Consider the following 57,671-nt stretch of genomic DNA (forward strand, 5'->3'; position numbering starts at 1 on the left):
CGCGGCAGCAAAGCCTGAGTTCGCGGCTTCTTTGACACCATTTGATATCGGGTACAGGAGCGCTTCGCACTCCATCGCGGGACAAGTCGGATCGCCGCACCGCCGCTCCCACAAAACTTTTCGTACAGAGCCTAAAAGGTGCTGCTCAGCAGCCAACCGAATACGCCGCAGCCAAGGACAACCAACCATGCAGGCCACTTCCAGAACATCAGGGCCATCAAGGCGATCAGCGCCCATGCCAAGTCTGCTGGCTTGGCTATGGCGCTCGTCCACACCGGTTGGTACAAGGCTGCCAGCAGAAGCCCGACCACGCCGGCGTTTACACCGGCAAGCGCTGACTGGCTGCGGGCGCTGCGCCGCAGTGTTTCCCAGAAGGGAACTGCACCAACCACCAATAGGAAGGAGGGGGTAAAAATGGCGAGAATGCCAACGGTCGCGCCCACCCAGCCGGACGGCTGCAAGCTCATGGATGCACCCAGGAAGGCTGCAAACGTGAACAATGGGCCCGGTATGGCCTGCGCCAGGCCATAACCTGCGAGAAAGGTGTCATTCGCGACCCAGCCATTGGCCACTGTGGCCGACTCCAGCAACGGTAGAACGACATGCCCACCGCCGAATACCAGCGAGCCTGCGCTATAAAAGGCGTTGATCATTGCCAGTGCTTGCGAGGGCCAGATGCGGGTCAATAGCGGCAAGCCGACCAACAAGGCGAAGAACATTACCAGCGCAGCCAGCCCGGCCTTTCGGCTGAGTGAAAACGGCAGCTCTTCCCCTGCCGGGGAGCCCGGAGGCTTGAGCAGGATCAAGCCTGTGATGGCCGAGCCTGTGATCACGGCTATCTGCCCGACTGCGTTGGGCCACAGCAGCGCGGTGCAGGCAGCGAACAGGGCGATGGTTACCCGCGCGAAATCGGTGCAGAGGCTACGTGCCATGCCCCATACGGCCTGGGCCACCACGGCGACTGCGACGATTTTCAGGCCGTGCAACAGGCCACTTGGGGCGCCACCTCCCCATGCCCCCAGGCCCTGAGCACACAGCGTCAGCAGGAGGGCCGATGGCAATGTGAACCCAGCCCACGCAGCGACAGCGCCCGGGAACCCCGCCCGTGAAAGGCCCAGCGCGATGCCCACCTGGCTGCTGGCGGGGCCGGGAAGCAGTTGGCACAGGGCGACCAGCTCGGCATAACTGCGTTCACTGAGCCATTGGCGGCGCGCTACAAATGCTTCACGAAAGTAACCCAGGTGCGCAATGGGGCCACCGAAAGACGTCAGCCCCAGGCGCAAGAACACCAGAAACACCGACCAGGCAGAGTCGCTGGGCTTCACGCCGCAGTGAGTGCGTTCTGACAAGACAGGCTCCTTGGGTAAGTGACGCTGCAGCTTTTGGTGGGGAACAGCCAGCCTTGAGGGTTGCTTTGGCGCGTAGCCCCAGCGCCGCCCGCGCGGCGCTCGGTTTCACAGGCACTGAAAAACCTGCGACAAGCCCCCAGAACCCGTACTCATTTGTGCAAAGTTTGCTGTTCGCCGCCTACGCTGTCCAGAGTCTTGGTCAGCAGGAGGCACCATGAGCAATTTCCCTATCGTTGCTACCGTCCTGTCTATGGTATTGGGCCTTTCTGTCACGCGCCTGCTTCTGGGGGCGCTGACCGTCTTCCGTATCCGTCGCACCGCTGCTCCAGACTGGGTGGCTCTGGTCTGGGCGGTCATGCTCTTCACCACCCAGATGGATTTCTGGTGGGCGGTCAATTCGCTGCCGCAAGTCAGGGCGACCTTCTCGTTCCAGGAGTTTTTGCTGTTGGTGCTGCTGGCACTTGCGCTGTTCGTTTCCTCGGCGCTGATGTTGCCTAGCCGCAGCGAGGACGAGCGCGAAGGGCTTCGTGTGTACTTCGAGCAGGATGGCCGCTACGCGCTGCTGTTCCTGTCGGGCTATTACCTGCTTGGGTTCATCGTCAACATTCTGTTGTTCGGCGTTTCGCCCATGGCGCTTTGGGGCGCCTTTGACGTGGTCATGATCATGATCCCACTGTGTGTGTTTGCAGCCAGCTCGCGCAAGGCCTATGCGCTGCTGACCGTGGCATTCGTACCTCTTAATATTGCGGACCTGATCATATCGCTAGTGGCGTGACCGAGGTCTTGCGCTGTGCATTAAAATCTATGCATTTGGAGTACGATATCTGTACAAGATGCTATTGTTGTACAGTATTTACGCGTACTTGAGGTCAGTATGGCGCACCGTGCTTGTTGGGCTTGCCTTTGTCTGCTACTGGCTGCCTTTTCGGCGGTTGCGGGCTGGCGAGCGGAGCTGCCTGGGGCGCAACGGCTGGGGAGTGGTGAGTTCACCTGGTTTGGCCTGCGTCTTTACACAGCCCAATTATGGACAGCAGGGCCAGTTCATGACTGGAGCCAGCCATTCGCCCTTGAGCTCCTCTACCACCGTTCGTTGTCCAGGGACACCTTGGTACAGGCCAGCCTCGAGGAAATGCGCCGCCTCAACGGTGGCAGCTTAACGCCGCAACAACGCACGGCGTGGACCCATGGGATTGAAGAGGCATTCGTGGATGTGCGCCCCGGCATGCGCATTACTGGCTTGTACCTGCCGGGGCAGGGCTGCCGCTTTTACGTCGACGGTAAATTCAGCCGCGATATCGCCGACCCGGTCTTTGCCAGGGCGTTCTTTGCCATCTGGCTCGACCCCGGAGCCCGGGATACACAACTGCGCCAGCGCCTGCTTGGGCTGGCTGGCAACGACTGAGGAACATGCACAAAGTGCTGTTGCTGGTTTCCTAGGCGTTACTAGCTGGACCTGCCAGTTGATGGGCGGCACTGGCAGGTAGACCTGGACGAGCTGATCAACCGTTCGAGCATGAGCAAGCTGGGCGTTGAGATCGCCCAGATCACCCTGTTCTTCCGCCGCCTGCCAGAGGGCACACCATGAACCTGATCGCGCTTACCCAGCTGGTCTCGACCGGCGAAGCAAAGGAACTTGAACTGCTGTCGCTGGAGGGTGGCTTCTACCTCCTGCGCGCCTTGACCGACGCCGGCCCCGTGACATTGAGCGATGCCCATGGGCAGCCCGTTCGCGTGCGCTCCACTACCGAGCTGCGGCAGCTGTTGGCCGACCTGCCACCCGTGCCCTGCATGCTGGTACAGCAGGTGGTGCATGATGAGATGTGCGGGCAACGTGACGGCCCCATTGCGCCGCTGCGCGTACCGGTAACGCTCACCAGCCAGTGGTAGCCTGAACGATGCGCCTGGGCCCGCCCGCGATGTTGTTCTGATGGCGGAAGTGGAGGGTAAGGCCCGCTAGGTCCCGCCTTTGCGTGATTTGCTCTCGGAGAGCGAAGGGGTGGCTATAGCTGTGTTTGAGGGGCAGCGTCGGGATCATTTGCCGCAGCCAGATATAACTAAACTAAATGAATATTTAGCATAGTTATTCATTGCAGGCATATAAAAGGGGCAGGGTAGTCCATGCCGAGGTCGCGTCGCTGGGCCTACGCATTGCTCCAACCCACATCCTTTATCTATCGCATTTTTCCTTGGATGCACCGGGAAGATGCGCAAGCAGTTTTCCCCTTCAGCGCGTCGTCAGAAGGAGAAGTGCCATGTCCTACGCTATCCTCAGTCTTATCAAGCAGCAGGCCAAAGCTCTTTCCAAATCGGAAGGAATTTCGCTGTCCTCAGCTCAAGAGCTATTCAGTCAGAGAGCGAAATTCTACAATTTTCATGACCTTACCACTGTAGCCACGCGTAATCCTGACGATCCTCGGCTTGGTCGTGCCGCCTTTGGCGTCAACGACCTCAAGGACGCCATTCGGGAAGATGATCTGCCGTCTGAGCTTGACGATTTGTTGGAGGACGCTACCTCAGAAGCCCGGACCGACATGAATGCGTCCGACTTTCGAGTGACCTCCTTGAAAACCACCAGCGCTAATTACGATTCAGGCTCTAGGAAAGCTGGTCCTGGAGGGTTCTCTCGTATACGGAGGCAAACAGGATCTCGACAGGATGTCTCACGGCTCCGCGTTCCACATGAAGGCCAGGTTCAACATCATTCGTCGTTTCGACAGTTGGTCTTTCGATGAAGAGACTCCGTTTGAGGTCGTTGACAGCATCACCGACAGCGACCTTGATCGGGAGCAGTACGAGTAGCATCTGGCCGAGAAAGCCGCTTAGGCTAAACGGGGCATGACATAGCCGTTAACAGGTACGGCGGGTGTTGCTACTAGTGTGGCCCTCCTTTGAAAATGGCAAAACGCTCAAGCCCAGAAATTCCGCTGGCTCCAGCGATTTCAACTTCTAAAAGTGGCGGAACGTCAGGCCATGATTTCGCTTTCAACCATTTTTAAATGACTACCGATTCAGCCCGTGTGTACGTGGCTGCAGCCGTCTTCCCCTAACAAGTCATCCGGGAACCACTTGATTTTAAAGTGCTTTTTTTAAAAGTCGCAGTATGTGCGGCATGGTGGATACGGTCACTTATCAAGGCTCGGAACGATCGTTCTAAAAAGCATGAAATAGGCATTCGCGAAGGAAGCCGCCGACGCCGTATAGAGATCGGAAGTGATCACAAGCTATTCACTTGACTCTCTCCCGACGCGGCGTGGCGAATTGCCGCCCTATGGCTAGCACGTTGAATCATTGGGCACATCCCTAGTGAAACATGGCGCATAACTAAACCTAGCGCTTAAATAGTTTGGACAATGATCCTCAGAAGCCAAGGCGTAACGGGTTGCCCGGTTTTTTTGCCGCAACTCAATATTAATGTAACTACGCCATAGGATAGTAAATTCCGCTGACGGAAATTGGTGTGCGCCAATTTCTTGGCAGATTTCTTGTGAATCCCATAAAGCAGTTAATTTTTTTGAGTCGATAACTTCGGCAAAGTGAGATTTTTTCATCAGATGTATACGGCATCTTGAGATAAGTTTGATTAAATAGTATTTAGTAATTAATTGATTAAGGTGTAACGCATTATGGTAAATTAAATAAAAAAATAGCTAAGCCGCGCGGCTCGGCCTCTCAAGCCACCTGGCCAACCTTTTGCATAACTGCAATATAAGTATTATTCGAATCTACATAGCGTCAATTATATGGCCGTTGACGAAACCCGTATTGCTCCAGCTAAGCTACTGCGCTTCATAGGTCTACTATCAAGTGCAGAGGTATCATGCTTCAGCCGATTGTCCAAGGAAATTTGGTCAGCTATGAAGAAAAGGTTTATAGGGTCATCGCCTGCGCAGCGGATGGAAATCTCACCCTTAAAAGCCTAGAAAGCGAGTATACCTTTCAGGTGGTTTTCACGCAGGTGACTCTGGTTGAGACTGATGATCAGAAGCTCGACCTGTACAATGACCGTCGACTGATATGGTTGTCTCAGACTGATACCAATCCTCAGGAGTTGGCCATTGCCTCCAAGCGAGCTAAGGAGATCAGTGAATATCTAAGTAAGAAAATCAACCGAGCAACGCTGATTCAAAGGCTCGATACGTCAGAGACGACAGTTCGACGTCTTTTAAAAAGGTTTGATGCGGATCTGGGTGCCGTATCTCTCGTTAGAAGTGTCAGAGGGCGAAAAAAGAACTCCAGGCTATTATCAACCCTTCAAGAACAGGTCATAGAGAAGGCGATTACTAAGCGCCTCAAAGATAAAAACAAGAGGCTAGAGTCCTTCGCGTCTCTCTGGGAGTATATCGATTCCCTTTGCCATACGATGAGTATTAAAACACCTAGTATGAATGCCCTAAAACGAAGACTCGAGTCTTTCGGGCAAAAAGCTGTCTACTCCCTTATGCATGGCAGGGAGCCGATGCTACAGAGGTTCGATTTGAAGCCAGGCATGATCGACGTCGAGACCATTCTCACAATGGTTCAGATTGACCACACCCGAGTGGATGTGATCATCTGCGATGGACAGCGTCAGCCACTCATGCGCCCTTGGCTAACAGTTGTTATTGATCTGAAAAGTCGGGTGATACTCGGATACTACCTTGCGCTTCACCCCCCAAGCTCCCTTAGTGTTGCGATGGCGATGCTCTCTGCCTGTTTTCCAAAACAAGATCTCCCAATCACTCTCGGCGGTGGCCAGAACACACGGCATAGGTTTTGGGGCGTGCCTGGCGCCGCCGGTATGGATAACGCAGCCGAATTCACCCGCCCTGAATTTGAAGCCACGCTGCAGTACTATCAAATCGAGCTACTACTGAGGCCGGTTGGCAAGAAACACTATGGAGGACACGTCGAGCGACTGATCGGGACGTTAATGGGGACGGTGCACCTATTACCAGGTACTACCTATTCTAATGTACTGAAGAAAGGGGATTACGATTCCGCCAAGCATTCAGCCATGACATTTTCTGAATTCTGCGAGTGGTTTACCGGCGAGGTGGCCATTTATCACGGTCGTTCTCATGAAGGTATAGACAGGTTGGCGCCCTTTGAAGTGTGGGATGCCGAGATGGCTAAAAAGGGCCCTGACTATGTACAGCCAATGCCAGGTAATTTCAGAACATTCGCCCTTGATTTTTTCCCTAGCGTGAAGCGAACGGTACAACCCAAAGGAGTTGAGTTTAACAGGACTTTTTATTCCTCTTCCATTTTGCGCAGGCACGTGGGTCAGCAGCTTACATTCAAATACAACCCCTTGAACCTTTCTAAGATCTGGTTTCGCCAAGACGGTCGATATCATGAGATTACCCATTCTGATCTTACCCGAACTCCTATTTCTTACAGCGAGTACTGGGCATTTGTGCGCAAGCGTGATCGACGCCCCGGAACGCTGGTTGATCCAGATCTCCACCAGGTACGTCTAGATAATTACGAGCTCATCGATGAAGCTAAGCGTATTACGAAGCGCATGCGACAGAATATTGCCAAGAAGGTGACTACCGCTGAGACCATGGCACTTATCACTTACGGAAGTACGGGAGACTACATTGAAGGTGAAACCAAAGCACTTAACACTGACCAAGCCCGTAAAAAATTGAACTGGGAGGATTAATTATGGATGGTGAACACCTACATGATAGTCGACGCTATGCATTGGCTTTACCGAATGAGGAACGATTCAAGATTATTCGACAGGATATCAAGATTGATACCGAGCACCTGCTTAACGTCTCAAATATGGTTAGTAATATGCTTGATGTGGTTCGCGGGAGCATGGAGGCACCTTGCTTATTGGTGACCGCTGACTCTAATCACGGTAAAACTACAATTTGCAATGCCGTCAGAGGGCTGGGGGAGTCTTGGCGACATAAAATCAGGCATGTTAGCTTCGTCAAGGATACTCAGAAAACAAAGCCCCTAGCCAAGCTATTATCTGCTTTGGGTCTAGAGCTCGGCAAGTCAGGTGTTCCTATAAGTGTCATCGCTGAATACTGTATAGCTAATGATATTCGTGCCGTTTTTATGGATGAGTTCCATGATTCCATCAAGGGCCTCTCAAAAGGGGAGCAAGACACTTTCCTTTCAGTGCTTCGAGGGTTGTGCGGCCCTCCTGCCCACCTCAGTTTTTTCGTTTTCGGTATTGACGATGCTCTGAATGCTCTTGCACTTGATAGTCAGTATGTCCGCCGCTTCGAACATTATGAGCTCACGCCATGGGCGAGGGTAGATGCAGAGTATTTGAATTTCCTGGATACCTGGGAAGAGATCGCTCCGCTTGCTAAAAGATCGCACCTGTCTTCTAAGCCGATTGCTGAAGCTATTTATCAGAATACTTACGGTGTGATTGGGAATATATGCTCTTTGCTTAAAGCGGCGGCTTGCCTTGGGATAACTTGGGGTGACGAAAAAATTACGCTTGAGAGCTTGCAGGCTGCCAAAAGGTCAAGATGGAATACGCGTGTGCCCAAGTCCAGCATTACACCATGAGATATTTTATGTGTCCAAGACAAAGGGCTGCCGAGCAGTGCATCACACAGAAATTTCACACTACCCGAGTGGCTATCCTTGGCGGACAGCCACTTACAGGAAAGTCTACGCTTGCTAAGCGGATTACAACGAACTCCAGTCGAAAGCTGGTCTGCTCAACCTACGTGCCAGGAAACTTCACCAGGGTATATAGTGACGTTCGTTTCGCATTCGCGGCAGCTATAGGTATGCCGCTAGATACCCACTGCACATCTCTAAAAAATATCGAGCTCTCCCTTCGCGGCATAATAGGGTGCCGAGAATTCCGGGTTATATTTGACGACGCTCGCATCCATTTTGGGGGTGAGTTAAAGCAGCGCAGGGAATCGTTAAGATTGATGGAGTGGTTAATTCTACATTTTCCTGAAATTCAGGTGCTGCTAATTGGTGAGTCCGACTGTTTAAGTGAGGATTTAAAGGCGCTTTTTGACTCGGAGGTGCCCTACACTGCGATCGAGAGCTGGAGTCTTTGTCCTGAGTATTGCGCATTTGTTGCTCGGATAGGCTCTGTTCTGGGCCTGAAGAATTTACAGTTGTCGGGAGAAAGTTTTGTCAATGCGCTATTTCGGAAAACTCAAGGTGCGACGGGAGCTGTCATTAGTATTTTACAGACTCTCGCTCGGCATCCGCGCTATAAAGATTGCTCAGAATTGCCAGCTGAAAGCTTGAATAATTTATGGAGATTTTAACGTGTTCGACGAACTGTCAACTGGGTTGGCGCCTCGCTTCGTTTTAGATGAGACATTGCTTTCTTGGGTGATGCGGGGGCTTGTTCGGGGCAAACTCAAAAAGCCTCATCTTTTTCGAGAGGCAATTGAGCGCGGCCTTACTAGATTCGACTGTGTGGTGCCAGGTTTTTTTGAGGCATGGCCTCCTCCAACCTTTGAAGATATCGAGTTTGATCGTGGCTCTGAACTTTTTCAGATTTTACACTCGGTTTATGGTACTGATTTATCGTTGCTGCAGCAACGGTTTGCATCTCGCGAATCGAGTTTACTTCACATCCATTTCAGACATTCATATTGCTCAGCGTGCTTGACCGAGAGCATGGCTACCGCCAGATTTCCCATATGGCGTCAAGCTTGGTGTTCCACTACAACAGCCTATTGTGTAGAACACAGGCAGCCATTAGCGTCCTCTCCTGGAGCGTTTACTCCCGATCAGCGAATGTGGACTGCTTACCGCCATTCAACAGATCATCCTAGGCCCGATGATACTCTGTTTGATCGACGGCTTGCGGGGATCACCATACGTATGCAGCGATGGATTAAATCGATAGGTTCAGCGCTATCGTTCCGCAAAGGAATAGAAGATCTTTATGGATTGCTGCTTTCGAAAAGGACGTCGTTTGCACCAGCAGGAATAGCTGCCGCGGGGTTCAATCGGAGGAAGAAGCCGAGGTTTAACGGTAATCTGGATCTCGATGAACGTATTGTATTCGGTCTGAGTGACAGTGATCCATATCAACGGATGGGAGCTCTGCTGGTGATTGGTTGGTTGTGCGGTTTGATATCTTCGGGAGAGATCGACTATTTAGCGAGGTACGACTATTGCGTGCGGAGGACGTTTCCACGCACGCCGCAGCAACTGGCACATCTCGTAATGCAGGGGAAAAGTGCAGAGGAGAAGCTGTTGCTGCGAGAAAGGTTTGCAATGTTGCATGCTGTGCCTTCTCCCATGATGTCGTCTTTCTTGGACGGCATTGACGAATCACTATCCACAGCACGCTCTCGACCTCCGTCTCGCCTAAGGCTTTGAGAAAATTCAGTGCGGCTTCAGTTTGTGGTGTTGGGAGGTTTATCAGGTGTGGACTAGTCGCTTAGTTTCTTGGCGCCAAGCAGCTAAAAAATCGCCGCCACAATGGCTTCCGGCATCAAGTGGCCTGGGCTCTCGACTCGAAAGCAGGGCTGTCGGGAGACAAGGCCGGAAGAGGGCTGCCTCATCTTGACGGACATGCTGAACGGATGGAAAGCGCTAAGAAGAAGAAGGAGGAGGCGCAGGAATTACAATCATTCCTCATTGAAAATTAGCGCGTCACTCATGCTACGCTCCACACGTTATTCTCCATGATCATCTTGGAGTCTTACGTACTAGTGAAAAACGCCGTGCCAATCGGTCGATGGGGCGCGTTTTACAATGCGTCGTACGTAGGGTACAGCTCCGAAATCAGAGAAATGATTTCGAAATACGGCCCTGCGGTCGAAGCTCGATACATCGCTCACCACTGGAATGTAGCACGAGGCACACTGGACTTGACGACGCTGCCGATCGTGCTGGTGGTTAGGCTGAGCCGTTCGGGGGCCCTGTCCCTGGCAGACGCGAGGATGATGTGGCAGGCGCTGAGCACCAGGCAAGGGGCGGTCGACGATCTGGCGTACACGTGCGCGCGAGCCAACAATGTCCAGGCTGTCTTCCCATCCAGCTACCGGCCAGTGCTCGTCCATTGCAGTGTTGACCCATCCTTGAACGCTCGGTCACCCTTGCTCGCAACCCAAAGGCCAATCATGGAGTAACGCAGTGAACCGAGATCTTGTGAAAGTCTATGTGGACAGCCAAGCGTTAGCCCAGCAGACCGTGGATGCCTTCGGACGTTACAAAGCAATGGCGGCTGACCTCCCGGATAAGGAGGTTGGGCGCTTGCGCAGGAAGGCTGAAAGCCTATCTCAGGCTAGCTCTGACTATTAGCTGAGGGCAATGGGCATTTCGTCCCCGAAACTGCACTAACGGGGGTAGTACTACTTTTACAGGCTGGATCTTGCCGCCCAGCGCACAATCACAAGACCTTAAGGAGCGTAACGCGTGCTCGTGGAACTCGACCTCAATATGAACGATTTTGAAGCACTCCTCAGGCATGCGCGGGACTTTAAGCCCGAATTGGAGGACGTTAGGGAAAATCGTCGTTTACGCGATGCTCTGGATGAACTGGTCATGGCCCTGGAAAAAGCTGTCCGGTCATCATGATGATCTATCTGGTCGCGCAGCCAGGGTATGCGAGTTCCAAGTATCTACAGAATAACCGGGTGCGAGGAGGGCGTTGCAGGCGCCTTTCAACACCTGGTGGTTGCGCCAGTCTGTACTAGGGCCTACCGGGCGTACAGAGTAACTGGCTTTCACCGCTCCCTTTTCACATCCCTGGCACATGAATGCTCCATGAGGTGGCCAATGGTCAAATGGCATTCTTACGGATCTTTCGAGGCCGGCCAAGTCTATTAGACGAAAGAGTATCCGGGGCCTCAGTGACTGCTTCACGAGTCTCGGGCGGCGGTTGTAGGGGGCAAAAAGTTCTCGGGCGGGCGAATAGTGCATCTCTCTTAACGCCGCTTTTAATGGTATGGGGCGCAGGATGTGGCGCTTTTATACGTTACATTTGGCATGCCTTGGTTTGATATTTTGTTCTAAGCACGGATTTCATCGCCTTAATTTTGGAGAAAATCTTCACCGCTAGAGCTGGATTTTTTATTCAGCATTGAGCAATATCGAGCTAGTTCATTAACGGTCGCCAGACCGTTTGTCGGATGAGCGTATAAAAATCAATTAATATAAATTGACGATAACAATTTAAATAAATTGACACTATTGATGCACGCCGATCAACCATAAGCTTATGATTTAAATAGATAATTATTCGCTTTGAGCTTGGATGAGGCTGGGTTTTCGCACGGTGTCGTATCACTGTACCTTGCAAACTTTCCTTTGCGACACTTTAGAAGCCGCGCCCAACTTGCGCCAATGACAGCTGAAGGGCTTGCGCTCTTGAGTTTTGCGGTTAAGCTCTGCACAAGAATGACTGCTTTCACTTGGCTATCGGTGTCCTGTGACACCTGCGGGGGAGGGCTTATGCGTGCTTTTAAATTTGCTCTTATATGCGTGATTGTTCTTATCCTTATTTTCTGGCCTCCGACTGCTTTATGAATTAGCACTACAGCCCAACAGGTATGATGAATCCTTGTGTGATGGTTAGCCCGGCGCAGCAGCGTCACAGCCGAGCGGTCGTTCCGTCGAGGTCAAGACGGGCACACGTAAGGGGTAGGAACACCAGCCAGATTCGGATTGTCACCTGGTAATTATCGAAGGGTCTGCAACTGAAAGTCGTGTTCCTTCTCGGCGCTTGCGAACGGAAGACCTCATCATCCTCCTAGAGTGACTTGTACGCCCGGGCTGACATCAACCGACCGGCTAATCCGTGTAACTCCGATCTTCGTTTATTTCCAGCTACTAGTTTTTAGCCTCTAATTCCTGCAAGAAGTGGTATTCAATGACACAGCGAATGCCATAAAGCGATCACGTGCCTCTGGAGCCTTGTCCGTTGTATGCCATAGCGTGTAGTGGGTGGCCAAGTAAGGCGATGTATCCTCTTGTGACAGGATCGCAGCCGCTGCAGTGGAGACGATAAATCCATCACAGCGCCCCAAGACGACTGCCTGCTCCAGCAATCGTAAATATTTCCCGATGAAAGTCATGGTGAATCTGTTTAAGAACTCTATGGCCAGACTTTTGGTCGGTTGAGCGACGACTTGGCCTGGCGGTGTCAAGTCGTCAAGATTCAGGGCGATAACACCCGCGTGATGGAAGGGCGCAAGCTGTGCACATCCTTTCTGGATCTGTTTTTCCAAATTTGCGGGAGACCAGATTTTTTTGCAAGCGATGGGGTAATCGGTCGTGCCTAGCTCCACCAACAAATCGGGCTCCTGCGCCCTGACTTTCGCACCGTTCGACATCAGTTGGGCCTGCAGCACCAGTTCCCATAAGGCGTCTTTTCCCTGTGAACGCCCACGGTCATTAGGCTGCATAGCGCTACTCGCGATCCGCTTAAGGGACTGCTCGATGCCCGGCTGGTCAGAAAGTTGGCTGATCGCATCTACCAGGCGATTAACATGCAGAGTATCAATGATAACCTGAATATGCGGCTCGCGTTGCGCTATCCACGCTTGATTCAGCTTGTCGGCCTGTTTCAGCAGTTGATGGAGAGCACTGCCCGATCTGATTTTGATGCCCCTGGCAGCAAATATTTCCCGGGTGAGCGCCGCTTTCTCTGCGACTTTCGCATAACTGTCTGTCCAGTGATCGTCGACGAGGGTCGTTTGCGTGCGGTGAACGCTCATTTTCTTTTCCTATTGTCCTAACTTGCCGTGTCTGACTGACGTAAGTGATGCCTATCTCCCAGGCTGGCTCTCCCGCATGTTACCAACTCAGCAATCGGGCCTTCGTGCAACGCCTCAATGAATTCGCCCTTGTCGAGCCAATATTCAGTTTTCTGGAACACGTCCTCCAGTTCGGGTGCAAGCACCATTCTCTGTCTGCCGGAAAAATCGCAGAGGTTGTCGTAGAAATTTTTGCAGAACCTTAGCGCTGCTAAAGTCGCTAATGTGCTAGTACCGAAAGTCGGAGCACCTCCTCCTCCCGCGTAGCGAACATACACACCGAGCTCCCTCATTTCACGGTAAATGGTGCTGATGTGCAGGGTTTCGGCAGCGAAATAGATGTCCTTCCCTGCACTTAGGTAAAAACTCAGGGGGTCTGCACAAGTTCCTGCCAGCACGTTGCGCAACGATTTAGTCGCGCCAGTGATGAAACGCTCTACAGATTTGAATGTTTCCTCGTTTAAGACGGGCGTGCCTCCTTCTGGGGAACCATCGAAGAAACGTTTGTGAAGGACGGGGTGAGCTTTGTACGGGAATGGGTATTGCTCGAAGTAGACGAGATCGTCGAACTCCTTGAAATATTCAAACAAGGCTTTGCGATGCGCGTAATAGGCGTCGAGGTTGTTTTTGGTTCTACTGAGGATTATCTGATTGGCCGCCTGCTGCGTCGAATGAATGCGTGAAACCAGCCCAGCCAGCGGTAACGAGATAGACATGATGGCAAGTGGAAGAAGGCTTATCTCAACGAACGTTTTGTAGCCTGCAGCAGTGAGACTTACCTCATAGCTTGACCAAGCCCACCCGCCAAATGCAAGCCCAAGACTCAGCGGGATACCGATGGCCAACCACAGTAATCCCTGTTCGATCAGGCCACGTTCGGTGTGAAGCTCGAAAACCGAGAGCGCCTTTTGACGAAAATCGTGACCGTCCCCACAGTAGCGTATGACCAGCCAGTACACGGCCAGCGCAGGGCACAGGATGGTGGAAACCAGCAGCCACAAATCAAGCATTTTCCTTTTCCTGTAGTAATCTTTTGTAACCGACGTCCAGTACGCCTCGGCCCAGAGCCATGCATCATCCCGTATGAGCAACGCATCCCGTAGAGATCACATCTGCCAGGGAAATTGGGGTACCCATGCCTGATGCCAAATTCCTGGAGCAAGAATCTGACCTTGCTCGTCCTCTGCTTGGGCCACCTTGAGTGTATTCGTTTTCGGCATAATCCTATAAGGGACATCTGCGCCCAACGTAGCCAGAGGTACATGCCACCTTGGGCAGTCTCAGAATTTGCAGAGACAGCTCAGAATTACCCTATTCTCGTCCGCGATACGCCCCACCTCAGCAAACTCCGGTAGGCGACAGGTGCGAACGGCAGTGGGGGCGTGACAGCATTCGTGGTGGCTTTATGACGTACATTCTTGGAGGAGAGTCTTATCATCGATTCACACCCACTCTTGCTATTGGAGTCTTATGGACAAGCGAATCGATCCCACCCTAGGTAAATCTATCTACCAGACGGCGAATGCGTACATGGCGACGTTGGCCGTGATCGGGTCATTCACGATGACGCTCGCCGGCATCGCCAAACCCTTTATCTCACCGACTGTGGCGCTCGCTGTTGTCGCTGTTGTCGCAGTCCTTGCGTTTCTGCGTGGTGGTGAGTACCGGGGCCGCGTGGACGAGTTCCTGGAGCGTGCCAATTTCATGATGCTTATGAAAATCTGCGCGAAAGCTTGGCCATTCTGGCTGTCGACAATGTTTTTGACTGGTGTCGGAGTGGGAGCCATCTCAATGCTGCAGTACGACACTTGGAAGGATTTCATGTCGGTTGGTGGCGTCGTGGGGCTCGGGGCTCAATACCTTGTAGGGCAGCTAATCAAGTTCTGAGCTTCAGCCGCGTTCAGATTCGGTTCGTGACGGTAGAACACATCTTCCGTCACGAGCCGTTCCGTCAGTGCGTATCCACCCGCACCTTGTGTCATGTGATAGAGGGATCGCGCAGGTCACCAATGACGCCAAACCGTCTGCCGGGCGATGCCGAGTTCTTCGGCGGCTTCGGCCATGGTCATTCCTTTGGCTTTGAGGCGTTGCACGTCATCACGTCTGCGCTGAGCAGCAGCTACACGACCGTGTACACGCTCCGACTGATCGATCGGAAGCGCAGCAAATGAGCCGCCGAGTGATGTCACTTCATTAGATATGCGCTCAAGCAGATCCGTAGGCACCACGGATTCCTGTGCGCCGTAGGCAAGCGCTAACACCGTAAGCGGGTGGACACCGAGCTCCCGGGCGATTGAGTCTAACTTTTCAATAGTCACGCCGCTCTTGGCGCGTTCCACTCGACTCGTGTGAACGCTACTGACGCCTTCGTCGAAATCTGTGAGCAGCACCTGCTGCTTCTGGCGTACGTGCTGCAATGCGGCGGCTATGGCTTGCCTGAGCATCCGTGGGCATCTCGGTAAATACGACTGTATGCCCCGTTTGCTGTGTTGCACTCAATAAAGTATAGTTTTGTGAGTGCAACGCATTGGCCGGCCAAGAGCCGTATGGACTGCTGTCGATTATCTCGCGGTAGGGGCAGCCAGATTCAATATAGGCCTAAATCGAAGCTGTACCCCTAATGAGATAGCCAGCCTTGGTGCCCGATGAAAATCCGTGTTTACTCCGATCTACACACTGAATTCGAGACGTTTACACCTCCGGCCTCGGACGCTGATGTGGTTATTTTGGCGGGGGACATCGGGGTGAAAACTCGAGGCGTACAGTGGGCCAATGAGACGTTCAGTTGTCCCGTCATTTACATCTGTGGGAATCACGAATTTTACGATGGCCACCTGGATGGAACGCTCGAGGAGATGAGGGCGGTAGCAGCACCGCACGTTCATGTTCTGGAGAACGAATGTTGGATTTGGAAGCAAACTCGGTTTCTGTGTGCCACTGCCTGGACTGATTTTTCTTTGACCGGCTCCGCAGACATTGCCATGCGTAGGGCTGCTGAACGGATGAATGATTTTCGGATGATTCGGACTGGCCCGGACAATCGCCGGTTATGTCCAGAAGATGTAGCTGCACATAATGTGGCTTCACGTGCCTGGCTTTCCCAGGAGCTCAGCCAACCCTTTGCTGGACGTACCGTGGTGGTGACTCACCATGCTCCATTGGTTGGGGTTTTGAATGGGCCACGTGACCACCTTGATGCGGCGTATGCCAATCACTGGCCGGATCTCCTTCAGCAGGCAGATCTTTGGGTTTTCGGCCATACGCACTGTCCGGTCGACCTCATGGAGGGTGACTGCCGTGTGGTGTCGAACCCAAGAGGCTATCCGGGGGAGCGGCTGCAGTTTCGCCCAGATTTTGAGGTTGAGATCTGATGAGTGCAGGCACCGGTCTGGGTTACTTGATCAAGACGTTTGGCGCCACCAAGGCGTACGTTACGTTCAATCGGCTTCCTAAAGTCATTCAGGCGGCCAGGGAGGCGATACCCGATGAAAAAATCGTTGGATATCTCATGTGCGCGCTGGACAAGCCACCGCAGATGACCGGCCTGATCTTCTGCGACCATCGCCATGACTTCCCAGAGGGGCTGCCGATGCGGACGCCGCCAGTGGTGGAGCGTTTCTATCGGGGAGGTTACCTGGTTGTGCGAGCACTGGGCGGCGGGCTGTACGTTGTTGCCCATTGGTACTACGCAAACGGTGCTTTGCGCTCGTTCTTCGAGGTGCATTGAGATGGATGACCATTTGGAAGCGTCAGATCGGCGGCCCGCAAGCGGTACCTGTGGCGAGCCAGAGTGCATTGCTCGGGCGCGCGCTGCCGAGTTTGGGTCATTGGTCACGGGGTACCTGTACCACGCCGCGATCGACCTGCATTTAGGCTGCTTGGTTGGCATCGTTTACGGCGAGAGTCGAGGCCGTTTTGAGGATGGCGCCGTCATCCGAAGTTCTCGGTTAGAAGGGGGTTGGGAGCAGGAGGGATTTCGCCTGTATCGCACAGTAAATGGGAGCATCTATGTCGTCTGTGACTGGGCTTCTGTGGAGCCTGACTCACGATTCGCATCATTCCGTTTATGAGCGTGGAGGTGCATATGCGTTTTTTCAAACCCAAGGCGCTGACCGAGTTAGAAAAAGAAATCACGGCTTCTCTCAAGGCGTTGAAGACGTTGTCGTGCGTGGACGGTAGGGTATCGGTAGAACCAACAGAAGTTGTCGACCGGCCTGGGTACGAAGCGGCCAGGACAGCTGCCGCTTCCCTCACGCACCAGGGGAGCGACTCAGTGGTTGGTAGCTGGAGTCAGCTGGGTGATGAGGATCTGACAGAGCTGATTGCAAGTCAGATCCTGAAGGCACGGGCAGCAGGTCTGAGCGTCGATGATGCGTTGAGAAGCTTGCGGACAAATTTGGTCGGCGGTGAGGGTCAACCTTGTGCGCCGCAGACGATAGCGACGACTGAACATTCGGTCGTCGGGCCTAATGACGAGAAAGGTGGGACGGTGGAAGCAGCACAGTTGGCGTACTTTTTACTCGACGGCGCGGAGCACGTACAAGGGCTGGAATTTTCGGACGATCAGTTGATTGAAATAGCGAGGAGCCGGTCGGAGGAGAAACCCTTCTGCGTGATCAGGAATTGGATACTGCTTGACGTTATGGTGTCGGACAAAGACGAGAGGACACTGGAGGCGCAGGGTCTTCTACCTACCGTGATGCTGGGGCGTCAGATCGTTTTTGACAGTCGCACTCAAAGTTCGCGGCCTGGAGGACTGAGATCGAGCTTCATGTTTGCTCTGCTTGAGTCGGTCTTTGAGAGCAAGGACACACTTTATTACCTCGCCGGGCCAGGCTTGCGCAAGCATACGAGCCTCACGGCAGTGCTTACCCTCGATAACGTTGGGTGGCGGGTCAGCAAGGATGCGACTTGAAGTGACGGCCCGACACTTACAACACGGAGGATAGGTACTTGAAGATAGCGATCTACTCAGATTTGCATCTGGAATTTTCAGGGTTCGAGCCTCCTCCAGTAGAGGCCGATCTGGTTGTACTCGCAGGCGACATCTCGGTGCTGAGTCGCGGTGTGACGTGGGCAAATGAGACGTTTAAGTGCAAGGTGATTTACGTCTGCGGCAACCACGAGTTTTACAAATCGCACATTAATCGAGAGCTGATCAAGATGCGCGATACAGCTGCAGCGCATGTTCACGTCCTGGACAACCAAACCCTGATTATCGGTGCCACTCGCTTCCTAGTGGCGACTGGGTGGACAGACTTCACCTCGACCGGGGACTACAGGGCAGCGATGAGGGAATGTGCTGAATGGATGAACGACTTCAAGCGCATCCGAATTGGAGAAGGTTACAGGAAGCTTCGCCCGGTCGACCTCATAGCCCGGAACATCGCGACCCGCGAGTTTCTCGTCACTGAACTCGCTAAGCCGTTTGACGGCAAGACGGTGGTGGTTACACACCACTGCCCGATCGCAGAGGTCGCCGGGAATGGCCATGAAGGCCACCTTGCGGCGGCTTACTACAACCAATGGCATGACTTGGTCGAGCAGGCGAATGCGTGGATCTTTGGTCACACGCACCATGCTGTTGACACAGAAATCTCAGGCTGCCGGCTCGTCTCGAATCCCAAGGGGTATCCTGGCGAGCGAACAGGATTCGCCCCTGATTTTGTGATAGAGATCTGAACCTAAGTGGGCTCGTCAAAGTGTCCTGCGTAATAGCATAAGCACGTGGCCAAGGTGAAACGAAGAGTATGGAAGCGCCCATCGGTGTTTCGGCCTAGCATTGCATGCCCGGATGGTTTCCTGCGCGATATCGTGCACAGCTTCGGCCACTGGTATGACCCTGGGTCACGACTTGAAACGTTGGACAGCGTTGTCGAAATGCCGCACTTTCAACTCAGGAGAGTAAGTGCATCGGGTTGAGATGCATGGAATACCCGTTCAATCCAGGATGACCGCTCTCAGTACGCCCTAGGAGGCAAGTATGAAGTCGCTCCTGCAGAAGCTCTTTGATTGTACTCAGACCGAGTTGGCTAAGGCGATAGGTGCATGGGTTGTCATCCCGTTCGCGCTGGCCATGGCGAACAGGGGAATGGAGGATCTGGCGCTGGTTACCTATGAAATCGTTCAAGCCAAGTCATGCTGGCAGTCCTTTCCATACGTAGTTGCTTTCGCCGCGATGCTATGCGCGCTGGGCTGCTTTCGGATTCAAACTGCGAAGATGAAAAGGAAGCATAAGCTGTTCTGAGTCCATTCACAGGTCATCCGGGAATAATCTTGGGTGACCTCAGGCTTCAGACCCTAAGCAGCCACGGCCTCATTGACAGAAGGGCCCTTGATCTCTTGTCGGCGAGCGCACCTGTCAGTCCCACATTAAACGTAACCGATCATGGCACTGAGCCATTCATTCCTCTGAGGCGGTACAATCAGCTCTAACGCCTTTCACCCGAGTCGCAGTAATCCCGAAGGTCAATGGCGACCGCCGCAGGATTGACCCCGCCACCCCTCAAAATAACACAGGCCCCGACCTTTGAGGCTCCTACCCATGACATTGCAAGGAACGTAATTATGGATTTCATCACCAGCGCAATTATCTCGAATGCAGCCTACGAGATCGTGAGAGATGGTTTTCTACTCACCGCCGACAAGCTCAAGGAGCGGTTGGGCCGATGGATCTCGCAGGATGCCGTGGCGGCCCAGGTTGCTGAGCAGCTTGCGAAGCTTGAGATCACTGACGAGCACACCCCAATCGCCATCGAGCGCCGTATCGACAAATCTCAAGAGTTTGGTCAGTTGATGCAGCAGATCAACGCGCAGGTTGCCACGGTTGCTCCATCGACGATCACTACCGTCAACCAGCACCACAGTGGCAGTGGTGACAACGTGGCCGGTCACAAAATTTCGTATCAGTAAGCAGGAGAAGCGGGAGATGATTCAGGGCGGTATCGCGGATACGATCAATCAAAGTCACAGCGGTGGAGGGGATAACGTCGGGCTGAAGCTTGATATGGTTGTCCAGGCTTTGGCGCCCGCCGATCTCCGGGATGCTATCGCTGCGGTTCAGGCGAGCGTGCGTCGCAAAGATGTAGCGATAGCCAGGACGCAGCTTGAGATGCTGAAGCTGACGAAGAGCGGGAATTCGGAGGTCAGTGACCTGCTGGACGTGATCGCGCTTGCTGGTGAATTGGTGGAGCCTGAGGGAACGCAAGCGGCGCTCAATGCAGTGACCCGCGTCTGCGCGGTGACTCGGGACGATACTGTCAGAGACCACTGTATCGCCGCGCTTCTCAAGTTCTCGAGGAGCACCGACTTTGAGGCGTCAGCTCAAGCGCTTTACCATGACACGCCTCAGACTGGCCCCTACTCGCGTGAAGCGTTCTATCGCTATTATGCCACTCAGGATGTGTTGCTGACCGCCAGTAAGCAGCTGATCCTGAGTGAGGCGGAGCTCGCTGGAATCGTAGATGGCGCCCATCGCCTTGACGCCCTTGAGATCTCAGAGCCTGCTGCTGCACGACTTAGCCAGCTTTATCCTTCGCAAAACTCGCGAGTACTCCTGCTCATCTCCACAGCGTTGCGGCTGACCCCAGTATTCAGAACGCGCCAGTACTGGTTGACTGATCCACAATCGAAGCAGTCCATTGACGACCTGGTGAGCGAGCTTGCTGATCTGATCGACGTATCGGGGGGCAATGATGCGAGGCTTTTTAACATGGCCGGCGCGATTCTCGAGTACTTCCAGACCTCCTTACCTACCCGGTTAGTGGAAGCCTGTGCTCATCACCTCGATCAGCTGAGCGCGCTGTACCCTGAAATAGCAGCGCGCATCAGAGCCGCTCGAGGAGACAGTTCCGAATTGTCTCCAGCCATGCGGTCGGTTACTGAGGCGCAACTCAGCAATGAAGCCCGCTCTTCCTGGTGTCGGTCGCTGCTGGACAGTGAGGCTGTCGACGCGCTTGATGCTGTGTTCTTCACTCGGCTAGCTAATACCGCTGAGCTAGAGCGCTGGATCGTGCTGGAGAAACCTCTCCGTGACTCAGGTGACATCGAGTCTGAGCTGGTAAAGCTGCTCGCTCACTCTCAGCTTGCTGTACTCACCAATCTCAAAGCTGACCGCTACGACTTGGGTAAGCGAGTGGATGAATTTATAAGCTTATTCGAGGCACGCATCGGTAGCGAGCTGACGCCCTGGATTGTAATGGAACTGGCGGAGAGCCTGTTCGATGCAGAGATACCTGACAAAGCGTTGGCGTTAACGACAACGATGTTGCCTTCAGGCGAGCTTTGGCCGTCGCCGTTCGTATTGCTCCACTTGAAATGCTTGCTCCAAACCCAGCAGTACCAGTCGTTTGATAACGTGGTTGGACGCATCCCAGATAGCCAGCGCTCGCTCTCCCTGATGAGCTTTCTTTCCCTGAAAGAAGAAGCGCTGGGTAATACGGATCGTGCTTTGGCTATCAGTGATCAACTGCTCGAGACAGCTCCGCTGAACCTGCATTGTTGGCTTCGCGGTTGTGAGCTTCGCGATCGTTTCAGGAGCATCGAGGAGCAGCGCCGATTCCACGATCTTCTGCCTGACGAGATTCTGGAGGCTTACTCACATGAATCGATGGTCGCAATGCGATACCTGGCGGCTGCTGGCAGCTTTAATCGTGCCGAGCTTCGACTGGTGCGATGGTTCATGGAAGACCCTTCAGCAAGGGCCATCATGCTTGTCAATTTTCATTTTGGTGGTAAGTGGCGGCGTCGAGCGGACGCTGAGCTCTCGAGTGTTCTTCCGGGCTATCTGGAGGGGGTTGAGTTCGAGCAAGATGGCAAGCGTCAGATTCGCTTGATCGTCGAAGAGGGTGAAGCCAAGGGGCAGCACGTTTTGGTGAGGGGCAGCCAGCTCGCGACCCTTCTGGTTTCACTGGAGCCTGGCCAGAGCGCTCCCATGGGGATAGTGAATTACAAGCTCCTGTCTCGGATGCCGCCTTACCTTGCCTGCATAAGGCTTGCGTCCGAACTGAGGCACACTCAGAACGATGGGAGCGATGTGTTTGCCATTCTCCAGGTGCCCAAAGATCCGCAACAATTTGTCTCTTTCCTCGAGGAAAAATTGCGGTTCGACCAAGCGCACAGAGAGATTGAGTACGACAGGGAGATACCCCTGTTCATTCGCGTGCATGCGCTCAGCTCTGACAGCCCGATCAAGGCTGCGCTGAATGCTTGGGGAGACAAAAGCATTCCGAAATCCCTATTGGTCAGCGATGGCGTGGCCGAGCCTGGTGAAGTGGTGTTGGACGCGTTTTCAATCGCCTACTTGGCGATGACCAATGCGGTCGAGAAGCTGATTGGCGAGGGGTTCACCTTCGTACTACCGGCTGAGACGAAGGTTATCCTTGAGCAGTGGATCGCGGACGTCACGCATGAAGACTTTCTCATGATGGGGGTCAACGGCGCTGGGAGGTTAGTCAGGACTACGGCGTCTGATGTTCAGGCGCGAGATGGCCATACACTGCTGGCAATGAGAAGGATCCTGGAGACATGCGTAGTTAGGCATCCAGTGGTACATGACACTTCACTGGAACTGTATTCGATCAAGGATGGCATCGACATCACGGTCTACCTGGCGATGCAGCTTTCTTCGGCTAATGATTTGCCATGGTTCTGTATGGATGTCAGCTTCGCGGGTCTTCATCACTCGAAAGGCTGGAAGGTGGCAGACGTCAACAGCATCCTGCTCCGGGTCGTTGATACCGCCGATTTTGATTTTGAGGAGAAGCGCCACGGACTGTTGCTATTTGCGCTCGGGACGTTGCCGCGAGCCCTGACGCTTACGGAGATGCGAGGCCTGGCCCAAAACCCTAATCCTCTGTCCAGCTACATTTTGAGCATGATTCTTCAAAATCATGGCAAAGAAATCATCAACAACGCAGTGCGTCACTTGCAGTTGCTTGACCTACTGATCACTCACCTCATCGCTACCTTCTACCGGGCCGATACTCCTTCGACCATTGCACCCGGTTATACGCCTTGGTATAGGTATGACGAGCATGTTTTCAATCACGGTATGCGTTTGTTTGCTTCCAATCGTGACGGCAAGCCATCAGAGTACTGGCTTGCAGTGGCGCTTAAGGTTTGCCTGAAAATCATTCGACTAGACAAAGCGTTGACCCTTCATGTCGCTGACCTCTTCGAGGCATTCGTCATTGGGCATTTCATGGACGTAGGCGCGATTGCCGAGCATTACGTTGAGCTTCCGTAGCCTTACGTGGATGACCGGAAGGGTTTCCAGTTGTCACCGAAAGGAGCTGACAGCGTCCCAGATTACGGTGCGTGGCACATTAGGGTGGTCGTGTGGCCGAGTTTTAGACGAAGGGCAGGGCGAATCTCACGAACGGTAGCGGTGGTTACTAATTATCGCTGGAATCCTCGCGGGTCTTAGTCTAGTCTCCGCGCCGGATCCCCTTGGCTACACGAACGGCGGATGATCCTGCTTGTCACAACCCGATTGCACTTTTTGAAGGGCGGCTGGGTCTGACGACACGTTACGTAAACGTGTTTTGCAACGTCTCGTATCACGCGACAGGGTTTGACCCGGGCTAAGCTCGACTGATAGCCTCAAAAAGCAACACATTCTCTCTTCTATCTCGGTGCCTCCATGACCAATCCTTTCATTGACGATGACGTAGAAACCCAAGCGGCGGCCTACATCTCGGACGAGGAGGCGGAAGCTGTGGTGCGTTGGCTTGAAACCGATGAGGCACGCGAGGTGCTTCGCCGTGCGGTCACCGAGGCCAATCGTGCGATCGATCGGCTCGACGAGGTTCGCTCAGTCACCAGGAGAGATCTTAATCGTCCAATATCCATGCGCGGAATCGGTTACACTTAATCGATAAAAACTACCCGTCCGCGGCAGGTGCAGATTGGCGTTTCGCGTTCTTCCTTATAGCATTGACAACCTCATCGGCTGCTTTGTAGATGGTTCGCCGTTCACCACTCGTGATCGCGTTGCTGCCAAGCTTCATCGTGTCTACTTCGAAGAGTATTTCGCGGCTCTTGGTGCGCGGTCGATTGTGGTGGAAGAGGACTACATCGATAAGGACTACCTGGAAGACTACGCCGCCTACTATGATCGGTGCTTTCAGAATTACCCACGTCGAACCCATCGCCTGCATTTCTTCAACGTCGAAATCGGAACGGACGGCTTAAGAGCTGCGATTGAAGGAGGAGAGGGCTGCGAGCCTGAAGCTAGGCTGCAGCAAGCCTACCTGGGTTTCGTGGTGGTTAAGCCTCTTCCACAATCGGTGGTAGGAAGGACGTGCCTCAGAACCTATCCTGATGACAATGGACGCCGCCATTTTCCGTGCTTGCGTACCTACGATGTGAATCTGTTCGGTATGCAGTTGAAGGTTCATAGCCTTGCCTATCAAGAACAGGACACTGTGGTCGCAGCCTGCGCAACCAGCGCCTTGTGGTCATGCTTTCAGGGAACTGGGAAGCTGTTTCAACATACGACACCTCCTCCAGTGCAAATCACCAATTGGGCGGGTGAGCACATGCCCGAAGAATTCGGTGATGTGAGTGCTCGAGCGTTCCCCAATAACGGACTGACCGCAAGCCAGATGGCTTATGCGGTACGTCGTGTAGGTCTCGAGCCGGTGGTGATCGGGGCCGCGCGTCGTGACGTCTTGAATGGCGTCGCTTACGCTTTTTTGCGAGGAAAAATTCCCTCCGTCCTGGTGTATCGCCTGGTTCAGAAGGAAGGCGACAGCTTCGTCAATAAAGGCCAGCACGCAGTAGCTATCACCGGGTTTTCTCTCTCGGATGGCCCTGCGATTGCGGATCCCGAAACCGGATTCCAGCTCCGCTCGACCCGAATAGACAAACTCTACGGACATGATGATCAGGTGGGCCCATTTGCGAGGATGCAATGGTGCGACCCAGCTGAGGATGGCTCCTTGCACCCCTGTCAGTTCAGCATGCTCGAGACCTCGCGCGAGACTGACATCTACGCCGACATCGATTTTCTACTGCTCCCCCTGTATCACAAAATCCGTATCCCTTACTCGCTGATTCATGATGCGATCATGGGGCTCGATATCTTCATGGAGGGTGTCCGGTCTACCCTGTATTCGGATGTGCCCCGTGGCGAATGGGACATTTTTCTGACTACCGCGAACGACTACAAGATGTCTGTTCGCACTGACTATGTGAAATGGAAACTCGATCGAGAAGAAGCCCTTTACAAGTCAATGCCGCGTTTTATGTGGCGGGTGCTTTTGCGGGTCAATAATCAGGTTCAACTCGACATTTTGTTCGATGCCACAGGCATTGCTCAGCACAATCTGATTGTCCATCTCGTATCGCGAGGTGCGTATGAGCGGGTGCTGAAAATGCTGGTTATTGCTAGCTCCGGGAGTGGAGCACAGTTGAAGCCCCAGATCACAGCAGTGCTTGATAGCTTCTCATCTGCGCAGGCGCAAACGGTCAAGAAACCAGCGATTCCTGATGCAGTACCTGTCGAGGATGTTTCTGTCGAGGTAGCGTGACCATTTTGAATGGTGCCGATTGGTCGCTGCCGTGCTGGGGTGCTCGATGTGGGGCACTCCCTATCGATGGCCTCTGTACTGGCACTATGAGGGCTGTGCTATAGTGGTAATGCATCCTTGTCCGTCCCTGTCCGAATGGAATCCGTTATGTTTCGTAGCAGCATTGGTCATCGTAGCGATACGCAGAAGCAAGAAGACGAGCGCTTCATGCAAGCCCTGCGTGAAATAAGCACGCTAGAGGCCAAAGATGGGCGTCTGTCCATGGGCGCAGCCGATCTGCAGGAGCAGGTCGAAACACTGCACAAAGCGGGCAAGCGTCTGGTCGACCAGCAGGACTAACTCTCACACATGGCTTTACTTCTCCTGCTCCCGCTGCTGGTCAGCGGGTATTTGGTGTGCCTGAAAGATCCGATCGTGTACTACAAACTGCACCGCTATGAAGGTCAGCTGTTGTACCTGCAGGTTGGACGCTTCGGCATCTATTGCTTCCTTTACGCTTTCGCGATCATGACAGTAGCGACCTTGGTCTTCTCGCACGATCTGGGCAATTTCTGCGTGGATCCCGCGCTGCAGCTCGCATTCTTGCCGCGCTGCTACGACTACAGCCTCGATTTCCTGTCTGCTTTAGGTGGAGTAGCGAAACGGTTCGGCCTGGCAACTGACCCCGCTAGTCAGTCGCTGGTCTTCGGTGTTTTGACGGGCCTTCTGACACTTTTGATGCCTAGTCTCTGGGCTTGGAGTACTCGGCAAGAGCTGAAGCACTACCTCAAAACGGAAGATGAAGAGCAAATCACCACGTTCCTGACCCGGGAAACCTTGAAACACAGTCCAATGGGTAAGACTCTGATCGATGCTTTTGTCTTCAAGAGACCGGTTATGATTTCGATGACAGACCGAAAGGTTTATGTCGGTCTCATTCAGTCGATTGGTGCTCCAACAGAGGTCACTGGTGTAGATCTCGAAGTGAAACTGCGGCCATCATTCAGTGGGCATCGCGATAAGGACACGCTCAAAGTCTCCTTTACACATACCTATCCGACCGACATCTCGATCCTTCAGCCGATCTATTTCAAGCAGGAAAATATCGTATCCATCACGCTGTTCAGTGAGGCTATCCGCGATTCTTTCCAAGCTGAAAAGCCAGGCAACTCGGCGACGAAGTGGTATCAAGATATGTTGGGCAAGCTAAGTCCGACAAAGTAGCTTTTGGAAGCAGGCCTCACCATTATAGTGAGGCCTCTTCAGTGGCTTAACGAGACTTCGGATACCAGTCTGTTTTACCTGGGCTGATCTCGCCCGGACGGTACCCATACCTGTCCTTTAACACCGGCTTGAGCTCATCGTACAGAGGGCTCAACGTGTCCAGGATCATGGATACGTACAGCTCGAAGCTTGGGTGCTTGCGCCAGTATTCACCATAGATGGCGTTGGAAAGAGAGCGATCGAACCATCCGCGCAGCGCCATCAAGACGCCTTCGATACGGGTTTCAAGGCTCTCGTCAGAGAGCGCCTGCGCTCTCCCTTCAGATTTCATCTTTTCACGTTGCAGTAAGCTACCCGGGAGGAAACCCAGCGCTTCGCCTGCCTCATGCAGCTTCTCATGTACTTCGCGATGAGCATCGCGATCTTCTTTGAGATCAGCTGCGAAAGTGAAGTCACAGACCGTGCACTTGCTCGCGCCGTAGGGGTCAGGTGAGACGTTCACATGGAGCATGAGCCAGTGGTCGTACCGGCGAGCGGCCTCATGGTAATTCCTGACGCCCAGAACCTGGACTGCTGCGATGTCTTGGCGCTGACTTAACTTGAGCGTGGGGTGAGCTTGCTTGAGCTCTTTGGCGAGCCGTTTGACTTGCTTGATGTGGCTGTAGGTAATTTGCATTTTTCAGCTCTGCAAAGGGCTGGCCTGGCGTCCACTACGAGGCAACCTGATTAGGGTCAGGTTGGGTGTTTCAACTGTCACGATAGTGCTAAAGCTTCACTGGTGTGGACTGCCGGCACCTACCGAGTACCTTGGCGCGGAGACTACCACTCTTGTCTTTGGCTAGCAATCTGTGGGAGGCCGGGAGGTGGCCTGTTTGATGTTCGGGCGTCAACCAATAGCCCCAAACGGCTCAAGCGAAGACGAATGGCTGTTTTTGAGACGTGGAAGTGATGGCTCAGGTTGTCTGAAACAAGTCGGAAGCTTCGGTAATTCACAGGCAGATGGTCGAGGTAGAGGAGGCCGTGTCCGCGGTTTCGGATGTTGTAGATCACTGTCAGTAACGCGAGCCGTTCGAGTAGCTTCATGGTTGGCATCAGGAGAAACGAAGCAAATGCGTTGGCCTGCCACTCCAGCCTTCCGACATCGCTTCTGGGGATTCGGTCGCTATCGTACTGCTCCATATCGCTCGCATGCAGTCGCTCCCGCGTCAAATATGCACCGTGGCCTAGGTAGTAATGGCCCAGCTCGTGAGCCAAGGTGAACCGGGCAAGAGGAGCATCCTTGTCGTCCGTGAAGATCTGGATCTCCGGAGGGCTGAACGAGATGCCGCCCAAAGCAGATCTCGATGGCCCGCGGAAGATCACCTCCAACCCACTGCTCATGCGTTCATGGTCAATTATCTTCTCCAGATCGACACGACCATTGGTGTAGCCAGTGCGGTACCAGTACCTCTGTTGCCCTTGCCTCAATCTGCTGCAAGGAGAGGAACGCAACCCGGTGCTTGCACGTAGGTTGAGGCTGGATTAGCTGCTGATAGCCCGCGATGACCTTGCGGAGGTCAGAAAACAGGCTTTGGAAAACACCTGCCAATGTATTCGTGTATCCCTGAGGAGTGGCAGCGTAAGTGGTGTATATCGCAGGCTGGAACGAGGGGGCGATGAGAGCGTTCAGGATTTCTTTGCTCCTGCGCTCAGATGCGCTTATAGCGCCCATGAGCAGGGAGCGCGAGAGTTCCCAGGTGAAATTTCCCTCGTCGAGGTATCGAATCACCGCCATGCCTTTGTTCCTGGCGAAATTCAAGGCGCTAGCTTGGAATGCGCTCGCGGTGACAAGCATGCCTTTAGCGTTATGGCCGGTGACCTGACTAATCTTGGAGCTGAACTCCTCGACGTCATTGATCGGTATGGTGCTGCTGTAGTTCTTGCACTCGACCAGCATGATCATCGAAGGGGCATCAAACCCTGGAAGCCGCACCTCGATCGAGATATCGAACACGATGTAGTCCTCTCGCTCTCGAGAGAAGTATTTCGGTTTGCGTTGGATGGTGGTGAACTGAGGAGCGAAGTAGAGGTTACCGGCCTCAAGCTCACGACTCAGGAAGTCGAATACCTTCTGCTCAAAGAGATCACCTTTGTGATACGTGCTGAGTTTCGGGGTTTTCAAGGACGTCATTTCGCTCTGCAGACCCAATCCAGCGCATTAGCTCAGGCACGATAGCGAAAAGGCATGATTCATCCAAGCGCTGCTTGTAGATGGATTGGGGAGGGGTTCTGACGGAGCTCAGTTGACTGGATCCCCTGGGCGGCGCGATGCCTCGCATGCGGATCAGTAGGTGACGTGATGTTTGGCTATCGAAATGGTTGCGTCGATGTTGCCCTCAGACCCTTGTCATACCTCGCGCGCATAGTACGAGAGGGAAAAGGTATTTCCAGCCACACGTTGGCCCAGCCTAGGATTTTCGAGACCGCTCGACATTTGCCCGTGCAGCATGTCGAGCCTTGGCCATTCGTCGCGTGCGGAGATAAATATAAGATGAGCACGACCTGTTCGATCCCGGACACACTCGATCATGCACCCCTGTCCAGCTATCAAGTGCTGGTTTTCAGCCTGTGTTTTTTGGTGGCCATGCTGGATGGTTTCGACACCCAGGCAATTGCCTATACCGCGCCGGCTCTAATGACTGAATTCAACTTGGCCCCAGGCGAACTTGCTCCAGTGATGACTTCGGGTGTCATTGGTATGGCAATCGGTGCGATGACCCTGGGGTTGTTGGGTGACAGAGTAGGGCGGCGGCCCGCGATCCTGGGTGCCGTTTTCCTGTTAGCATGCGCTACGCTAGCCACGGCATTCGCCCAGCATGTGACCCACATCGTGATGCTGCGCTTCCTCGCAGGCCTTGGCATGGGTGGAGCTACACCCTTGTTGCTGGCCTTGGCGGCGGAGTATGGGCCCGCCCGTCATCGTGGTGCGATTACCACGGGCGTTCTGCTTGGGCTACCCGGCGGCGCGATCCTCGGCGGGCTGCTTGCAGCTAAACTGATGCCGCATATAGGTTGGCAAGGCATCTACGTCATTGGAGGCATTGCACCCCTCGCGCTGCTGATTGTGCTAGCAGTTCTACTGCCCGAATCCATGCAGCTGCAAGTGACCAAAGGCATTCACGCTGACAGGGTGCGTCGGACACTGCAACGGATCACCAGGCAGCCGGTGCCTGAGCACGCGCGCCTGACCATTCATGAGCAAACCGTCAGCAAGGCGAGTGTGGGCGCGCTGTTCACTGGCGGGCTTGCTCGGAGTACCGTCGCGGTGTGGTTGCCCTATCTGTTTAACTGGGTCGCTTGGTTCATGCTGTTGTCGTGGTTGCCTACCGTTTTGAAGTCGGCAGGCCTTGCTGCCGATTTAGCGCCCTACGGCACTGTGACCGTCAATGCCGTGTTCATCGCCTGTGCAATCCCATTGTCTATTTTGCTGCCCAGATTGAATACGCGCAGCATTCTGCTGGCCATGTTGGCAACAGGGATCGTGGTTGCATTTAGTCTGGGGCTGGCCGGACAGCAATGGCCGCTCGTGTTTGTGCTGATCGGGCTGGCAGGCTTCGGCATAGGCGGGTAGCAATTGGTGCTGAACTACCTGATCGTCACAGCTTACCCGACGGCACTGCGTGCTACCGCCACGGGCTGGGCGATCGGTGTGGGTCGAGTCGGCGCCATTATTGGGTCTGCCATCGGTGGTGTAGTGCTGGAGAGCATCGGGCCTTCAGGTTACTTCGCCAGCCTGGCGTTACCGCTTATCCTCGCCGTAGCAGCTGTGATGGTCATTCGAGTTTCGCGGGATGATTCACAATTATCCAAAGCCTATGTTTCTGCGCATTGAGTGAGACCGCATTGGAGTTGTTTCGTCCGGCCAACCTGCCTTGCACGACTAAGCCGGATGGCGCCTGTGCGGCAGCCAATTGCAATCTCACTGGCCCACAAGGTCGGCGGGCGTATCTACTCATCCTTGAGAGAGGCATGAGGGATGTGCCCGTCTTCCGCACCGAGGGATCAACTTATCGCTGCAGTCGCGCGTTTGCTACTGCGAATCGATCCAGGGACGAGCCCGGTGTTGAGTCAGAGCGCCTGTAGCGCTAGTCGGCTCTGAAGCTATCGGTGACCTACCAGCGTCCCTATTGCAACGTTCAACTGCGGACGCGCGATGACTGAACTCTTTGCAAGCATGCCGAGGTGATGAGTTGCAGGTATATTGATGGCCAATTGCCCCCGCCCTTAGGGCTGCCATTCAATGTACGTGTGATGAGGGAAGGCATCCGGATGCAAACGGTTGATCAGGAGGTCTGGCGTATTGCTAGCGAGATGCAGTATCTGGCGCCGACACTGAGTACCTGGCTAGACAGCTATGTCCGCAAGTCGGGGATGGATGACCTGGTGAGAGTGACACCCGGCTGTATAGGCGAGCGTGCGTATGCGGCGCTGCGTGAGGCGCTGCTGGAGCAGCCGAGAAGGCACGTCTGGTATCACGACCATGGATGGCATCTGGAGCTGCGTAAGAGGCTGCTGGGCTTCCTCCAGCGACGGCTACAGCGGCAGATCCTGGCGAACGGACACGGCTTAGAAGCGCTAGCTGAGGATTTGTTAGCGCATGATGTGGGTGTCTGAGGCCAATCAGACTATCCCTTTTTTTCGCTTCGCTCCCGTTGTTTGAAACCAAAGTCAAAAGCAGCAGCCTTGGGGCTGAACAAGGCGACTTCCCCCATACCCATACGAGGCGAGTTCACCGCAAAGCTGAAACCGGGTTCCGACTTAGATCTGGAAAGAAAAAAAGCATGAGGCATAGATCGTAGAAAAAACCGAGAAAATGGATTGGAAGAAGACCCCGCTTTTTCTTTGTCCCTCAAATATAACAACTCCGTTTTATTTTTTGTTTTTATAGGATTGACATTCAAGAAATATATAGAAACGTGATTTGCGTCACAAAATATGGCCCGTTTGTTGACTGTCGCCAGGTTTGTTTTTCGAGTGGCGACCTTCGAGCTCGTCTTCACGACAAGCAGAGGGAGACGGAGTAGGCTGTGATTTTTGAGGCACTTTCGAGTCGGTAATCAGGGGGCGTAGAAGGGCGTTTTGGGTACAGCGGGGTTAAGAGCTTGCGAAAATTACCCTATGTAAGGAGCTGGTGAGTAACGGCATGCGGTAGCCGCAGCGGGTGGTGCTCCCGCTGCGCTTCGATCAGGCAGGGGGAATTACGATGGGGCTTTCAGAAATGTACCGTAGCGCAGCTTGGTTCCTGCTCAGGCCGTGTATGAAACAAGACCGCCACCCATTCATAGAAGAATCTGATTCTTCCTCGATTCCTTGCCAGCGCTGCAAATCCCTGATCATGGCATTGATGTCGGTTGTATCATTGAAGTACACGTGGGGCTTACGGATGATGGCAGCCCATAGATTACGGATCTCTCCGTCGAAACCCGCGGGGACAATGATGTTTTCGATATGCCACTTGGCCGTTACAAGCTCAGCTCCCGTGACATCGAAAGGGACTGCATTGACCTCAGGCGCTTCCCAGGGAGGCGAGATTTCGATGAGCATGATTCTGCGCTCAGCGAAGGCATCGAAGTAAGGGTGCACGGGCCTTTCGCCGTCGAGATCACCCTTTGTGCGGTTGCCTCTCTTTGTATTGCAGTTGTAGCACGCAGGCACCAAGTTTTTCGAGTAAAACGAAAACTCAGCGTAGAAGCTCTTGGGGAGGTAGTGATCGAGCGTGGCAATACCTCGTCCTCCGCATACCGGGCATGCGCCGGCCAGGGAGGTTCTCAGTTGTGCAATAAAACCCAAGGCCACGGGTGGGCTGGTGTAGAGATGTTGCAAATGGGCTTTCGTACCCTCGAATTGCTGATCGATGTCTACGACCCACGGATTTCCACAGCCTCGATCATATTCCTCAAACCGGTTTCTCATTGCTGGCATCTGCGCAACGATGGCTTGTGCGTTATCGGACTTGGACGCTTCGAGTAACTGCAGATTCTCGATGTCATTGACAACGGGTAATGGGATCTTACGCATTGTCGCCTTCCATTTTCTTACGGAGCAGCATCAGGGCCTCCGTGCTCAGCTCGCCTGAGTACTTTTTCAAAGCTTCAGTGAATGTGCTGCTCTGATTTTTTGCGTGGGTGACAAGTTCTTCGTAGAGGTGCTGGGGCAGGTCGTCGCCAAACACCTCATCAGAAATGGAGGCTACGTTCGCGCCCAGTGTCTGGAGGCGAGGGTGGCTGACATTAATGACACCCTCGGAATCCCACATTACATGGACTTGAGCACTCTGGACTTCGCGCACAACGAAGGGAGAGTGAGTCGCTATGATCGCGATCGATTTCGTCGCTTCCAGGATTTTATTAAGTGTGCGCATAAACCTCGAGATGAGGTTCGGATGCAAGAAGTTTTCAGGCTCATCGATAATGAATGCCGAGGATGGGCCGGCGTTTGACAGGGCTATCAAGCAGAAGTTGACGAAAGATTGTTGCCCCAAGCTCAGCGTGCGTTCGTTATTGTCCGCGTCGACAAATTTTAAGGGGCGGGAATGATCAACCTGTGCAACCTGTTCGAGTTGCCTGAACTCGCCGCCTTTCATCCAGTCCTCAAGATTGACATGGCTGTCACGTTTTTGTGCGTTTGTTTGATCGTTGTTTGAGCTCTTAACCGGAATGTAGAGCTGGAGATTCGGGAACTCGTAGGTGATGACCTCTCTGAAAATTTCCAGTGATCTGGACATAGGGCCAACGCTTCTCGCAACATCCACCAGCAGCTGGGTCATAGGTACGGAATCGTACTTTTTGGGCGTAGCGGGATTAAACGTGAAAATCCGGGCGCGCCCCATGCCTTCTTCGGACGCCGGGGTAAACTGGCGGCGGGATGAGGTGTGGATGAAGGCTAGTACCTGATTGAGATCTGGGCGATTGGTGATCGCTACGTGCTGGCTTTTCGTATCTGCTAGGCCACGCGCAAGCTTCGCAAGCGAAGCCGTTTTCCCTGATCCGTTTTGCCCAATGATGACCGAGATTCGGCCCCGGAAAAAATTTGATTGGTCAAAAAGAAAGTCAAAGGTCACTTTCGGCCCTTTTCCTTTCAGCTCGGCACTGAACGTCTGTCGAGCGTCTGCTGCCCTGATGCTCAGTCCTTGGATAATCCTATTCGCTCGGCGATAGGCGAAATATGCTTCGCTCGACCGGATGAATCCCAGGGAAAACACGGAGGAAGATGTGAAGCCTTGCCACGGAACGAAAAATGTAGAACTGACAGCGATGTCTTGAGTGGCGGTCAATAGCTCCTTCGCTCGTTTGGCGCCGAAACGGTTATATAGGATGTTGTACGACTTGCTGTCGCTGAGCAGTGTTCTGAATGGGGCTTTTAGCGAGCGTGCATCAATTGTTTCTTCAGCCCCAATTGAGCTGTCTAAGAAATGTGGTAAGTTTTGCACATCTTGAATTGCGCAATGGCCGTCAAGAATTTCGTATTCACCTTCACCTATTTTGAAGGCGATGATACAGCCCATTTTGAAAATGCTGTCTTTTCGGTATTTGTTTTTAGGTAAGATGTAGATGTCTGCAGATTCTGTGTCGTCTTCTTCGAACGTCTGATGTGCGAAGCGAACTGTGATCAGGTCTTTCGGGGCTGGCTGTTTTGACTTCATGTTCGATTTTCGTTGCGCGGTAGGAATTTTTGGGCACGACTCTGGGAGCTACGCAAGGCCCAGTTGTGCTTGCGGCGAAATGATATCATGGGCGCCGAGGGCTCTACCGCGATGGTTTTAGCGCTGCCTAATCCGCACTAATCGGTTCATGATCGAGGGTGGAGCGCAGAGAGTGAGGCTGCGATCGGTGGCTTCCTGGCTAACCTTGGTCTCATAGTTCCACAGCGAGACAAAGCGGCCTATGGCCGGTCTTAGGATCGTTGTGCTGAATGACTAGCTAACGCCAGGCTCGTGAATCCACGCTCTGTATGCCGATATCAACCCTTCTGGTAAGCTGGGTAGATTCTCTTCAGCCTGGACGACGGCAGAGGCGCCTTTGAACCGATCAGCTAGCCAGGTGATCAGCCGAAGGCGTGAGGTCGGGCAGGGCATTACTTGGCTTTCCAACGCGTCGGCCAGGCGACCGAGTTTTTCAATGCTGTCGTCCAGTCGCTGTATTTGATCGTCGTGGCTTGGCCTTCTATTCGCTATTCGTTAGCCCTGTCCTTCGTGACAGCGAAGCACGTCGGGCAAGTTCACGTCCTCGACCGGCGCCCCATACCATGGCCCGAGTGAGCGTTTGATTCGGTCTTGTGTGATATGCCTCCTCAAAGCGGACAAGCCCTGACGGCTCGTAGATTCCAATGAACAGCTGAGTGTCCCCGCATCGGGATAGCCTTACCTGTACATCCAGATAGGCTCCGTCACTGAGTAATTCCTCATGTGAGTGGTGCTTCAGTCCTAGATCTGCCCAAGCCCAAAACACTTCTCCTCGGTATCGCATCCTTTGCTTCCGCTCAATCTCCGTCAAAAGAGCCTAGCCCGTTTCGTCTAGTACGTGCGTTTCAGAGGGCAGGGTGCTCCCACGTGTTGATGCCCAGGCGCTGCCAGATGGGTTGATCATCCAACCCGACACAGTCTCGTAGTGCTTCTGAGCTTGCTCGAACAGCCGGCGTTATGCTCGATTTCCTGTTAGATGGTCTTTTGGAGCTGGGCGGTTGCCACTAGAATCAGCCGCGCCTTCTGTGAGAAGGATATCTTCGTAATCAAGCAAGGAAGTCGACATGCAGTTTGGAAAAGCCCTAGGTCTGGTTTTGGCGTTGAGCCTGGGTGGATGTGCAAGCTTCACCAAGGATGAAGTGGCGCCAGTGGAGCTGCCATCAATGGCCAGCTATACGAACAAGCCGAATGTCTACGTGGACTTCGACTTCTTGCAGGGCGACCCGGGCAACTCGAAGGCAAACGAAATGCCGCAAGCGCGTGACATGCTCAAGCCTGAGCTCAAGCGCGCCTTCAATGAGTCCGGACTTTTTGGACGTGTGACCTTTGACGAGTTCGAGAAGCAGCCGGGCGATTACAGCCTCCGGCTGAAGGTTTACAACCATGCACCCGGTAGCGGGCAGGTGGTGTGGGCCTTCCTCAGCGGTCTGACGTTCACGATCATCCCAGCCTTGGCCACTGATCAATACACCATGAGCCTGGAGACCTTGGACGATCGAGGCCAGTCTTTGGGCAAGACCAGCAATCACGACGCCATCAACACCTGGATGGGGATCTGGTTCCTGCCACTGGTGGGCAACACGCCTAAAGCCGCTGTGACCAATACCTTCAGCCGGCAGGTCAATGCGCTACTGAAGAACTGGGTGGACGCCAATCGCACGAAATATTCCGCTGTCGATTTGCGTGTTCCGCGCATCTGACATCGACAAGAAAAGAGCCGCAGTGGCGGCTCTTTTTTCGATCACTTCAAGGCTTGAACGAACTGAGGATCGCTGTACAGGCTTTTGAGTAGCTGCTGCACCATGGGGTTGTAGTTGTTCGCAGCGGCAGGAATGGCAATTGGGCCGAAGAAGCTACTGTCCCAGTCTCGCTCAACGTCCTTCGTTGTCTCGTACAGTACTTGGTCACCTTTGCGTACGGTGAAGCGTGCGGCCAGTTCGCCATGACCGTTGGCCACGCCGGTATTGAGCTGGCTTTTGATCAATTGGATCTGCAGTTGACGGTCAGCCTGAGGATCGAGCAGCCCTGCATGGCGAAGTTCATCGTTGATGGCCGCCTGGATGTGCAGTGGAACGCTACCTTCCGGCGAGGAGATTGGGTTTAAGCGAACCATTAGCGAGTCTTGTCCAGAATCAGCCTTCACCTGCGCCTCCCGCATTGGCTGCATGGGGGCGCTCTGCTTCAACTGTTGCACGTTCTGGTAATTGGGTTCGTATCGAGCCATGGTCACACCGCAACCTTGCAACAAAAGTGCGCAGAGGGGGAGGGCCAGGTAGTGCTTCTTCACGGCAGATCCTTGCGTGAGTCGGAGGGGCCGCGATTATCGAATTAGCGATCGAAGTCTTCAAGCGGTAGGACGGTCTAGCCGTCGTTTCACTCGCTCCCGTGCAACGTCGCATTTAGCTGTTTTGAGGTCAATTAATAATGCGGTACGTCGGGCGCTGAGCAGCGAATGCACTTAGGATGGACGAGGGCTCCTGTCACACGAGGAAGTCCACGACAGCCGCGCCTCTGCTTTCTCCAATGATGGATATCAATTGCTGACCTGCACTTGATCACTGATACCCCATCATCTGCTCATAGCTCTCGCAGCAGCATCTCCAGCTGTTGCGGTTTCTGCCTATGACTAGGCTTATCAGGTCGTCATGGGGTTCGCTACGGTTCTGCTGCTGATCGGATCCTTGGTGACTGGCAGCGTACTCCACCGATACGGGCCTGGTACCGCAGCCTCAGTAATTTCACTCTGAAGTAGGCGCTCGAGTGAGCTGGGAGCCGTTTTAAAAGGCTTTCAGCTCAAGTCGATTTTTTTCTGGCTTGCTCGTCTTGCCAGTAACCCATGCGATGAGCGACAACCCGCTGGGCTGCTTCGAGGATCCGCTCGATCTCGCTTATAGATGGCTCAGTATCAATGAGAGGGCAGTTACGTTCCTCATCCACGGGGTAACCGATATCGCATGATCTGGATGTCTCTATGAGCCACAGCATCGGTTCATCCGACGGTACGGGCGCGCCATCGGGTGTGAAACGGTACCAATATGACGCCATGTTCTTCCCGTCTGGGGTCAGCTCTGCGCGACGTGCTCTGTGTAGCCGGCGACACGTCGGCGTGCAGATTTCCTGCAGCTCCACCAGGAGATTCTGTAGGAAGGGCTCTACGACCATCTTCGTCACCCCCTCTGGCATTGGCCGGTCATTCCATTCTGAGAGGAAAACGTCAAAGATTTTGGCGATATCGGAAGGTTGGTGATCACGTCCTGCTTGCAGCACCACATAGATCAGCGCCCTAAATAGTGGGGTCTGATTGGCGCCGCTTTCCATGGCTCTAAAGAAGAGGTAGTAGACGTTTGCCAACCCGATGAACAAAGTTTCCACCGCATCAGCATCAGACCCCGCTGCCGCCCAAGGTCGCTGCTCTAACGTCTCAGTGGCACACTCGTTTGCGATCAGTGCAAAGCGCTCAAGAGGGCCGATGGTGATTTCGTGCTGTCGCTCCCACAGAACTTCGAGTGTGCTGGAGGGGGAGTACTCAAACCTGTTCCAGAAGCGAGAGCTCAGGGCCTGAAGGCGCCCCGCTAGGCTCAGCGACTGTCCAAAGAGTCGCAACACTGCTCGTGGCTGTTTGGACAAGAGCCGCTCAAGCTTTGTCTTGTCCCACAGTTGAACCTGCATTGCGTATTTGCAGTTCCAGCTTTTGACCCAGTCGGCGGTGGGATTGGTAAATGTACTATTCGTGACGACGACCACTACATCGACATCGAAAGCCAACGCGTTAAAGGCCGCCTGTTTGACGACTTCAGACTCCACGGTTTTCGACCGGCCTTTGCACTCAAACCAATAGGTTTTCGGGGAGAGATCACCATCCGCGGACGGTACCAAAATCTTCGCCTCTAGATCTCTGCCGCCATCAGCAGCGCCTCCCCCCGAGCCCCCGATGCGCCACTCGATATCCTGAGCGCCCATGGCATCGAGCAACCAGTAAACACACTCCTCAAGATCTTTGCCCTTGAGTTCATCGAATGGAATGGAGGAGGGGATGATCCATTCAGGGTCGTCGCTAGCCATGACTAAAATCTCAAGCAAGGTATGAAGGCCGATTGGTCAAGCATGTAGCAAGTGCTGATGACTGGCTAGGCCCTGCATGCGCGAACCGCACCGCGTTGCGCCGTGGGTTAGGCAATTCGCTTTTACGGACTGCCCGCGCTTACTGCTGAGGAATGCGGTTGCTACTGCTTAAGCCCTGTCGGGACATCACTCGGATGCCCCGCTCGAAACTGCTTGAAGCAGCCAGGATCACCCTTATTGGCACTCCTGCTCGAATTCCTCAAGCATGTCTGCTCTGATCAAGGCGTCGGGATTATCGGCATGAACGGCGTCGACCCGGCGCTGCACACAATTATCCAAGTCGTTCCCCGGAACGCTCGCGAGTACCGGAGCAGGGGGCGGAGCAGTCGCTGTAGCCACAGCCGCAACGGTCTGCCCGGACGCAGGGATGTCGACGATGGTTACATCATCGATCGCATATCCACCACCGTCGTACCGGCTAGGTCGCTCGAAGTCGGCTATTTCCTCCACTGGGTTTCCCCAGCCTCCCATTCGATCAAGCATGGCCATCTTTCCAGGGTACTGACTGCGACGGTCTGATGGCAGGTTGACCAAAGTGTTGACGACCTCCCCCGAATTCCAGATCACCACAGCCTGTAATTCGCCGTTGCGATCGTAGATCCGTTCTTGGCCATGCTTCACGACGTCGTCTTGATGATCCTGCCCCCCGCGAGCCACACCTTGATACTGACTCAGCTGTTGGCCGTTTACCCAGATGTACGCGATCGCACTGACTAACCTACCTTTGTTCCATTGCAGCTCGCTAAGCAGGTTCCCCTCGTTGTCCCAATACTGCTCCAGGCCATCGTTGCTGAGGTCGCTGGAGATGTATTGGTTCACGTCCGCTTTGATGGCAAGTCGACTGACGTGATGAATGTGCTGGCCATCGTAGCTGTACTCATCAACGGTGCGCGAGCGCAGCGCGCCATGCTCAAACTCGCTTAGCTCCGTCACATTGCCCCGGGCATTGATTCGCTTCTGCGTGCCATGCAGTTCGCCATTCTCGTAGTTTTCTTCATGCGCAACATAGAAGCGGTTGCCATCGAGACCGAGTGTTTTCTGAAGGCCATGGTACTTACCGGCCAGGTATGTGTGGTGATCAGTGCCACGGTTATCGAATCCTGTCTGCTTGCCGCCTTCCCACTCAAGGTCGGCGATCAGGGTTTTTCCTTGGCTGTCCCAGGCGCGCTCACGTCCGACCTTGTTGCCGGCAATGTAATTGGCTTCGACAAGGCGCTCGCCGTTTTCGGGATTGAACTGCTCCTGCAGGCCGTCCATACGCCCTTGCTTCCAGTTGCCTTCTGCAATTTTATTGCCGGTCTTGGCGTCGAACTTCTCTTCCTTACCATCCCGCTTGCCCGCTTCGAAATGGATTACGCCAAGCAGTTGGCCTGCATTGTCGGAGCAGCGCATCTCGCCATCTGGCAGCCCCTTTTTGATGTCGACTGCGCAGGAGCCAACGCTGAACAATCCCAGTACCGACACGGGATAGTTAACAATCCTGCCTGTAAAGGGTTCGTCAGCGTGGATCTTGTAGATCAACCCCTGGATTTCGTGCGTTTGGCGATTGTCGACCTCCTCGGTAAAGCACCCCGAAAGACTTAGGGAGGCAGCGGCAATGGCGCTCAATGCAAAACAGCGGCGGGTTTTCGAATGCACCAGAATCTCCTTATCCACGTACCGGCACATGCCGATTCCAAAGCGTGAAAGCAGGGAATTGTAAAGCAAACCATGTCGGTGATTCCAATATGCCACTGCACACCTAGCGCCCGTCAGCGCCTGGATATCGCCCTCACAGGTTCGCTATCAAGCATTGGCTAAGGCAACTATAGCGCCATCCGTTAAGCCGAAACTTGCCAGGCTGCATAATCCGTCTACGCTATATCGGGCGATTAGTGTAGCGGTGGCCTAGATCGCAAGCGGCTCGACGATCTCGCCGCGCTCCAGCTATGGGGTATACGTCCCATGGAAGAAAACCTCCTGCAACGTGCGAAGCGCCTGACTGCACTCCGTAACCATCACCCCGCATGGCTGCTGTTAGCCTCTCGACATGCCGCCCAGGTTCTCAGCAGCCTCAGAGCCTTATTTGAACCCGGCCAGGATGGGATCGGTCTCGACGACGCGCTCCACTTGTTGGCAGAGGCCATGGCCAATGACGACGATCAAGGGAAGCGAATGCCCGAGGTGGGAAGCGACGTTCAGCAGGCCAACCGCGAGCTGGGGGAGTGGATCAAGAGAAAGCTGGTCATCGAGCGCAACGGTCGGCTGTACGCGACTGATGCACTGGAGTCTACTTTCCGTTTTACCGGAACACTCGACAATCGCGTCATGACATCGACGGCATCTCGACTATCGGTTGTGCAGCGTGAGATCGAAAACCTTGAGACGCATCTCAACTCCGATCCGAAAAGCCGTGCGTTGAGCTTGAAACGACGCATTCGAGAACTGCAGGCGGAGCTAGACCAGGCCAAGGCTGGACTTGTCCCGATTTTTGACGAAGACAAGCCAATTGAAGGCATCCGGGAGATCTATGCCCTTGCGACCAGCCTGCGTGCAGACTTCCGGCGGGTAGAAGACTCCTGGCGCAATGCCGATCGAGAGCTCAGACAGTCAATTATCAGCGATCAATGCCACCGCGGACAGATCGTCGACAACCTGCTTGATGGGCAGGATGCATTGCTCAATACGACCGAAGGCAAAGTATTCGACAGCTTCCAGCAGCAGCTAAGAGCGCCTGTTGAGCTCGATCGTATGCGGACGCGTTTACGCAATATCATGCGTCACCCGGCTGTCCCGCTGGCGCTTCAAAGATCACAGCAAAATGAGCTGCTGCGCTTGGTTCCGCGCCTGCTTCAAGAGTCAGAGGCCGTACTGCGTGCGCGGGCCCGCAGTGAGCGCGATGTCAAAAGCTTCTTGAAAACAGGGTTGATCGCCGAGCATCACCGCGTAGGTCATTTGCTCGGCGAGTTCCTCAGTCTTGCAATGAAAGTTGATTGGCAGCGCCAGGCGGTGAGGCGTTTAACAGTGCCCATCCCACCCGTGGGTATGGCATTGGCCAGGGTGGCCGCGATCGAGCGATTGAGGTTCAAAGGTATTGCCGAAGAGAGCGCCCCGGCGCTCGATCTCAGCAAGCACGCGACGGCCCTTGACCAGATCGAAGAGGAATTCTGGGAATCATTTGACGGATTGGATAGAGATGCGTTCGTACGCGAGACGCTCAGAATCCTGGCCGAGGAGGGGAGGCCTTTATCGCTGGCTGACCTCGCGATGCTGCTTCCACCGACCCACGATCTGGAGTGCTTCACACTGTGGATCACGATGGCGAAGGAAGCGGGTATAGCCGTCAATGACAAGGAAATCGAAACGATCGACTTAGCCGACCCCGAAAAGCAGTGGTGGCGGTTTTTCCTCCCCTTCACCCAGCTTGAGTCCAAGAAACTGCAGGACATCAAATGGGAGCTTTAGCCATGCCGAGAATTTTTGATGAGCTGACGATTACGTCTCACGAGCCTCACGACAGTGAAGAGGAAGAACTGGACGCCAGCGCGCCCGACGAGGCGTTTTTTACGGCCCTGGACGACGAGCTGCGGACAACCAGAACAGTCAGAGAAGTTGTCCAGCAGTTGTACAAAAATGGAGACATAGAGGAGGTCGAGGATCCCGGTCTCTACCGGGCTGCCGTAGCCAATGCGAGCTTGCTAGGACGAATTCTGGAGCCCTTCGATCTCGGCGTCCAGTTTGACGAGCTAAGGGGCTTGGCGTTTGTGACAGTGCGACAAGAGCCTGGCGAAACGTCAGACGGGTGGACGCATCCTCTTATTCGCCGGCACCCTTTTACGCTTGAGCAGACCTTGCTGATTGCGTTGCTCCGGCAGCACCTGATCGCCTTCGAGATGGAGAGTGGCGTGGGCTCGGGCGTTGCACAAATGACAGTGGACGATGTTGTGACCCAACTTCATGCGTACTTGGGAGAGCCTGGCAGCGATCTGAAAGACAGAAGCCGTGCCACCAACTTGCTGGAGGTATTGAAGAATCACCATCTCGTAACGACCATCGACAGCAGCGACCGCTTCACTATTCGCCCGCTCATTGCACACGTTGCCAATCCTGACAATCTGAGCGCCTTGATCCGTTGGTTGGAAACCTTTGGCACAAATCTGCAGCGCTCTTTCCCGGTAGATGAGGAAGGGGAGGCTCAGCCATGACTAGCTCATATGGCAGCTACGTGTTGACCGCAATGGAACTGTACAACTGGGGAAGCTATACCGGTTTGCACCGGGCCCCGATAGACCCTGCTGGCACCTCCTTGATTGGCACTACCGGTAGCGGTAAGACAACGCTTATCGTAAGGGGCCGGCGAATACACCTTCCGAACTCCAGCATTAAGGGCGATGGTGTCCGCGAATTTTTAAGCGGACGCTATCGCCCTTAACGTCAGGAATTCCATGCGCCAACGAAGCTCTTATCCCAAATCGTTCAAAGCCCAGGTTGTTCAGGAATGTCTGCAACCAGGCGCTACCATCTCCGGTGTTGCCATTAGTCATGGCATCAACGCCAACGTCATTCGAAAGTGGATACCGCTGTACCGGGATCAGCCGCCAGCGGTGCTACCTGCTTTTATTCCAGTGAAATCTGCGCCAAAACGGCAGCGTGAAGCGTCGGCGGTAATCGACCTGCCGTTTGGCGATGAATCGATCACAGTGAAATGGCCAACTTCTGATCCTGAAGGATGCGCCCGCTTTATCCGTGGGCTCACGCAATGATTCGTATCGATGCCATATGGCTCGCCACTGAGCCCATGGACATGCGTGCAGGCACTGAAACTGCGCTGGCCAGAGTGATTGGGGTATTCGGTGCGGCGAAGCCGCACTGCGCTTATCTGTTTGCCAATCGCCGCGCTACCCGCATGAAAGTGCTGGTACATGACGGCATTGGCGTTTGGCTGGCTGCACGCCGATTGAACCAAGGCAATTTTCATTGGCCTGGCATTCGACAAGGCTACGAAATGGAGCTGGATAACGAGCAACTTCAGGCCTTGGTGCTCGGTCTACCTTGGCAACGCGTTGGAGCAGGCGGTGCAATCACACTGCTTTAAGAAGCTGTAATTAGCGCCTTGGGCTGCTGCCGCAAGCGATCTGCTTTGGTAAAATCCACGGCATGACAGTCTCGCCCAATCTCGATCAAATGACCCCCGATCAACTGCGTGCATTCGCTGCGCAGTTGCTGTCGAAGGTCGAGACCATGGGCAAGACGGTCGAAACGCTGGGCAAGAAGATTAACCGCGATCAAACGGTGATCGAGAAGCTGACCCACGAGATCGCACAACTCAAGCGCTTGAAGTTTGCCAAGCGCAGCGAGCAGATGAATTCTGAGCAGGCCAGTCTGCTTGATGACCTGATCGATACCGATATCGCGGCGATTGAGGCCGAACTTCAAGCCTTGCAAATAGCGCCAGCGGCGACCGAGAAAAAGCAAAAGCCCAAGCGCACGGCATTGCCGTCAGAGTTCCCACGCACGTTGATCCACCACGAACCGGACAACACCCTCTGCCTATGCGGTTGCGCACTCAAGCGCATCGGTGAAGATGTCAGTGAAAAGCTGGACTACACGCCGGGCGTGTTTACGGTTGAACGCCATATTCGTGGCAAGTGGGTTTGCGATGACTGCGAAACGCTGATCCAAGCACCCGTACCGGCGCAGGTCATCGACAAGGGCATCCCCACTGCCGGATTACTTGCCCACGTCATGATCGCGAAGTTCGCTGATCATCTTCCGCTTTACCGTCAGGAATCGATTTTTGGTCGTGCCGGCTTGGCGATTCCACGCTCCACGTTAGCTCAATGGGTGGGTGTTACAGGCGTGCAGTTACAGCCCTTGGTCGATGCCCTGCGTGACGTAGTGATCGGGCAGCAGGTCGTACACGCGGATGAAACACCCGTGCAAATGCTTGCTCCGGGGTCGAAGAAAACCCACCGTTCTTATGTTTGGGCTTACGCCACCAGCCAATTCTGCGAAACAGCCGCTGTCGTCTACGACTTCAGCCCCAGCCGCGCCGGCGAGCATGCTCGCAACTTCCTGCAAGGCTGGAAAGGTAAGTTGGTCTGCGATGATTTTGGCGGCTACAAAGCCAGTTTCGAACTTGGTGTTACCGAAATCGGCTGCATGGCCCATGCGCGGCGCAAGTTCTTCGAACTGCACGCCACGAACAAAAGCCAGCTTGCCGAGCAGGCCCTGCGTTACATCCAGTTGCTGTACGAAATCGAAAATGAAGTCCGCGACCTGGAGCCGGATTTACGGCGCCGAATACGGCAAGAAAAAGCCGTATCGGTGATGGATGCGCTGCATACCTGGATGATCGCGCAGCGCGATCTCGTGCCCGAAGGTTCGGCAATCAGCAGAGCCCTGGATTACAGCCTGAAACGCTGGGCAGCGCTGTCGCGCTACCTCGATGACGGGGCTGTTCCCCTTGATAATAATTGGTGCGAGAACCAGATCCGACCGTGGGCACTGGGGCGTAAGAACTGGCTCTTCGCAGGTTCGCTACGCAGCGGCAAACGGGCGGCCGCGATCATGAGCCTGATCCAGTCTGCGCGGCTGAATGGTCATGAGCCGTATGCTTACTTGAAGGACGTTCTCACGCGCCTGCCGACGCAGCGAGCGAGTGAGATTGATCAGCTACTGCCGCATAAATGGACACCCGCATAGTTATGCAGAATTGATGGGGTGGCGCTTACACTATTGATCACCTATTCCGCACAAAGGCCTAGTTACCTATGCCGAGAGCCGATGCCGCAAGTTTCGCCACCCCAAGGGTACTGCCGGGCTCATCATCGTCTTCAAGCATCCAGGTTACCGACAATCCTGTCCACGCGAGTACCCATTGCAGTAGTCTCCGGCGATCAATACCGGAGGCATTTGCGACGACTTCGATTCGACGTGCGAAGCACCCCGGTGCTAGAGCGCTTTCACCGTCGGGATTGCAGAAGATGTTCGCATAATCAAAGCCACGCTCACCGTACAGTCCCTTGGGGTCGATAGCGAGCCAGCCGGACGGGCCGAAATCAAGCACATTGCCATGGTGGATGTCGCCATGCAGTACCGTGACATCGCGCGGAGCAGACAGGAGTTCGCGTGCGGTTTTTGCGCAGTGTTCAAGAATGCCGCCGTGCCTCGCCGCTCCACTCCATAACGCCTCGAACCATTGCGCCAGAGGAACTAAGGCGGGGATCGGCTTGGCACGTGGTGTATGAAGGTGGGCGGCTACCCCACAGAGGATACGAGTGGCCTCGTCGTCCCTGCCGCAACTGACCATCTGCATCAGCGAGGCCGAGCCCAATGCGCGCTCCATAAGTAAGGCCTCGCCATCATGGGCTAACACGGGTGCCGCACCTTCGCCGTCCCACCAAGCCATGAGCAAGCTGCCTGCTTGTTCCTCGGCTACGTGTGAGATTTTGAGGATGGCTGGTATGCCGCGCTGGCGAACGGGCAGCAGATTGCCGTTCAGCGAGACGAAAGCATCACCGTCGATGGTCAGATCCCATCGTTTCAGATATTGATCAAACATACTTTCACTAAATCCAGAGTTTTCAAACGAAACTGGTGCTCATCCGCCGTCAACAAGTGCGAGGAAGTCGTAGAAGACATCCTTCCAGGGTTCTCGAATCGCGAGGAAATCGCCATTGGCGAGCGTCCTTGCTGGAGAGACAAGGCCATTAGACTACTACATTCGTCCATTTGAGCTGCTTGGCTATATGCCTTTGGCTCAAGATCCAAGGTGTGTTTACCGTACTGTTACCTTTGAATCCTTTATATGCGGGCCTATCGAGCAAGTATCGAAGCGTCACGTAGGCAGTTCGAGGAATTCTCCAGAATTCATCGCGAGACACTTATGGCCACGGCGCATCAGCGCAATCTCCAGAAGCGCTTGGTGGAAAATATGGAGAAGTGGGAAAAGGCCAAACGCCTTGGTCAATTCATCAACGCCGTAGCTGCTGGCGCCATCAACGGTAGCGAGGAGAGAGCACGCCAGACCGCGGCCTGGGTGGAATGGGCGAGGGCGCAGGTTGACTCAATCGACCCTGTTGGAAATTCAGCAACGACTTCGCTGGAGCCGGAGGAAGCTGGGGCCCCGGAGTACGCAGCCAAAAAAGAGGAAGGGCCGTGGTGGCGTTGAGGGCTCTTTTTTGGGGGTCGATGACCTAATGGAAAGCTTGAATGTGGCGCCAACCAGCCTCTCCTGCGGCGCATGAAAAGCTCGTAGGTGTGATTGATGCGATCATCGTCAGGAGCAGAGGGTCGATGCGGTTGGGGAGCGCGTCTGCTCGTGGCGCCTAAGCAGTTCACTTCACTCTAGTGGAACCTAAAAACAACACGCTCACTGACGAGGCAACACCCGATACTGACCAGAACTTTCCCCAATCCCGACATACCGCACAGCGCGAGTCCCGGCTAGGGCTTGCGAAGCTTCAGCCCCCAAAAGCAGCGACTTGAGCGGATTGATGATGTTGATTTTCACGTCTTCAGGGCAGTTAATGTCCGTCAAGCGCACGCTGTAGCACCATTCGTTGTCGTGCTCCGCGTGCACCCACCTAAACAGTTGGCCGTTCTCAAGATTCAGGTCGTAGCCGCTAACCGGATCGCAAGGAAAGCCCATCTGTATTTCGACGAAATCGATCGGCCATCCCCATTGGCCGATGTGCACCAAGGGCTCTCGATTATCAAGCGCCTCAATGCCTTCACCCGCCAGACTGATCTGCACGACAATGTGGCTGGTGGTCGACCGCTTAGGTTTAGACGCAACAGGCAGTGAAATGCCTATGCCCGTGTACACCCATCCTTCTTCATCCGTCGTTCGGGAGGTGATCCAGGCACCGCTCGGCTTGAAGTACTTGGCGAGCTCAGGTGTCAACAAAGCTCTACTGACTTCCTGCTTGACCAGATCAGCCAGGGTTTCACACTCACCAGCAAGCCTCGACATGAATTTCACCGCATCGGTAATCGACGCTCCAACGCTGACGGGGGATGAGGACATCAGACAGAACTCCATAGGAAATGATCAGGCTTGGTGTTGGTCAGAGCAGGCAACGCTGGCGCGTTCGCGCCGAAGCCGTTCAATGGATTCCAGAACACGTGCGTCCGAATAGGTAGCGGCACTGGTGACAGTTGCTGAAAACCATGGAAGCGCTTGACTTGCAGCTGACCAAGGAAGCTGGTGACCTGGGTTCTCCATTTGCTCAATCCGGGGTAGGTCGAGCAGTCCAGCTTATTGAGGATCTGAACGACATTCAGCCACGAACGCAGGATCAGCCGACCATTCCAGATGTCTTTCTGCCCCAGAGCGTTGAGGCCAACACTCAATTCGGGCCCAATGAACAGGTGGTAAGCGACTTCGCGCTCAGCGTCAGTCAGATACTCGTTCCACTGCTGGTGGAGCTGATCGGTACCCAGGGCCGCACGCCATTTGAACTCCACGACAATGATTCGTCGCTCCCCGGTTGACCATCCCATCTCAACCAGCAAATCAGGCTCAACCGATCGTCTCGGCCAGAAATCCATTCGCAGATAGCTGACTGCCCCAGTGGGGAGGGGGAGATCTTCACCGGCGTCACTTTCGATTAGTGCACGCCAGAACGCGCCACTCGCTTCCGGTGGCAGGAAATCTAAAGGGCCGGCGATCAGCCCCGTGATTTCATCTTCTTCACAGACTCGCTTCTCACCTTCTTCTCGGTGTCCAAGATATCGCTTATAGAGCTGACTTTTGTTTCGCCTGAATGAATGCAGCATGCCGTTTTCGTCTTGAGCAGGAGGGAAGGGGGTAATCGACATTAATCGAGACCGGGTCGATGGCGCCGTCTATTTTTCTGGTGCCGACGCCCGTTGCCCAGTACCGATCTTGTGTACGACAAACACTGTCACTGTGTAGATGATCCAGTAGACCGCTGCAGCGGCCAAGCTGGTCAAAAATAGCAATGCGGTGCAAACGATCAGCATGATGATATAAAGGTTGAGCAGGGGGGAGGTGCTCACTTTACGAATCTGATTCAGCCCAACGGCAATCCCCACCATGTAAAGGGTGGTGATGAGGCTCCAGACACGGAACGTCACTGAGAGTGCTCTATCCCCTCTACCGTAGTCTTGCTCAAAGAAAATCGGCCCAAGCAGCCAAAACACACCAACTGAAAGTCCAATTATTCCTAAAACGCCCCAGCCGAAATATGTCGCTAAAAAGCCGTACTGCCCCTGGCAAAGGCGGCTTCGTAGGAATGGCTTGGTGAGCAACGCGAGTACGATTGGTATGAGGAATGACATTGGTACGATCCGTCGTAGTAGGTGCGATTTCTTCAGCTCACGAAGTGCAAGCCAAGGTAGCAGCGAGGCTGAATGTAGCACATTGCCATCGCCTCGCTGCAGCGGTAAGCGGTAAGCGGTAAGCGGTAAGCGGTAAGCGGTAAGCGGGCAGCTACAATCATGAGCCCGATCCAATCAATACGCATGACGGGGCATGATTCATATGCCTAACCCGGCTTCCATCCTTAATAAGATCAGTTGGCGGATGACGGGGTGATGATGCTGACGCTAGCCAGATGAGACCTGAGAGACCAAACCTACCCGATTGGTCTCTCATCACGGCGCTCTACTCAGGTTGGGAGGATGACGCTATGCGCTTGCGATGCCTCGATTGCCCTTCCTCGGCAGTGACGCCGTCGTCCGTCGGTACCAGCGTCCAGATCTTGGCTTCGATACCGTCATTCTGCAATTTGCGCAGGAAGTATCGTGCCTGCAAAGCATCATGGGTCGCGATGACGACTTGAAAGCGGTGGTCAACGATATAGTCACGTAACAGATCGAATACAGCGGAGGCGTGCACGAGGTCATGGTGCTGAGTGGGATCATCAAGCAGCAGCGCCTTCCAGGGCGACCATTGATGACTCATGGCCATGGACAGGAGGAAAGTCAGCTGAAGATCCGTCAACTGGGCTTCACTTGCAACATCTGGCACCGGCGCGGACTTGCCCCCAAGAGGCACCAGTACCTCGGCCCGCTCCTTGTTGTAGTAGGTGAAAAAGTTAAGGCTCGCCTCGTGGAATCTCGACTCGCGCACGACCCGCTTTAGCAGTGATTGCCACCGCGGCACGACCTTGCTCACATGCTTCTGGACATTGTCGATCTCTGTTTTGAGCGAGTCCTCAAGTGTACCCATGGCATCCGACAACTGCGAGAGCTGTGACAGTGAGCTCTGCGCCATTGTAATTGCGTTGTTGAGGTACGTGGCGAACTCTTCTTCCGTGCGACCAAGTCGCTGGGCATCGATAAGACGCTGTGCAAGCTGCGACTCAGCCAGCTTGGCCCAAGCGGAGATTTCCACGCCGAGGTTTAGCATGGTTGCCCGGTTGCTCTCGACATCGGCGAGCGTGCTTTTCAAGGTGCTGGCGCGAGCCTGAATGGCCTCAGTTAGGGGGTCTCCCGCTAAACCGAGCCTTTGCCAGTCTGCCCGGAGCGATGCGAGCTGGGATTGGCCATGGCTGATCGCTTCCTCGACGCTTCGACAATCACTGAAAAGTGCCGCATGGTGATCATCCTGGGCGGCTAGCGTTGCCTGAAGCGCACCCACGCGACCGTTAAGCTCACTTATCCGTGCATCAATTTGATGTTTTTGTGCTGTCAGCTCCTCAAGTGTTCGAGTCACTGCGCTGCCTGAAACGAGACTGGACAAAGTAGCGAGTGCGTGATCGCGTCGACTGACGGCTTCGGTGTGCTGCACTCGCGCGCGGTCGAGCTCGACCACAGCAACTTCATAGGTATGCTGGACGTGCTCAAACACTTCCCGCACCACAAACGGCTCAAGACCAGAACGGCGCTCTGTCACACTTTTGCGAGATGCTGCAATGCCATCCAGTTGCACTCTCAGCGTTTCTTTGGCCAAAGGCACCGAATCGCTAGCCAGTATAGGATCGATGCGGAACTGGGCATTCTGACGCTCCAGCGCCTCAAGCACATTGTCCAGGTCTGTGAGCCTTGACTGACAGTCCCTCACCCCTGCAAGGGCTGAGGCAAGTTCTGCATCACTCACTGCTAAGGCCTCTGCAGCGCCCCGCAATTGTTGCTCAGCCAATGTCAGGCTAGGATTTATCGCCTGGAGTGCCTGAGCAACACGAATCTCCAGCTCGGCTGCGCCATGTGGATACAGACAAAGTGGACAGTTGTCCTGATCTGAGGGTAGATGCTCAACAATTGCAGCGACCGCCTGGCGAATAGCATCGGCGGAGGCGCTCAATGCCTGAAAATGAGCGCGTGCTGCCGCTTCAGCGGATTTGCAGGACTCCTGTTTGGCCCTTTTTACAGTCAACACCTCACCTGCGCGGGCAAGTGCATCCTCGATGACGGCTGCTTGATCCCGGGACTCCTGCAACTGGCGCTCGACAGCTTCCCATTCGACAACCAGCCGCTCGCCGTGCTGGAGCCGCTTCTCAGTATTGTTCAATGACTGAAGTTGGGCATCCAGTTGAGCGTGCTGATTTCTAACCTGCAGGTTGCGCTCATGCTTTTCTCGAAGCATCACAAAACGCCGCTCAATGTCGCTGACGAGAGTCGCCGCCTCCGTTAGCGCCTGATTCCGTTGATCAAGATGCTTCCTCGCTCCATTCTGATTGACCAACCGTTCCAGGTCTTTCGCTACACCCAGTAGCTCCTGTTGCGCGAGTTCAATGTGCTTCTGATGATCCTGCAGCAACGCAAGATTGGACGACCGAAGCGCCGCGTGATTGTTGAGCTGCTCAAAAGCGGCCACCAGTTGGGTACTGAGTGTATCAAGCCGAGACCGCACAGCTTCGAAACTCGCAACCAAGCCGTCCGCCTCTGCCAAGCCGACGATTAGTGTCTGGGTACGCTCGACTTTGTCGAGCAGGATATCGAGCAGGGCAGAGTGGGCGAGTGCCAATGAGTCTTGGTTAACAGGCTCCGCCAGCAAGCCAGGTGGAATCTGCTCTAGGCTCTGCGTCCGGGTTGCCGCGTTGGCGATCGCTGCCGCAAGATGATCCCGCGGGCGCAACGCACCCACCGCACCAGCCGAAGCTACGTCACGCTCCTGGATCAGGCGATTCCAGTCGTTGAGTTCTCTCTCAAAATCCCTCAACACCTCCTCTTGACGACTTTTACTATCTTTCAAAGCCCGACGGACTGACGGAAGGGCCGCTCGGGCGCGAGATCCATCACGCCCGAGCGGTAGCTTTGCGAGCTGTGAACCGGCTTGGGTATCAGCGGCCTGGACAATCCAGTCGCTTTCTCTCTGATCCAATAGATGCGTCAGTCGCAGGAGAAACGGAACATCACCTTCAGGAACACCGGGGAAAAGCGCCGTAAGGTTTCCATCTTGGACAACCGCACCGTCCGGGGTAACTTTGGCGGTCGCGGTGAGATCCGCAAAATTCAAACTGACCTGCGCGAAGGCTTCCTCATCCCGGATAACGTGCTCAATGTCTTGGAGCCGCGCGATCTTGCCCGTGAGCCCGAACTCGATCGCCTCGAATACGGTGGTTTTACCCGTACCGTTGGGCGCGAGCAAAATCGTGGCACCGGGGCTCAACTCGATGGTGACGTCACGCCCAAACTTTCGCAGATTGGACAGTGTGATGGAATTCAATTGGCTCATTGTTGATCCTTAGTATCAGTCATCGAATCGCGCAACGCCTTGACGACATCAGCGCCGTTTGCATTCGAGAGAAGCTCGGATCGCCAGGCAGGAGCCAGTGTCTCAGTCCATATATGTGTCGAAGTAAGTGTTTTTAAGGCCGAGGCCAACGGATCGCTGAGCGATTCGGCGTTTCCAGGTGGCTCTAGGGATGCAAGGAAGGTGCGATCAAGGAATTCTGACTCCGTTTCAAGCTGGCGCACGACGACTTTCCGGCAGAAGCGATCGTCAGTCTCGATGCGTGTCGCCTCATCGTTGGAAACCTGACCTATAACCAAGAACATGTAGAGATCAGAGGTTTCGGGTTCCGGTAACACATCCCGCACGTTCGCAGCCCATTGGTGAGCACTCTGGATGGCGAAGGAGGGGAGCTCGATCAATAAAACAGTTCGCCAGCCGGCCTTCTCTATGCCGACCCGCTTGAGGCGCATGACACTCGACAAGTGCTCAACCTCGGGGAACTCATCTTTATCCAGCAGATGTACCTCATATCGACCCTCAGCGCGCCGTTCAATTGCCGTAGCCAGTTTTTCAAGCGTAATCATGATCAGTATCCTTTCCCGCAGGCTTCAACGGCTTGTTCACGCGATATCCGCCAGTCGTCCCATTGCTTTTGTACATAGGCACTCAGCGAGGCGAGCGTCCCAAACTGCATGTGTCGGTAAATTTCGAAACGGGTGAACGTCAGCCGAGGCTGGCGCTCGGCGGCCATGCTATGCCCTACGGCCAGGTCGTCAGCCATGCTTGAATCAGACATGCTGGTTGCTGAAGCCTCTAATCCTGCCAGGATGACCACCGAGGAGGTCGAGTTACCAATCACCTCACGCAAGCTGCCATCAATCAGACGCCGAGGGCCATAGTTATCGGCGGCTCCGCCAGACCAATGGCGGACTGCGATGCTCAGCACATCGCCGATCTCTGGAATGGAGCGCCAATCGCCATCATCTTTCCCAAGGCCGACGCATACCAACAAGAGGATGATGACCGCGGTCTCCATGAGGTTCACAGTACGAGGGCCGATGCGAAGAGCATGCTTGGGTTCAAGTCCCTCTGTTTTGGGATACATCAGCTGCTCGAAAAGTTTTTGGCGGCTGAGCTTGTCTGCCGATAATTCCGTGCGCCAACGCTGCCATTTGGATTCCATGGCATCGAGCAGCTGGGAATCTCTGATTTTGCCCAGTCGTCTCTCAATACAGCTCTGCAATTGCAGCCACACGACATCATCCATGGCGTCGTACAAAGCACCTGATTCAGCTCGGGCGTCGACGTGCGATGGTAGATCCCGCCCAAGGGCGCACGAGAGCGCTTGAGAATTGGCATGCCACGACAGGGCGTCCAGATCGTCTTCTTCGATCCCCAAGGTACTTCCCAATTCCTGGCTAGCCCCCTGACGCCACTGTGGCTCACCAAGAAGCATGCAGTGAGTGCCGGTGTTCAGGTGAAGGGCTAAGCGTAAAATGGCTGAGGGTAGGGCGATCGTCCCGGGAACAGGTGCCGTGTAACCTGCGTGGACATGCAACTTTCTATTGAGCGAGCCGTCTGCCCAATGGTGAAGTACTACCTGATTCGCGGGATGACCGGTGGAGGCTGTTGCCTCGCCGTCCAGATCGTGGGTGCCGGCGACATTCCATCCCTGACCAGGCGATGGGGTGGCCAGATACTGCGTCCAGGTCTGGGAGCCGGATCGACGCATCTTGTGTAAATGCTTCGCAGCGTGATGACAGCTGATTGCGTTGGTGTCAGTCGTGCTCTCGGAAATGTAGTCCATCAGCATACTGAGCGTGGATTTGGCGTCCGTGAAATGCCTGTCGAGCGACGCCTGTGCTGAAGACTCAAGTGTAGTTTCAAGACCGATGCAGTCGATTTTCAGAATCTTCATTCTCTCGACGATGTGTGCCCAGTCCCTGAAACCGCACCACGTTGTGAGCCAGGTGTAAACGAGCTGGGTCGGGCCGTCATTGCGCTGCTCCAATGCTGCTAGATTGACACCATCCTTCGTGCAGAGATCCCAGAGATCGCGAAAGTAGTTAATGGTAATCAGCTCTTTTTGAATCCTCCCTTTGATCACCACCTCTGGCCCAGGCAGCGTCAACGTGAAAGTACGTTTTGACGGCTTTACGCCAGGAGGTGGCAACTGCAACGTAGCCAGGCTGATCATCACCTTCTCAAGTTCTGATTCGGGCTGCTCGTCATCGTCCGACTCCGCGTCAGGGTCAGGTTCTTTCTTCTCGGTCTTGCGGGGCTTCACCGTTGAGTAATAGCCTTTGTCGACGGCTTTTTTACTGAAGCAACTGGCTTGCCGCTTGATCTGCAGGTGTTCCCAGTGCTCCTCCGAGTGCTCGATGACCACATCGTCCCACTGAGGGATACCGCCTTGCTCAGCGCCAATGCGCAACGGGGCAGGCTGCCCGCCCAGGAACTTATCCAGCATGTCCGAGAGACGTTCAGCAATCACCAGTTTCTCGAAGCGGCCTTTTTGCTCAAGCCGGAACCTTCTTATCATCTTGAATCCTTTCGCGCGTGTCGGTGCCCGGGGCACCCATGGCAGGTGGCCATATACTAGCGAGACCGATTCATGTAAGGAACCGGTACCGGTGCTGATGCGGGGGAGGGGGCTGAGCGCCGTCGGCGCAGCGATGAGACCCTTTGCCTGCCTCTTGAGGACTGCTAAGGCGAGAATGAACCTGGCACAGGAGATGCCCAAGTCTCAAAAATGGTAGCATCTCTGATTGAGCGACAGATTGGTTCACACTGCTCATGTCTCAGCGGGAGAGATTAGAGAGCTGCTAAATTGGTTTGTTTCTAATCAAACCGCAACGCGGGGAAGGGTGACGACCTCGCTTGAGTCATGAGTAATACATAACTCAACTAAATGAATATTTAGCATAGTTATTACTTTTTGCCATAACATGAGGGCAGGGTAGTCAGCGCCCTTATGATACGCGCACATCGTCACTATTCCTTTTCATCTACGAAGCCTGTATGTTCGGTGTCAGGCTTTGATGGCAGCCTGCCCGCTTGCACTGGCGAAGTTAATACCCATCGTTTCAACCCCCGTCCTATATCGCATTTTTCCTAAAGATGCGCCGGGTCGATGAGCAAGCAGTTTTCCCCTTGAGCGCGCGTAAAGGAGAAGTGCCATGTCCTACGACACCATCAGTCTCATCAAGCAGCAGGCTAAAGCTCTTTCCAAGACGCAAGGAGTCTCGCTGTCATCAGCTCAAGAGCTTTTCGCTCGTAAAGCGAAATTCTCTAATTTTCATGACCTTACCACTGTAGCCACGCGTAACCCTGATGATCCTCGGCTTGTCTGTGCCGCCTTTGGTGTCAGCGATCTCAAGGACGCCATTTGGGAAGATGATCTGCCGTCTCAGCTTGACGATTTACTGGAGGACGCAACCTCTGAAGCTCGGGCCGACATGAATGCATCTGACTTTCGAGTGACCTCCTTGAAAATCACCAGCGCTGATTACGATCCAGCTCTAGGAAAGCTCGTCCTGGATGGTTCTTTCGTTTATGGAGGCCAACAGGATCTCGACAGGATGTATCACGGCACCGCCTTTCACATGAATGCCAGGTTCAACCTGATTCGTCGTTTCGACAGTTGGTCTTTCGATGAAAACACTCCGTACGAGATCGTTGACAGCATCACCGACAGCGACCTTGATCGCGAGCATGAGCTGGAGTACCAGTACGAGCAGTACCTGGCCGAGAAAGCCGCTCAGGCTAAACGGGAATGATATAGCCGTTGAAAGGTACAACGGGTGTTGCTACTAGCAACACCTGGTACCGGCCGAGCAGATCGATTTTTTCGCGTCCGCGAAAATTGTACTGCGATCTGGCTTCCAATCTGGCCAACACACGCCCCGGCAGCTCCATACGAAGGTGCGCATAATGCATATTATGTTAAATGGTGTGTCTGGAGGTGCGCTTTACCGGTGTCAGGATCCCGTAAAAATGATAAATGCCCCTTAATTTGTCTCCGCAGCGGCTACACAGCCTGATTGCTTACTATCGAATGGAGCAAATCATGCCAAGAAGAGCGAAATTGGGTTACCTGGCAGAGTCCAAGCTTGTAGTCCGCCATTCGTGACATCCTGTCACTGGAACCTGGCGAGCCAATCCCTGCAACGGATCACGAGATCGAGCTTTTCAGCAAGATCTACTGCCTGATGAGTACCTGTAATCGGAAATGGCTGACTACTTTGAGCTCATGTGCAGAGGCCGCAATACGAATGGATGACTTTGTAATCGCCTCGATGACATTTCGCAGGCCGTCCTGCATGAGCTTTAGCGAACTGAGCACCTGAGCAGGCTCGTCTCGGCCTAACGCGTTAATCTCCCCGCGCAGTCTCCCTCGGGCAACCCGTTCAACTACCTGCACTGCATGCCCTAGCGGCAGCACAATGCTCTTGGTGTAAAAGATCGCCAAACCTACCGTGACCGAAAGAGCAATCAGTACGGCAGCATTGAACTTCATGAGTGCTTCAGTCGCCATCCCAAGCTGCGTTCCATAGTCAATGATTGCCCCCTTCAGCGTTGAGGAAGCCGAGGCGAGATCACCGGAGGCAATGGGGCCGACAATTTTCTCCTGCTCAGATGTATAGATCTTGTCAGCCTTCTCGAACTGATCGAATACACTTCGTTCTCCCACGCTCTCCAGGCCGGCATCGACCTGCATCTTAAGCGACTGAACCTCTCCTACTAGAGCCTTCAGCTGGCGAAGGCCGCCCTCCCTTGCCGCGGGGTCCTCCATCGAAGCCAGATGAGCAAGAAAAACATGATTCCTAAGTTGTGCTGTAACTAGGTTGCTGAGGTTAACTATATTGGGAAGCCACTTTTCATTGATGAGTGCCGACTGCGTCGTCATCCTTTCCATTTTCTGGAGAGCGACTAAGAGAAAAACAATGAGTGCGATGGCGCCAAAACCAAACGCCGAACGTGGCGCCAACCTCATATTTCGGAACATACCGCCCTCCCCTACAAACTAGAGGCTGTAAAAAAACGCCTGACGAAGACCGTACAGGCGCGTAAGGAAAGAATGGAGCACAAATAGTTGCGTCAAAGTCATTCTTACTGAATAGGCGAGCGTAATCACTTCAGAAAAGTCTGAACGCGTACCCCATCGATTAAGAGGCCTGCTTCTTAAGCACAATAAAAACGCCTATGAAGCCGCTGACTAATCCGCTGAAGAAGCCACTCATGCCATTGCCGATGGAATGATCAACTAGAGTGAGCGGGAAGGGAGCAAAGTAGTACGCAATTAAGAAGGCCACGACTGCTGAAACTACGCCACCAATGAGGCCAGCCCTCGCAGATTCTTTCAAGGCAAAATTCATAGCAGTTCCTTTGTTTTTATTGTCGGACGTGCATTAA

Annotated in this window: 53 protein-coding genes and 1 pseudogene; 33 read left to right on the plus strand and 21 right to left on the minus strand. The window is 54.2% G+C overall.

Annotated features, from left to right (window positions below; all coding sequences use genetic code 11):
* Positions 1-131: 131 nt before the first annotated feature.
* Positions 132-1,349 carry a chromate efflux transporter gene (gene chrA, locus CKW22_RS18345; RefSeq protein WP_050506058.1) on the minus strand — a complete coding sequence of 406 codons (1,218 nt, stop codon included), beginning with the start codon at positions 1,347-1,349 and terminating at the stop codon, positions 132-134.
* 214 nt (positions 1,350-1,563) lie between these two features.
* On the opposite strand from chrA, the gene CKW22_RS18350 reads away from it, so the two are divergent.
* The 9 genes and pseudogenes from CKW22_RS18350 (at position 1,564) to CKW22_RS27605 (ending at position 10,871) form a co-directional block, all read left to right on the plus strand.
* Positions 1,564-2,124, plus strand: a complete 561-nt coding sequence (locus CKW22_RS18350; protein ID WP_033697871.1) for a hypothetical protein — start codon at positions 1,564-1,566, stop codon at positions 2,122-2,124.
* A 99-nt stretch (positions 2,125-2,223) separates the two neighbouring features.
* Positions 2,224-2,751 carry a chalcone isomerase family protein gene (locus tag CKW22_RS18355; RefSeq protein WP_095064581.1) on the plus strand — a complete coding sequence of 176 codons (528 nt, stop codon included), beginning with the start codon at positions 2,224-2,226 and terminating at the stop codon, positions 2,749-2,751.
* A 45-nt stretch (positions 2,752-2,796) separates the two neighbouring features.
* Positions 2,797-2,934: pseudogene (locus tag CKW22_RS18360) on the plus strand (DUF3833 family protein); the annotation flags it as partial.
* On the plus strand, positions 2,931-3,236 hold the full coding sequence (locus CKW22_RS18365; protein ID WP_016486281.1) for a DUF6482 family protein: 306 nt from the start codon (positions 2,931-2,933) through the stop codon (positions 3,234-3,236). The pseudogene CKW22_RS18360 and the gene CKW22_RS18365, both read left to right, overlap by 4 nt.
* A 365-nt stretch (positions 3,237-3,601) precedes the next feature.
* Positions 3,602-4,081, plus strand: a complete 480-nt coding sequence (locus tag CKW22_RS27320) for a hypothetical protein (protein WP_143500749.1) — start codon at positions 3,602-3,604, stop codon at positions 4,079-4,081.
* A 1,085-nt stretch (positions 4,082-5,166) separates the two neighbouring features.
* The gene (locus CKW22_RS18370; RefSeq protein ID WP_095064582.1) at positions 5,167-6,996 is read left to right on the plus strand and encodes a Mu transposase C-terminal domain-containing protein; all 1,830 of its coding nucleotides are present in this window, start codon (positions 5,167-5,169) and stop codon (positions 6,994-6,996) included.
* Positions 6,997-6,998: 2 nt separating this feature from the next.
* Positions 6,999-7,871 (plus strand): TniB family NTP-binding protein, encoded by an 873-nt coding sequence (locus tag CKW22_RS18375; protein WP_095064583.1) that lies wholly within the window; start codon positions 6,999-7,001, stop codon positions 7,869-7,871.
* Positions 7,872-8,600: 729 nt separating this feature from the next.
* Positions 8,601-9,668, plus strand: coding sequence for a TniQ family protein (locus CKW22_RS27325; protein ID WP_143500751.1), 1,068 nt, complete (start codon positions 8,601-8,603; stop codon positions 9,666-9,668).
* 1,041 nt (positions 9,669-10,709) lie between these two features.
* Positions 10,710-10,871: a hypothetical protein gene (locus CKW22_RS27605; protein WP_177447956.1), complete on the plus strand. Its 162-nt coding sequence runs from the start codon at positions 10,710-10,712 to the stop codon at positions 10,869-10,871.
* Between the two features lie 1,268 nt (positions 10,872-12,139).
* Here CKW22_RS27605 and CKW22_RS18385 read toward each other — a convergent pair.
* Both CKW22_RS18385 and CKW22_RS18390 read right to left on the minus strand, forming a co-directional pair.
* Positions 12,140-13,012 (minus strand): hypothetical protein, encoded by an 873-nt coding sequence (locus CKW22_RS18385; RefSeq protein WP_095064585.1) that lies wholly within the window; start codon positions 13,010-13,012, stop codon positions 12,140-12,142.
* A 17-nt stretch (positions 13,013-13,029) separates the two neighbouring features.
* Positions 13,030-14,061, minus strand: coding sequence for a hypothetical protein (locus CKW22_RS18390; RefSeq protein ID WP_095064586.1), 1,032 nt, complete (start codon positions 14,059-14,061; stop codon positions 13,030-13,032).
* 460 nt (positions 14,062-14,521) lie between these two features.
* Between CKW22_RS18390 and CKW22_RS18395 the strand changes: the two genes are divergently transcribed.
* Positions 14,522-14,938, plus strand: a complete 417-nt coding sequence (locus CKW22_RS18395; RefSeq protein ID WP_095064587.1) for a hypothetical protein — start codon at positions 14,522-14,524, stop codon at positions 14,936-14,938.
* 116 nt (positions 14,939-15,054) lie between these two features.
* On the opposite strand, the gene CKW22_RS18400 is transcribed toward CKW22_RS18395, so the two are convergent.
* Entirely contained in the window at positions 15,055-15,495 is a 441-nt protein-coding gene (locus CKW22_RS18400) for a transcriptional regulator (RefSeq protein WP_095064588.1), read from the minus strand.
* Between the two features lie 201 nt (positions 15,496-15,696).
* On the opposite strand from CKW22_RS18400, the gene CKW22_RS18405 reads away from it, so the two are divergent.
* From CKW22_RS18405 to CKW22_RS18460, 11 genes are all read left to right on the plus strand, one after another.
* Positions 15,697-16,422 (plus strand): metallophosphoesterase family protein, encoded by a 726-nt coding sequence (locus CKW22_RS18405; RefSeq protein ID WP_095064589.1) that lies wholly within the window; start codon positions 15,697-15,699, stop codon positions 16,420-16,422.
* Positions 16,422-16,778, plus strand: coding sequence for a hypothetical protein (locus tag CKW22_RS18410; RefSeq protein WP_095064590.1), 357 nt, complete (start codon positions 16,422-16,424; stop codon positions 16,776-16,778). The genes CKW22_RS18405 and CKW22_RS18410 overlap by 1 nt, the downstream gene beginning before the upstream one ends.
* Positions 16,779-17,135: 357 nt before the next feature.
* On the plus strand, positions 17,136-17,966 hold the full coding sequence (locus tag CKW22_RS18420; protein WP_143500753.1) for a hypothetical protein: 831 nt from the start codon (positions 17,136-17,138) through the stop codon (positions 17,964-17,966).
* Between the two features lie 38 nt (positions 17,967-18,004).
* Positions 18,005-18,733: a metallophosphoesterase family protein gene (locus tag CKW22_RS18425; protein WP_095064592.1), complete on the plus strand. Its 729-nt coding sequence runs from the start codon at positions 18,005-18,007 to the stop codon at positions 18,731-18,733.
* A gap of 301 nt (positions 18,734-19,034) precedes the next feature.
* Positions 19,035-19,298: a hypothetical protein gene (locus CKW22_RS18430; protein WP_095064593.1), complete on the plus strand. Its 264-nt coding sequence runs from the start codon at positions 19,035-19,037 to the stop codon at positions 19,296-19,298.
* A gap of 320 nt (positions 19,299-19,618) precedes the next feature.
* The gene (locus CKW22_RS18435) at positions 19,619-19,963 is read left to right on the plus strand and encodes a hypothetical protein (protein ID WP_086979348.1); all 345 of its coding nucleotides are present in this window, start codon (positions 19,619-19,621) and stop codon (positions 19,961-19,963) included.
* A 16-nt stretch (positions 19,964-19,979) separates the two neighbouring features.
* Positions 19,980-23,297 carry a hypothetical protein gene (locus CKW22_RS18440; RefSeq protein ID WP_095064594.1) on the plus strand — a complete coding sequence of 1,106 codons (3,318 nt, stop codon included), beginning with the start codon at positions 19,980-19,982 and terminating at the stop codon, positions 23,295-23,297.
* Positions 23,298-23,693: 396 nt separating this feature from the next.
* Complete coding sequence (locus CKW22_RS18445; RefSeq protein ID WP_086979352.1) at positions 23,694-23,924, plus strand: hypothetical protein; 231 nt, start codon at positions 23,694-23,696, stop codon at positions 23,922-23,924.
* A gap of 34 nt (positions 23,925-23,958) precedes the next feature.
* Complete coding sequence (locus CKW22_RS18450) at positions 23,959-25,584, plus strand: hypothetical protein (RefSeq protein WP_095064595.1); 1,626 nt, start codon at positions 23,959-23,961, stop codon at positions 25,582-25,584.
* A 147-nt stretch (positions 25,585-25,731) separates the two neighbouring features.
* Entirely contained in the window at positions 25,732-25,923 is a 192-nt protein-coding gene (locus tag CKW22_RS18455; protein WP_086979356.1) for a hypothetical protein, read from the plus strand.
* Between the two features lie 9 nt (positions 25,924-25,932).
* Positions 25,933-26,787, plus strand: a complete 855-nt coding sequence (locus CKW22_RS18460; protein WP_095064596.1) for a hypothetical protein — start codon at positions 25,933-25,935, stop codon at positions 26,785-26,787.
* A 46-nt stretch (positions 26,788-26,833) separates the two neighbouring features.
* Here CKW22_RS18460 and CKW22_RS18465 read toward each other — a convergent pair whose 3' ends face one another.
* From CKW22_RS18465 to CKW22_RS27915, 3 genes are all read right to left on the minus strand, one after another.
* On the minus strand, positions 26,834-27,463 hold the full coding sequence (locus CKW22_RS18465) for a hypothetical protein (protein WP_095064597.1): 630 nt from the start codon (positions 27,461-27,463) through the stop codon (positions 26,834-26,836).
* A 143-nt stretch (positions 27,464-27,606) separates the two neighbouring features.
* On the minus strand, positions 27,607-28,167 hold the full coding sequence (locus CKW22_RS27910; RefSeq protein WP_256577313.1) for an ImmA/IrrE family metallo-endopeptidase: 561 nt from the start codon (positions 28,165-28,167) through the stop codon (positions 27,607-27,609).
* A gap of 10 nt (positions 28,168-28,177) precedes the next feature.
* Positions 28,178-28,957: a restriction endonuclease gene (locus CKW22_RS27915; RefSeq protein WP_256577314.1), complete on the minus strand. Its 780-nt coding sequence runs from the start codon at positions 28,955-28,957 to the stop codon at positions 28,178-28,180.
* Between the two features lie 360 nt (positions 28,958-29,317).
* Here CKW22_RS27915 and CKW22_RS18475 point away from each other — a divergent pair, with 360 nt between their 5' ends.
* From CKW22_RS18475 to CKW22_RS18480, 3 genes are all read left to right on the plus strand, one after another.
* On the plus strand, positions 29,318-30,397 hold the full coding sequence (locus CKW22_RS18475) for an MFS transporter (protein WP_256577315.1): 1,080 nt from the start codon (positions 29,318-29,320) through the stop codon (positions 30,395-30,397).
* Positions 30,398-30,403: 6 nt separating this feature from the next.
* A complete protein-coding gene (locus CKW22_RS27920; protein WP_256577316.1) occupies positions 30,404-30,658 on the plus strand; it encodes a hypothetical protein in 255 nt (84 codons plus the stop codon).
* Positions 30,659-31,095: 437 nt separating this feature from the next.
* Positions 31,096-31,440 carry a hypothetical protein gene (locus CKW22_RS18480; RefSeq protein WP_218192459.1) on the plus strand — a complete coding sequence of 115 codons (345 nt, stop codon included), beginning with the start codon at positions 31,096-31,098 and terminating at the stop codon, positions 31,438-31,440.
* A 570-nt stretch (positions 31,441-32,010) separates the two neighbouring features.
* Here the strand turns inward: CKW22_RS18480 and CKW22_RS18485 are convergent.
* Entirely contained in the window at positions 32,011-32,844 is an 834-nt protein-coding gene (locus CKW22_RS18485; protein WP_095064599.1) for an HNH endonuclease, read from the minus strand.
* Positions 32,837-34,468, minus strand: coding sequence for an AAA family ATPase (locus CKW22_RS18490; RefSeq protein ID WP_095064600.1), 1,632 nt, complete (start codon positions 34,466-34,468; stop codon positions 32,837-32,839). Before CKW22_RS18490 ends, CKW22_RS18485 begins: the two co-directional genes overlap by 8 nt.
* Before the next feature lie 1,103 nt (positions 34,469-35,571).
* Between CKW22_RS18490 and CKW22_RS18505 the strand changes: the two genes are divergently transcribed.
* Positions 35,572-36,207: a hypothetical protein gene (locus tag CKW22_RS18505; RefSeq protein ID WP_095064603.1), complete on the plus strand. Its 636-nt coding sequence runs from the start codon at positions 35,572-35,574 to the stop codon at positions 36,205-36,207.
* A 41-nt stretch (positions 36,208-36,248) separates the two neighbouring features.
* On the opposite strand, the gene CKW22_RS18510 is transcribed toward CKW22_RS18505, so the two are convergent.
* From CKW22_RS18510 to CKW22_RS18520, 3 genes are all read right to left on the minus strand, one after another.
* Entirely contained in the window at positions 36,249-36,794 is a 546-nt protein-coding gene (locus CKW22_RS18510; RefSeq protein ID WP_095064604.1) for a hypothetical protein, read from the minus strand.
* Between the two features lie 506 nt (positions 36,795-37,300).
* Positions 37,301-38,569: a restriction endonuclease gene (locus CKW22_RS18515; protein ID WP_095064605.1), complete on the minus strand. Its 1,269-nt coding sequence runs from the start codon at positions 38,567-38,569 to the stop codon at positions 37,301-37,303.
* 234 nt (positions 38,570-38,803) lie between these two features.
* Positions 38,804-40,267, minus strand: coding sequence for a toxin-antitoxin system YwqK family antitoxin (locus CKW22_RS18520; protein ID WP_143500755.1), 1,464 nt, complete (start codon positions 40,265-40,267; stop codon positions 38,804-38,806).
* 306 nt (positions 40,268-40,573) lie between these two features.
* Here CKW22_RS18520 and CKW22_RS18525 point away from each other — a divergent pair, with 306 nt between their 5' ends.
* The 6 genes from CKW22_RS18525 (at position 40,574) to CKW22_RS18550 (ending at position 45,313) form a co-directional block, all read left to right on the plus strand.
* A complete protein-coding gene (locus CKW22_RS18525) occupies positions 40,574-42,073 on the plus strand; it encodes a DUF3375 domain-containing protein (protein ID WP_095064607.1) in 1,500 nt (499 codons plus the stop codon).
* Positions 42,061-42,813 (plus strand): DUF4194 domain-containing protein, encoded by a 753-nt coding sequence (locus tag CKW22_RS18530; protein ID WP_256577317.1) that lies wholly within the window; start codon positions 42,061-42,063, stop codon positions 42,811-42,813. The genes CKW22_RS18525 and CKW22_RS18530 overlap by 13 nt, the downstream gene beginning before the upstream one ends.
* Positions 42,814-42,845: 32 nt before the next feature.
* A complete protein-coding gene (locus CKW22_RS27930; protein ID WP_256577322.1) occupies positions 42,846-43,040 on the plus strand; it encodes an ATP-binding protein in 195 nt (64 codons plus the stop codon).
* A gap of 13 nt (positions 43,041-43,053) precedes the next feature.
* The gene (locus CKW22_RS18540) at positions 43,054-43,371 is read left to right on the plus strand and encodes a transposase (RefSeq protein WP_095064608.1); all 318 of its coding nucleotides are present in this window, start codon (positions 43,054-43,056) and stop codon (positions 43,369-43,371) included.
* On the plus strand, positions 43,368-43,703 hold the full coding sequence (gene tnpB / locus CKW22_RS27935; RefSeq protein WP_160015198.1) for an IS66 family insertion sequence element accessory protein TnpB: 336 nt from the start codon (positions 43,368-43,370) through the stop codon (positions 43,701-43,703). The genes CKW22_RS18540 and tnpB overlap by 4 nt, the downstream gene beginning before the upstream one ends.
* A 62-nt stretch (positions 43,704-43,765) precedes the next feature.
* Positions 43,766-45,313 (plus strand): IS66 family transposase, encoded by a 1,548-nt coding sequence (locus CKW22_RS18550; RefSeq protein ID WP_095064609.1) that lies wholly within the window; start codon positions 43,766-43,768, stop codon positions 45,311-45,313.
* Between the two features lie 58 nt (positions 45,314-45,371).
* On the opposite strand, the gene CKW22_RS18555 is transcribed toward CKW22_RS18550, so the two are convergent.
* On the minus strand, positions 45,372-46,172 hold the full coding sequence (locus CKW22_RS18555) for an aminoglycoside phosphotransferase family protein (protein WP_095064611.1): 801 nt from the start codon (positions 46,170-46,172) through the stop codon (positions 45,372-45,374).
* Positions 46,173-46,496: 324 nt separating this feature from the next.
* Here CKW22_RS18555 and CKW22_RS18560 point away from each other — a divergent pair, with 324 nt between their 5' ends.
* Positions 46,497-46,781, plus strand: coding sequence for a hypothetical protein (locus CKW22_RS18560; RefSeq protein WP_095064613.1), 285 nt, complete (start codon positions 46,497-46,499; stop codon positions 46,779-46,781).
* Between the two features lie 201 nt (positions 46,782-46,982).
* On the opposite strand, the gene CKW22_RS18565 is transcribed toward CKW22_RS18560, so the two are convergent.
* From CKW22_RS18565 to CKW22_RS18590, 6 genes are all read right to left on the minus strand, one after another.
* The gene (locus tag CKW22_RS18565; RefSeq protein WP_095064615.1) at positions 46,983-47,639 is read right to left on the minus strand and encodes a hypothetical protein; all 657 of its coding nucleotides are present in this window, start codon (positions 47,637-47,639) and stop codon (positions 46,983-46,985) included.
* Positions 47,639-48,433 carry a hypothetical protein gene (locus tag CKW22_RS18570; RefSeq protein ID WP_143500759.1) on the minus strand — a complete coding sequence of 265 codons (795 nt, stop codon included), beginning with the start codon at positions 48,431-48,433 and terminating at the stop codon, positions 47,639-47,641. The genes CKW22_RS18565 and CKW22_RS18570 overlap by 1 nt, the downstream gene beginning before the upstream one ends.
* 27 nt (positions 48,434-48,460) lie before the next feature.
* Positions 48,461-48,916, minus strand: a complete 456-nt coding sequence (locus CKW22_RS18575; RefSeq protein WP_095064619.1) for a hypothetical protein — start codon at positions 48,914-48,916, stop codon at positions 48,461-48,463.
* A gap of 325 nt (positions 48,917-49,241) precedes the next feature.
* A complete protein-coding gene (locus tag CKW22_RS18580; protein WP_095064621.1) occupies positions 49,242-52,256 on the minus strand; it encodes an AAA family ATPase in 3,015 nt (1,004 codons plus the stop codon).
* Positions 52,253-52,840 (minus strand): ABC-three component system middle component 1, encoded by a 588-nt coding sequence (locus CKW22_RS18585; RefSeq protein WP_095064623.1) that lies wholly within the window; start codon positions 52,838-52,840, stop codon positions 52,253-52,255. The genes CKW22_RS18580 and CKW22_RS18585 overlap by 4 nt, the downstream gene beginning before the upstream one ends.
* Positions 52,841-52,842: 2 nt before the next feature.
* Positions 52,843-54,798: an ABC-three component system protein gene (locus CKW22_RS18590; RefSeq protein ID WP_095064625.1), complete on the minus strand. Its 1,956-nt coding sequence runs from the start codon at positions 54,796-54,798 to the stop codon at positions 52,843-52,845.
* Positions 54,799-55,435: 637 nt separating this feature from the next.
* Here CKW22_RS18590 and CKW22_RS18595 point away from each other — a divergent pair.
* The gene (locus tag CKW22_RS18595) at positions 55,436-56,035 is read left to right on the plus strand and encodes a hypothetical protein (protein ID WP_095064626.1); all 600 of its coding nucleotides are present in this window, start codon (positions 55,436-55,438) and stop codon (positions 56,033-56,035) included.
* A 422-nt stretch (positions 56,036-56,457) separates the two neighbouring features.
* Here CKW22_RS18595 and CKW22_RS18600 read toward each other — a convergent pair whose 3' ends face one another.
* Positions 56,458-57,264: a methyl-accepting chemotaxis protein gene (locus CKW22_RS18600; RefSeq protein ID WP_095064628.1), complete on the minus strand. Its 807-nt coding sequence runs from the start codon at positions 57,262-57,264 to the stop codon at positions 56,458-56,460.
* A 160-nt stretch (positions 57,265-57,424) separates the two neighbouring features.
* Entirely contained in the window at positions 57,425-57,634 is a 210-nt protein-coding gene (locus tag CKW22_RS18605) for a hypothetical protein (RefSeq protein ID WP_095064630.1), read from the minus strand.
* Between the last annotated feature and the right edge of the window lie 37 nt (positions 57,635-57,671).

The organism is Pseudomonas sp. Irchel s3f19 (genome assembly GCF_900187555.1).
GTDB lineage: Bacteria > Pseudomonadota > Gammaproteobacteria > Pseudomonadales > Pseudomonadaceae > Aquipseudomonas > Aquipseudomonas capeferrum.

What these genes read in the sequence shown, in the direction of transcription:
- CKW22_RS18455 (WP_086979356.1), top strand. Translation starts at nt 25,732, where the DNA reads ATGTTTCGTAGCAGCATTGGTCATCGTAGCGATACGCAGAAGCAAGAA.
- CKW22_RS18420 (WP_143500753.1), top strand. Translation starts at nt 17,136, where the DNA reads ATGCGTTTTTTCAAACCCAAGGCGCTGACCGAGTTAGAAAAAGAAATC.
- CKW22_RS18605 (WP_095064630.1), bottom strand. Translation starts at nt 57,634, where the DNA reads ATGAATTTTGCCTTGAAAGAATCTGCGAGGGCTGGCCTCATTGGTGGC.
- CKW22_RS18575 (WP_095064619.1), bottom strand. Translation starts at nt 48,916, where the DNA reads ATGTCATTCCTCATACCAATCGTACTCGCGTTGCTCACCAAGCCATTC.
- CKW22_RS27930 (WP_256577322.1), top strand. Translation starts at nt 42,846, where the DNA reads ATGGAACTGTACAACTGGGGAAGCTATACCGGTTTGCACCGGGCCCCG.
- CKW22_RS18410 (WP_095064590.1), top strand. Translation starts at nt 16,422, where the DNA reads ATGAGTGCAGGCACCGGTCTGGGTTACTTGATCAAGACGTTTGGCGCC.
- CKW22_RS18460 (WP_095064596.1), top strand. Translation starts at nt 25,933, where the DNA reads ATGGCTTTACTTCTCCTGCTCCCGCTGCTGGTCAGCGGGTATTTGGTG.
- CKW22_RS18430 (WP_095064593.1), top strand. Translation starts at nt 19,035, where the DNA reads ATGAAGTCGCTCCTGCAGAAGCTCTTTGATTGTACTCAGACCGAGTTG.
- CKW22_RS18540 (WP_095064608.1), top strand. Translation starts at nt 43,054, where the DNA reads ATGCGCCAACGAAGCTCTTATCCCAAATCGTTCAAAGCCCAGGTTGTT.
- CKW22_RS18505 (WP_095064603.1), top strand. Translation starts at nt 35,572, where the DNA reads ATGCAGTTTGGAAAAGCCCTAGGTCTGGTTTTGGCGTTGAGCCTGGGT.
- CKW22_RS18555 (WP_095064611.1), bottom strand. Translation starts at nt 46,172, where the DNA reads ATGTTTGATCAATATCTGAAACGATGGGATCTGACCATCGACGGTGAT.
- CKW22_RS18530 (WP_256577317.1), top strand. Translation starts at nt 42,061, where the DNA reads ATGGGAGCTTTAGCCATGCCGAGAATTTTTGATGAGCTGACGATTACG.
- CKW22_RS18355 (WP_095064581.1), top strand. Translation starts at nt 2,224, where the DNA reads ATGGCGCACCGTGCTTGTTGGGCTTGCCTTTGTCTGCTACTGGCTGCC.
- CKW22_RS18585 (WP_095064623.1), bottom strand. Translation starts at nt 52,840, where the DNA reads ATGATTACGCTTGAAAAACTGGCTACGGCAATTGAACGGCGCGCTGAG.
- CKW22_RS18525 (WP_095064607.1), top strand. Translation starts at nt 40,574, where the DNA reads ATGGAAGAAAACCTCCTGCAACGTGCGAAGCGCCTGACTGCACTCCGT.
- CKW22_RS18480 (WP_218192459.1), top strand. Translation starts at nt 31,096, where the DNA reads ATGCAAACGGTTGATCAGGAGGTCTGGCGTATTGCTAGCGAGATGCAG.
- CKW22_RS18350 (WP_033697871.1), top strand. Translation starts at nt 1,564, where the DNA reads ATGAGCAATTTCCCTATCGTTGCTACCGTCCTGTCTATGGTATTGGGC.
- CKW22_RS18390 (WP_095064586.1), bottom strand. Translation starts at nt 14,061, where the DNA reads ATGCTTGATTTGTGGCTGCTGGTTTCCACCATCCTGTGCCCTGCGCTG.
- CKW22_RS18475 (WP_256577315.1), top strand. Translation starts at nt 29,318, where the DNA reads ATGAGCACGACCTGTTCGATCCCGGACACACTCGATCATGCACCCCTG.
- CKW22_RS27320 (WP_143500749.1), top strand. Translation starts at nt 3,602, where the DNA reads ATGTCCTACGCTATCCTCAGTCTTATCAAGCAGCAGGCCAAAGCTCTT.
- CKW22_RS18565 (WP_095064615.1), bottom strand. Translation starts at nt 47,639, where the DNA reads ATGTCCTCATCCCCCGTCAGCGTTGGAGCGTCGATTACCGATGCGGTG.
- CKW22_RS18595 (WP_095064626.1), top strand. Translation starts at nt 55,436, where the DNA reads ATGTCCTACGACACCATCAGTCTCATCAAGCAGCAGGCTAAAGCTCTT.
- CKW22_RS27910 (WP_256577313.1), bottom strand. Translation starts at nt 28,167, where the DNA reads ATGAGCAGTGGGTTGGAGGTGATCTTCCGCGGGCCATCGAGATCTGCT.
- CKW22_RS18365 (WP_016486281.1), top strand. Translation starts at nt 2,931, where the DNA reads ATGAACCTGATCGCGCTTACCCAGCTGGTCTCGACCGGCGAAGCAAAG.
- CKW22_RS18385 (WP_095064585.1), bottom strand. Translation starts at nt 13,012, where the DNA reads ATGAGCGTTCACCGCACGCAAACGACCCTCGTCGACGATCACTGGACA.
- CKW22_RS18405 (WP_095064589.1), top strand. Translation starts at nt 15,697, where the DNA reads ATGAAAATCCGTGTTTACTCCGATCTACACACTGAATTCGAGACGTTT.
- CKW22_RS18440 (WP_095064594.1), top strand. Translation starts at nt 19,980, where the DNA reads ATGATTCAGGGCGGTATCGCGGATACGATCAATCAAAGTCACAGCGGT.
- CKW22_RS18485 (WP_095064599.1), bottom strand. Translation starts at nt 32,844, where the DNA reads ATGCGTAAGATCCCATTACCCGTTGTCAATGACATCGAGAATCTGCAG.
- CKW22_RS18580 (WP_095064621.1), bottom strand. Translation starts at nt 52,256, where the DNA reads ATGAGCCAATTGAATTCCATCACACTGTCCAATCTGCGAAAGTTTGGG.
- CKW22_RS27915 (WP_256577314.1), bottom strand. Translation starts at nt 28,957, where the DNA reads ATGACGTCCTTGAAAACCCCGAAACTCAGCACGTATCACAAAGGTGAT.
- CKW22_RS18370 (WP_095064582.1), top strand. Translation starts at nt 5,167, where the DNA reads ATGCTTCAGCCGATTGTCCAAGGAAATTTGGTCAGCTATGAAGAAAAG.
- CKW22_RS18465 (WP_095064597.1), bottom strand. Translation starts at nt 27,463, where the DNA reads ATGCAAATTACCTACAGCCACATCAAGCAAGTCAAACGGCTCGCCAAA.
- CKW22_RS18600 (WP_095064628.1), bottom strand. Translation starts at nt 57,264, where the DNA reads ATGTTCCGAAATATGAGGTTGGCGCCACGTTCGGCGTTTGGTTTTGGC.
- CKW22_RS18395 (WP_095064587.1), top strand. Translation starts at nt 14,522, where the DNA reads ATGGACAAGCGAATCGATCCCACCCTAGGTAAATCTATCTACCAGACG.
- CKW22_RS18375 (WP_095064583.1), top strand. Translation starts at nt 6,999, where the DNA reads ATGGATGGTGAACACCTACATGATAGTCGACGCTATGCATTGGCTTTA.
- CKW22_RS18550 (WP_095064609.1), top strand. Translation starts at nt 43,766, where the DNA reads ATGACAGTCTCGCCCAATCTCGATCAAATGACCCCCGATCAACTGCGT.
- CKW22_RS18560 (WP_095064613.1), top strand. Translation starts at nt 46,497, where the DNA reads ATGGCCACGGCGCATCAGCGCAATCTCCAGAAGCGCTTGGTGGAAAAT.
- tnpB (WP_160015198.1), top strand. Translation starts at nt 43,368, where the DNA reads ATGATTCGTATCGATGCCATATGGCTCGCCACTGAGCCCATGGACATG.
- CKW22_RS18590 (WP_095064625.1), bottom strand. Translation starts at nt 54,798, where the DNA reads ATGATAAGAAGGTTCCGGCTTGAGCAAAAAGGCCGCTTCGAGAAACTG.
- CKW22_RS18515 (WP_095064605.1), bottom strand. Translation starts at nt 38,569, where the DNA reads ATGGCTAGCGACGACCCTGAATGGATCATCCCCTCCTCCATTCCATTC.
- CKW22_RS18490 (WP_095064600.1), bottom strand. Translation starts at nt 34,468, where the DNA reads ATGAAGTCAAAACAGCCAGCCCCGAAAGACCTGATCACAGTTCGCTTC.
- CKW22_RS18570 (WP_143500759.1), bottom strand. Translation starts at nt 48,433, where the DNA reads ATGTCGATTACCCCCTTCCCTCCTGCTCAAGACGAAAACGGCATGCTG.
- CKW22_RS18400 (WP_095064588.1), bottom strand. Translation starts at nt 15,495, where the DNA reads ATGCTCAGGCAAGCCATAGCCGCCGCATTGCAGCACGTACGCCAGAAG.
- CKW22_RS18435 (WP_086979348.1), top strand. Translation starts at nt 19,619, where the DNA reads ATGGATTTCATCACCAGCGCAATTATCTCGAATGCAGCCTACGAGATC.
- CKW22_RS18445 (WP_086979352.1), top strand. Translation starts at nt 23,694, where the DNA reads ATGACCAATCCTTTCATTGACGATGACGTAGAAACCCAAGCGGCGGCC.